The 55,185-nt window shown below is 62.0% G+C and carries 59 protein-coding genes and 2 pseudogenes (2 of these 61 running past the window's edge); 35 read left to right on the forward strand and 26 right to left on the reverse strand.

The features are described from left to right. Positions 1-832, forward strand: partial view of an ADP-glyceromanno-heptose 6-epimerase gene (rfaD, locus tag ACK1VC_RS20140; RefSeq protein WP_060517760.1) — the 3' portion only. Its footprint begins 200 nt before the window's first position; the window shows 832 of its 1,032 coding nt (coding positions 201-1,032); its start codon lies off the left edge, out of view; it ends in the stop codon at positions 830-832. Positions 833-946: 114 nt separating this feature from the next. Here rfaD and ACK1VC_RS20145 read toward each other — a convergent pair whose 3' ends face one another. The 5 genes from ACK1VC_RS20145 to ACK1VC_RS20165 all read right to left on the reverse strand — a co-directional run bounded on the left by ACK1VC_RS20145 (position 947) and on the right by ACK1VC_RS20165 (position 6,453). Next, positions 947-3,337, reverse strand: a complete 2,391-nt coding sequence (locus ACK1VC_RS20145) for a TonB-dependent siderophore receptor (protein WP_191087884.1) — start codon at positions 3,335-3,337, stop codon at positions 947-949. 113 nt (positions 3,338-3,450) lie between these two features. Next, complete coding sequence (locus ACK1VC_RS20150; RefSeq protein WP_096426069.1) at positions 3,451-4,299, reverse strand: FecR family protein; 849 nt, start codon at positions 4,297-4,299, stop codon at positions 3,451-3,453. Further along, entirely contained in the window at positions 4,296-4,817 is a 522-nt protein-coding gene (locus ACK1VC_RS20155) for an RNA polymerase sigma factor (RefSeq protein ID WP_191087885.1), read from the reverse strand. The genes ACK1VC_RS20150 and ACK1VC_RS20155 overlap by 4 nt, the downstream gene beginning before the upstream one ends. Positions 4,818-4,894: 77 nt before the next feature. Beyond that, complete coding sequence (locus ACK1VC_RS20160; RefSeq protein WP_449118026.1) at positions 4,895-6,109, reverse strand: type II toxin-antitoxin system HipA family toxin; 1,215 nt, start codon at positions 6,107-6,109, stop codon at positions 4,895-4,897. Next, positions 6,109-6,453, reverse strand: coding sequence for a helix-turn-helix domain-containing protein (locus ACK1VC_RS20165; RefSeq protein WP_016487142.1), 345 nt, complete (start codon positions 6,451-6,453; stop codon positions 6,109-6,111). The genes ACK1VC_RS20160 and ACK1VC_RS20165 overlap by 1 nt, the downstream gene beginning before the upstream one ends. A 287-nt stretch (positions 6,454-6,740) precedes the next feature. On the opposite strand from ACK1VC_RS20165, the gene ACK1VC_RS20170 reads away from it, so the two are divergent. Next, positions 6,741-8,342 carry a mechanosensitive ion channel family protein gene (locus tag ACK1VC_RS20170; protein WP_016487143.1) on the forward strand — a complete coding sequence of 534 codons (1,602 nt, stop codon included), beginning with the start codon at positions 6,741-6,743 and terminating at the stop codon, positions 8,340-8,342. Positions 8,343-8,360: 18 nt separating this feature from the next. Here the strand turns inward: ACK1VC_RS20170 and paaX are convergent, their stop codons facing one another. Next, complete coding sequence (gene paaX / locus ACK1VC_RS20175; protein ID WP_186506764.1) at positions 8,361-9,284, reverse strand: phenylacetic acid degradation operon negative regulatory protein PaaX; 924 nt, start codon at positions 9,282-9,284, stop codon at positions 8,361-8,363. Between the two features lie 77 nt (positions 9,285-9,361). Further along, positions 9,362-9,961, reverse strand: a complete 600-nt coding sequence (paaY, locus tag ACK1VC_RS20180; RefSeq protein WP_449118027.1) for a phenylacetic acid degradation protein PaaY — start codon at positions 9,959-9,961, stop codon at positions 9,362-9,364. 352 nt (positions 9,962-10,313) lie between these two features. On the opposite strand from paaY, the gene paaF reads away from it, so the two are divergent. The 16 genes and pseudogenes from paaF to ACK1VC_RS20260 all read left to right on the forward strand — a co-directional run bounded on the left by paaF (position 10,314) and on the right by ACK1VC_RS20260 (position 26,141). After that, a complete protein-coding gene (gene paaF / locus ACK1VC_RS20185; protein WP_016487147.1) occupies positions 10,314-11,087 on the forward strand; it encodes a 2,3-dehydroadipyl-CoA hydratase PaaF in 774 nt (257 codons plus the stop codon). Positions 11,088-11,121: 34 nt separating this feature from the next. Continuing rightward, complete coding sequence (paaG, locus tag ACK1VC_RS20190) at positions 11,122-11,913, forward strand: 2-(1,2-epoxy-1,2-dihydrophenyl)acetyl-CoA isomerase PaaG (RefSeq protein WP_016487148.1); 792 nt, start codon at positions 11,122-11,124, stop codon at positions 11,911-11,913. A 2-nt stretch (positions 11,914-11,915) separates the two neighbouring features. Then, complete coding sequence (gene paaH / locus ACK1VC_RS20195) at positions 11,916-13,433, forward strand: 3-hydroxyacyl-CoA dehydrogenase PaaH (protein ID WP_191086577.1); 1,518 nt, start codon at positions 11,916-11,918, stop codon at positions 13,431-13,433. Next, positions 13,426-13,866 carry a hydroxyphenylacetyl-CoA thioesterase PaaI gene (paaI, locus tag ACK1VC_RS20200; protein ID WP_016487150.1) on the forward strand — a complete coding sequence of 147 codons (441 nt, stop codon included), beginning with the start codon at positions 13,426-13,428 and terminating at the stop codon, positions 13,864-13,866. The genes paaH and paaI overlap by 8 nt, the downstream gene beginning before the upstream one ends. Further along, a complete protein-coding gene (pcaF, locus tag ACK1VC_RS20205; protein WP_016487151.1) occupies positions 13,859-15,079 on the forward strand; it encodes a 3-oxoadipyl-CoA thiolase in 1,221 nt (406 codons plus the stop codon). The genes paaI and pcaF overlap by 8 nt, the downstream gene beginning before the upstream one ends. Before the next feature lie 121 nt (positions 15,080-15,200). Further along, the gene (gene paaK / locus ACK1VC_RS20210; RefSeq protein WP_024717491.1) at positions 15,201-16,520 is read left to right on the forward strand and encodes a phenylacetate--CoA ligase PaaK; all 1,320 of its coding nucleotides are present in this window, start codon (positions 15,201-15,203) and stop codon (positions 16,518-16,520) included. Positions 16,521-16,733: 213 nt separating this feature from the next. Next, positions 16,734-17,723 carry a 1,2-phenylacetyl-CoA epoxidase subunit PaaA gene (paaA, locus tag ACK1VC_RS20215; protein ID WP_449118028.1) on the forward strand — a complete coding sequence of 330 codons (990 nt, stop codon included), beginning with the start codon at positions 16,734-16,736 and terminating at the stop codon, positions 17,721-17,723. Between the two features lie 25 nt (positions 17,724-17,748). After that, entirely contained in the window at positions 17,749-18,030 is a 282-nt protein-coding gene (gene paaB, locus ACK1VC_RS20220; protein ID WP_004374528.1) for a 1,2-phenylacetyl-CoA epoxidase subunit PaaB, read from the forward strand. Between the two features lie 8 nt (positions 18,031-18,038). Then, positions 18,039-18,797, forward strand: a complete 759-nt coding sequence (gene paaC, locus ACK1VC_RS20225; protein ID WP_102689398.1) for a 1,2-phenylacetyl-CoA epoxidase subunit PaaC — start codon at positions 18,039-18,041, stop codon at positions 18,795-18,797. Then, positions 18,784-19,317 (forward strand): 1,2-phenylacetyl-CoA epoxidase subunit PaaD, encoded by a 534-nt coding sequence (gene paaD / locus ACK1VC_RS20230; protein WP_016487155.1) that lies wholly within the window; start codon positions 18,784-18,786, stop codon positions 19,315-19,317. Before paaC ends, paaD begins: the two co-directional genes overlap by 14 nt. Positions 19,318-19,332: 15 nt before the next feature. After that, on the forward strand, positions 19,333-20,409 hold the full coding sequence (gene paaE, locus ACK1VC_RS20235; protein ID WP_102689400.1) for a 1,2-phenylacetyl-CoA epoxidase subunit PaaE: 1,077 nt from the start codon (positions 19,333-19,335) through the stop codon (positions 20,407-20,409). Positions 20,410-20,579: 170 nt separating this feature from the next. Then, positions 20,580-20,888, forward strand: a complete 309-nt coding sequence (locus tag ACK1VC_RS20240; protein WP_016487157.1) for a DUF485 domain-containing protein — start codon at positions 20,580-20,582, stop codon at positions 20,886-20,888. Next, positions 20,879-22,447, forward strand: a pseudogene (locus ACK1VC_RS20245) (cation acetate symporter); the annotation flags it as partial. The gene ACK1VC_RS20240 and the pseudogene ACK1VC_RS20245, both read left to right, overlap by 10 nt. Before the next feature lie 39 nt (positions 22,448-22,486). Then, on the forward strand, positions 22,487-23,719 hold the full coding sequence (locus ACK1VC_RS20250; RefSeq protein WP_191087886.1) for an OprD family porin: 1,233 nt from the start codon (positions 22,487-22,489) through the stop codon (positions 23,717-23,719). A 36-nt stretch (positions 23,720-23,755) separates the two neighbouring features. Beyond that, positions 23,756-25,810 (forward strand): phenylacetic acid degradation bifunctional protein PaaZ, encoded by a 2,055-nt coding sequence (gene paaZ, locus ACK1VC_RS20255; RefSeq protein WP_060517778.1) that lies wholly within the window; start codon positions 23,756-23,758, stop codon positions 25,808-25,810. A 160-nt stretch (positions 25,811-25,970) separates the two neighbouring features. Then, a complete protein-coding gene (locus tag ACK1VC_RS20260; RefSeq protein ID WP_016487161.1) occupies positions 25,971-26,141 on the forward strand; it encodes a hypothetical protein in 171 nt (56 codons plus the stop codon). A gap of 76 nt (positions 26,142-26,217) precedes the next feature. Here the strand turns inward: ACK1VC_RS20260 and ACK1VC_RS20265 are convergent, their stop codons facing one another. The 3 genes from ACK1VC_RS20265 to ACK1VC_RS20275 all read right to left on the reverse strand — a co-directional run bounded on the left by ACK1VC_RS20265 (position 26,218) and on the right by ACK1VC_RS20275 (position 28,107). Beyond that, entirely contained in the window at positions 26,218-26,487 is a 270-nt protein-coding gene (locus ACK1VC_RS20265; RefSeq protein ID WP_016487162.1) for a DUF6555 family protein, read from the reverse strand. Between the two features lie 98 nt (positions 26,488-26,585). Next, positions 26,586-27,794, reverse strand: a complete 1,209-nt coding sequence (locus tag ACK1VC_RS20270) for a zinc-dependent alcohol dehydrogenase (RefSeq protein WP_070086399.1) — start codon at positions 27,792-27,794, stop codon at positions 26,586-26,588. 103 nt (positions 27,795-27,897) lie between these two features. Beyond that, positions 27,898-28,107 (reverse strand): con-10 family general stress protein, encoded by a 210-nt coding sequence (locus ACK1VC_RS20275; protein WP_016487164.1) that lies wholly within the window; start codon positions 28,105-28,107, stop codon positions 27,898-27,900. A gap of 262 nt (positions 28,108-28,369) precedes the next feature. Between ACK1VC_RS20275 and ACK1VC_RS20280 the strand changes: the two genes are divergently transcribed. After that, a complete protein-coding gene (locus tag ACK1VC_RS20280) occupies positions 28,370-28,768 on the forward strand; it encodes an NUDIX hydrolase (RefSeq protein ID WP_016487165.1) in 399 nt (132 codons plus the stop codon). A 58-nt stretch (positions 28,769-28,826) separates the two neighbouring features. Here the strand turns inward: ACK1VC_RS20280 and ACK1VC_RS20285 are convergent, their stop codons facing one another. Next, on the reverse strand, positions 28,827-29,390 hold the full coding sequence (locus ACK1VC_RS20285) for an ATP-dependent Clp protease proteolytic subunit (protein ID WP_256219675.1): 564 nt from the start codon (positions 29,388-29,390) through the stop codon (positions 28,827-28,829). Between the two features lie 169 nt (positions 29,391-29,559). Here ACK1VC_RS20285 and ACK1VC_RS20290 point away from each other — a divergent pair, with 169 nt between their 5' ends. Genes ACK1VC_RS20290 through ACK1VC_RS20310 form a run of 5 tightly spaced genes read left to right on the forward strand, consistent with a single transcriptional unit; the run spans position 29,560 to position 33,856 of the window. Further along, positions 29,560-30,477 (forward strand): DUF72 domain-containing protein, encoded by a 918-nt coding sequence (locus ACK1VC_RS20290; RefSeq protein WP_191086581.1) that lies wholly within the window; start codon positions 29,560-29,562, stop codon positions 30,475-30,477. After that, on the forward strand, positions 30,474-31,259 hold the full coding sequence (locus tag ACK1VC_RS20295; RefSeq protein ID WP_016487168.1) for an endonuclease/exonuclease/phosphatase family protein: 786 nt from the start codon (positions 30,474-30,476) through the stop codon (positions 31,257-31,259). The genes ACK1VC_RS20290 and ACK1VC_RS20295 overlap by 4 nt, the downstream gene beginning before the upstream one ends. Continuing rightward, positions 31,256-32,458 (forward strand): cardiolipin synthase ClsB, encoded by a 1,203-nt coding sequence (gene clsB / locus ACK1VC_RS20300; RefSeq protein WP_016487169.1) that lies wholly within the window; start codon positions 31,256-31,258, stop codon positions 32,456-32,458. The genes ACK1VC_RS20295 and clsB overlap by 4 nt, the downstream gene beginning before the upstream one ends. Then, positions 32,458-33,411, forward strand: coding sequence for a lysylphosphatidylglycerol synthase domain-containing protein (locus tag ACK1VC_RS20305; RefSeq protein ID WP_023048028.1), 954 nt, complete (start codon positions 32,458-32,460; stop codon positions 33,409-33,411). The genes clsB and ACK1VC_RS20305 overlap by 1 nt, the downstream gene beginning before the upstream one ends. 28 nt (positions 33,412-33,439) lie before the next feature. Next, positions 33,440-33,856 (forward strand): hypothetical protein, encoded by a 417-nt coding sequence (locus ACK1VC_RS20310; RefSeq protein WP_060517788.1) that lies wholly within the window; start codon positions 33,440-33,442, stop codon positions 33,854-33,856. 225 nt (positions 33,857-34,081) lie between these two features. Here the strand turns inward: ACK1VC_RS20310 and ACK1VC_RS20315 are convergent, their stop codons facing one another. After that, positions 34,082-34,546: a hypothetical protein gene (locus ACK1VC_RS20315; protein ID WP_016487172.1), complete on the reverse strand. Its 465-nt coding sequence runs from the start codon at positions 34,544-34,546 to the stop codon at positions 34,082-34,084. A 127-nt stretch (positions 34,547-34,673) separates the two neighbouring features. Between ACK1VC_RS20315 and ligD the strand changes: the two genes are divergently transcribed. From ligD to ACK1VC_RS20340, 5 genes are read left to right on the forward strand one after another with little or no spacing between them, the layout of a single operon-like run. Beyond that, positions 34,674-37,175, forward strand: coding sequence for a DNA ligase D (gene ligD / locus ACK1VC_RS20320; RefSeq protein WP_197884211.1), 2,502 nt, complete (start codon positions 34,674-34,676; stop codon positions 37,173-37,175). A 40-nt stretch (positions 37,176-37,215) separates the two neighbouring features. Further along, the gene (locus ACK1VC_RS20325) at positions 37,216-38,259 is read left to right on the forward strand and encodes an acyl-CoA dehydrogenase family protein (protein WP_060517792.1); all 1,044 of its coding nucleotides are present in this window, start codon (positions 37,216-37,218) and stop codon (positions 38,257-38,259) included. Then, positions 38,256-39,011: a PIG-L deacetylase family protein gene (locus ACK1VC_RS20330; RefSeq protein WP_016487175.1), complete on the forward strand. Its 756-nt coding sequence runs from the start codon at positions 38,256-38,258 to the stop codon at positions 39,009-39,011. Before ACK1VC_RS20325 ends, ACK1VC_RS20330 begins: the two co-directional genes overlap by 4 nt. An 11-nt stretch (positions 39,012-39,022) precedes the next feature. Next, positions 39,023-39,622, forward strand: coding sequence for a class I SAM-dependent methyltransferase (locus ACK1VC_RS20335; RefSeq protein ID WP_016487176.1), 600 nt, complete (start codon positions 39,023-39,025; stop codon positions 39,620-39,622). Beyond that, positions 39,619-40,278 (forward strand): glycosyltransferase, encoded by a 660-nt coding sequence (locus ACK1VC_RS20340; protein WP_060517794.1) that lies wholly within the window; start codon positions 39,619-39,621, stop codon positions 40,276-40,278. The genes ACK1VC_RS20335 and ACK1VC_RS20340 overlap by 4 nt, the downstream gene beginning before the upstream one ends. 10 nt (positions 40,279-40,288) lie before the next feature. Here the strand turns inward: ACK1VC_RS20340 and ACK1VC_RS20345 are convergent, their stop codons facing one another. The 9 genes from ACK1VC_RS20345 to ACK1VC_RS20385 form a co-directional block, all read right to left on the reverse strand. Next, the gene (locus ACK1VC_RS20345) at positions 40,289-40,876 is read right to left on the reverse strand and encodes a phosphorylase family protein (protein ID WP_016487178.1); all 588 of its coding nucleotides are present in this window, start codon (positions 40,874-40,876) and stop codon (positions 40,289-40,291) included. 56 nt (positions 40,877-40,932) lie between these two features. Continuing rightward, positions 40,933-42,039 carry a carboxylate-amine ligase gene (locus tag ACK1VC_RS20350; protein ID WP_060517796.1) on the reverse strand — a complete coding sequence of 369 codons (1,107 nt, stop codon included), beginning with the start codon at positions 42,037-42,039 and terminating at the stop codon, positions 40,933-40,935. 6 nt (positions 42,040-42,045) lie between these two features. Next, complete coding sequence (locus ACK1VC_RS20355) at positions 42,046-42,999, reverse strand: methyltransferase (RefSeq protein ID WP_191086600.1); 954 nt, start codon at positions 42,997-42,999, stop codon at positions 42,046-42,048. Continuing rightward, a complete protein-coding gene (locus ACK1VC_RS20360) occupies positions 42,999-44,330 on the reverse strand; it encodes an iron-containing redox enzyme family protein (protein WP_060517800.1) in 1,332 nt (443 codons plus the stop codon). The genes ACK1VC_RS20355 and ACK1VC_RS20360 overlap by 1 nt, the downstream gene beginning before the upstream one ends. A 20-nt stretch (positions 44,331-44,350) precedes the next feature. Continuing rightward, positions 44,351-44,548, reverse strand: coding sequence for a hypothetical protein (locus ACK1VC_RS20365; protein ID WP_016487182.1), 198 nt, complete (start codon positions 44,546-44,548; stop codon positions 44,351-44,353). Between the two features lie 60 nt (positions 44,549-44,608). Then, the gene (locus tag ACK1VC_RS20370; protein ID WP_016487183.1) at positions 44,609-44,791 is read right to left on the reverse strand and encodes a con-10 family general stress protein; all 183 of its coding nucleotides are present in this window, start codon (positions 44,789-44,791) and stop codon (positions 44,609-44,611) included. A gap of 147 nt (positions 44,792-44,938) precedes the next feature. Beyond that, positions 44,939-46,222, reverse strand: a complete 1,284-nt coding sequence (locus ACK1VC_RS20375) for an NTP/NDP exchange transporter (RefSeq protein ID WP_016487184.1) — start codon at positions 46,220-46,222, stop codon at positions 44,939-44,941. Between the two features lie 4 nt (positions 46,223-46,226). Beyond that, the gene (locus ACK1VC_RS20380) at positions 46,227-47,138 is read right to left on the reverse strand and encodes an aldo/keto reductase (protein ID WP_191086601.1); all 912 of its coding nucleotides are present in this window, start codon (positions 47,136-47,138) and stop codon (positions 46,227-46,229) included. Between the two features lie 88 nt (positions 47,139-47,226). Then, positions 47,227-48,090 (reverse strand): Dyp-type peroxidase, encoded by an 864-nt coding sequence (locus ACK1VC_RS20385; RefSeq protein WP_016487186.1) that lies wholly within the window; start codon positions 48,088-48,090, stop codon positions 47,227-47,229. 184 nt (positions 48,091-48,274) lie between these two features. Between ACK1VC_RS20385 and ACK1VC_RS20390 the strand changes: the two genes are divergently transcribed. Next, the gene (locus tag ACK1VC_RS20390) at positions 48,275-49,168 is read left to right on the forward strand and encodes a bile acid:sodium symporter family protein (protein WP_016487187.1); all 894 of its coding nucleotides are present in this window, start codon (positions 48,275-48,277) and stop codon (positions 49,166-49,168) included. Positions 49,169-49,285: 117 nt separating this feature from the next. On the opposite strand, the gene ACK1VC_RS20395 is transcribed toward ACK1VC_RS20390, so the two are convergent. Next, positions 49,286-49,753, reverse strand: a complete 468-nt coding sequence (locus ACK1VC_RS20395) for a sterol desaturase family protein (RefSeq protein ID WP_016487188.1) — start codon at positions 49,751-49,753, stop codon at positions 49,286-49,288. Between the two features lie 395 nt (positions 49,754-50,148). On the opposite strand from ACK1VC_RS20395, the gene ACK1VC_RS20400 reads away from it, so the two are divergent. The 4 genes from ACK1VC_RS20400 to ACK1VC_RS20415 all read left to right on the forward strand — a co-directional run bounded on the left by ACK1VC_RS20400 (position 50,149) and on the right by ACK1VC_RS20415 (position 52,313). Then, positions 50,149-50,862, forward strand: coding sequence for an MgtC/SapB family protein (locus ACK1VC_RS20400; RefSeq protein WP_016487189.1), 714 nt, complete (start codon positions 50,149-50,151; stop codon positions 50,860-50,862). A gap of 17 nt (positions 50,863-50,879) precedes the next feature. Beyond that, entirely contained in the window at positions 50,880-51,389 is a 510-nt protein-coding gene (locus tag ACK1VC_RS20405; RefSeq protein WP_060517804.1) for a GNAT family N-acetyltransferase, read from the forward strand. Positions 51,390-51,552: 163 nt separating this feature from the next. After that, a complete protein-coding gene (locus ACK1VC_RS20410) occupies positions 51,553-52,053 on the forward strand; it encodes a DUF4142 domain-containing protein (RefSeq protein WP_023047393.1) in 501 nt (166 codons plus the stop codon). A gap of 8 nt (positions 52,054-52,061) precedes the next feature. After that, positions 52,062-52,313 carry a hypothetical protein gene (locus tag ACK1VC_RS20415; protein WP_023047394.1) on the forward strand — a complete coding sequence of 84 codons (252 nt, stop codon included), beginning with the start codon at positions 52,062-52,064 and terminating at the stop codon, positions 52,311-52,313. A gap of 95 nt (positions 52,314-52,408) precedes the next feature. Here the strand turns inward: ACK1VC_RS20415 and ACK1VC_RS20420 are convergent, their stop codons facing one another. The 3 genes from ACK1VC_RS20420 to ACK1VC_RS20430 all read right to left on the reverse strand — a co-directional run bounded on the left by ACK1VC_RS20420 (position 52,409) and on the right by ACK1VC_RS20430 (position 54,320). Beyond that, positions 52,409-52,573, reverse strand: coding sequence for a DUF6021 family protein (locus ACK1VC_RS20420; protein ID WP_016487193.1), 165 nt, complete (start codon positions 52,571-52,573; stop codon positions 52,409-52,411). A gap of 55 nt (positions 52,574-52,628) precedes the next feature. After that, the gene (locus tag ACK1VC_RS20425; protein WP_060517806.1) at positions 52,629-53,615 is read right to left on the reverse strand and encodes a DNA-binding protein; all 987 of its coding nucleotides are present in this window, start codon (positions 53,613-53,615) and stop codon (positions 52,629-52,631) included. Between the two features lie 387 nt (positions 53,616-54,002). Continuing rightward, positions 54,003-54,320, reverse strand: a complete 318-nt coding sequence (locus ACK1VC_RS20430; RefSeq protein ID WP_151883286.1) for a helix-turn-helix domain-containing protein — start codon at positions 54,318-54,320, stop codon at positions 54,003-54,005. Positions 54,321-54,404: 84 nt separating this feature from the next. Between ACK1VC_RS20430 and ACK1VC_RS20435 the strand changes: the two genes are divergently transcribed. Beyond that, positions 54,405-54,857 (forward strand): hypothetical protein, encoded by a 453-nt coding sequence (locus ACK1VC_RS20435; RefSeq protein WP_151883287.1) that lies wholly within the window; start codon positions 54,405-54,407, stop codon positions 54,855-54,857. 293 nt (positions 54,858-55,150) lie between these two features. Here the strand turns inward: ACK1VC_RS20435 and ACK1VC_RS20440 are convergent. Next, positions 55,151-55,185, reverse strand: a pseudogene (locus tag ACK1VC_RS20440) (IS3 family transposase) (its annotated part continues 514 nt past the right edge of the window); the annotation flags it as partial.

The raw sequence follows: 55,185 nt of genomic DNA on the forward strand, positions 1-55,185 counted from the left end.
CAAGGTGCGTGCTGTGCTGCACCAAGGCGCGTGTTCAAGCACCGTCGAGGCTGATGGTCGTTTCATGATGGACAACAACTACCGGTTCAGCCGTGAGTTGCTGGCGTCTGCTCAGCAGCAACAGGTCCCGCTTTTATATGCATCATCGGCAGCTGTCTATGGCGCCGGGCAGGATTTTCGCGAACAACGTGAGTGTGAGCGCCCGCTAAACGTCTATGGCTATTCCAAGTACCTGTTCGATCAACAGGTACGCCGGCATTTGATGACAGCGCGCAGCCAGGTCGTCGGGTTGCGTTATTTCAACGTGTATGGCCCACATGAACAGCACAAAGGTGCGATGGCGTCAGTCGCCCTGCATTGCTTCAATCAGTATCAGTCCCATGGAAAAGTCAGCCTGTTCGGCAGTTATGGGGACTATCCCAGCGGTGGCCATCTGCGTGATTTCGTTGCGGTGGATGATGTGGTCAAGGTCAACATGTTCTTCCTTGATCACCCACAGTTGAGCGGTATCTTCAATGTCGGTAGCGGGCGCGCCCAGTCGTTTAATGACGTCGCCCTGACGGTGATCAATCGGCTGCGCGGGTACCAGCATCAACCCCCATTGTCCTTGGAGATCGCCTTGCTGGAAGGCATTCTGGAATACGGCGAATTCCCTGAGCATTTGCGTGGCAAGTACCAGTGTTACACCTGTGCCGATCTGGAACGCTTGCGCGCTGCAGGCTACGAGGCGGCGACATTGACCGTCGAACAAGGTGTGGGCCTTTACTGTGACAGGTTGCAAGGCACTCAGGCCCCGGCACTTGACCTAGCCAGGCAGGCGACGGCTGCTTGATGCGCCCTTTTATTCACCTCGCCACCTGCCTCTTTGGTTGCTTCTGAATATAACTACGCTAAATGTTCATTTAGTTTAGTTATATTCAGACCGTGCTGAACATGGCCTGCAAGATCACCATCGGTGGGTATAACTCGCTGTGATTACGGCACCGGGCGCTGGCAAGTGGCTGGTGTTGTTGCTGTTCCGCATCAGCTGGCTATAGAGCGGATAATAGTACCGATTGAACAGGTTCTGTACGCCTACGCTGATCTGATCCCCTTCACTCAGTTGGTACTGGCTGATGACGTCCACCGTGGTGTAACCCTCCACCCTGCGTCTGCCAAAACTCTCTACGCCATTGAGGCGGTAGTCCTCTGCGCCAAAGTAAGTCGCCTGCACGCGGTGGGTCCAGTCTTCGTCAGGTTTGTATTGAAGATAAGCCGTCAGCTTCAGCGGTGGAATACGGTAGCCCGTCATGTCTTGCCAATCGCCTCCGTCCGGTTGCTCGCGCCCTTTCATCCAGGTGAAGCTCCCCCCTGCCCCCCAATGCTCGTGGCGGGTCAGCCAGTCGGCACTGCCCTCAACACCGTAGATCCGTTCCTGGGTGCGCGTGAGGATCAGGCCATTGTTGAAGCTTTGCACATCCCCCAATTTGGAAGTGGTATAGAAAATGGCCAGCGATGCCAGGGTCTGCTCGCCCAGGTCGCCGCGCCAGCCGAGTTCGTAGTTGTTGGTCTTGACCGGTTCCAGATTGGAAGATCCGACCTCGAAGTCCCGCCGCGCATTACGCAATTGCACGCCAATGTCGGGCAGTTGGAAGCCTTGGCTGAAGGCGGCATATATCGCCTGTCCGCTGACCGGCGAGTAAGTCAGGCTGATATTGGAAAGCAGCGCATCGTAATGCACCTTGCCGCCTTCCACCGTGGCTGGGCTCGCTGCAGTCGATTCGGACAGCGGCACGAAGTCCCCGTATTTAGCAGTGGCATATTCATAACGCACGCCGCCCTCCATTGACCACTGCTCGGTGAAGCGGTGCTGCAACTGTGCAAATGCGCCTACGCTGCGGGACGTCAGGTCTGGCATGTACGTCAACTTGCCGATCTTGTTGAACACCGCCCCACCGCTCGCATCGAATTCCTGCGGGTCGAAGATATCGATGGGCATGTCGCTGCGCTCCTGGTTGAAGTCGCCACCCCATAACACCTCGGTATCCGAGCCGCCTAACGGGGTTCGCAGCGTGATGCGGCTACCAAAGACTTCACTGTTTTGCATGACTTGATCGACATTGCGCCCGCGGGTGGCCACGCCTCGCGCATCGAATGGTGTGAAGCGGGTGAAATAGTCGCGATAGTAAAGCTGGGTGTCGAGTGTGCCTCCGAGCACCTCTGTGTGGGCATACTGAAGATTCACTAATGTGTTCTTGATCTGGTTTTGCTCGTCGAGTGACAACCCGGACAACGGTTGCGCAGGGACTGAACCCGGCGGCAACCGGCTGACCGAGGGGTCGGCGGTATAGTCACTGTCCTGCTCGGCGGTGTAGTGGCTAAGCGAAAGCTGAACGCGCTGTTGCTCATCAATGCGCCAGCCGAATTTGCCGCCAATGTTGTAAGTGTTGGAATCAAACAGGTCGCCTTGGCTCGGCTCGGGCGCAATACGATGCCCTTTGGCGTCGTAAGAGGCGCCGATATGGCGTGCACCGAAATCAAGCGCGTAATCCAAGGCCCCTTGTGAGCCGGCAACATGGTGCTGTAACTGCCCTCCCAGGCCATCGCTGTCCATCTGGCTCAAGGGCGACACGCCGGTCAACGTAGTTTCGGCCATTGCTTCACCGCCGGCTGGCCGCGTGGTGATAGAGATGATCCCGCCCGTTGCACCGGCGCCGTAGATAGCACTGCTGCCGCGAATCACCTCGATGCGCTCGATCAATGCCGGGTCGATGTTGGCCAGGTTACGCGAGGAGTCACGGTTGGTGTTCAGGGGCACGCCATCGACCAGGACCAGCATCGTACGTCCACGCAGGGTTTGCCCATAATCGGTGATGGTTCGGCTTGAATCGGCCATCCCCGGGATGCTCTTGGCCAGTAACGTCGCCAAACCATCAGAGCCTTGGCGCAGTTGCTTCAGTTGCTCTCGCTCGATGACATTTACCTGGCGAGCCTGCGCTACCACGTTGCTGGAAAGCCGAGAGGACGTGATCTCCACGTTGGCCAGCTCCACCGTACTGCTGGTTGAAGCCAGCCCCCTGCCCATCATGGCATCGTTTGGCGGCACAACAATGAAGGTACGCTCGTCACGCGCGTTGCCGACCAGCCCGCTGTGCTCAAGCACATGCTCCAGCGCCTGCTCCAGTGTGTAACGCCCTTGCAGCGCCGGCGCCTGCTTCCCCGCAGTCAGTTCACTGGAAAACAGCACCTGGGCGCCCGCCTGGCGAGCCACGGCATTCAATGAGCGCTCCAGTGTTGATGCGGGAACATTGAATTCAACCACCACCAACGCTTGTGCGTGCGACCATTGGCTGGCCATCAGGGTGCTGGTCAAGACCGATACGTGCCAAGGTGCACGCAGGAAGAGCTGACTCACTTTTATTCTCCAAGAGATGGGTACAAAGTGATAGCCGCCTCCCAGCGGTCGCAACCCTACCTCGTTGGCGAATTATTTTTTGCCCCTTTGGGGTGAATGCGCAGGTTTGCGCCTTCCCTGGTGACCTTTACCGGAAGAATTTCAGGCAGCAGCGCCAGCAAGGTTTCGGCTTGGTCGCTGTTGAAAACACCTGAAACCGGCAAGCGCCCTACTTCAGGCCCCACCAGCTCGACCGGCTGGGCGTAGTAACGTTGCAGTGCGGCAACGACCTCAACCAGTGGTGTGCCTTCGAACACCCATCGGCTTTGCTGCCATGCAATCGCGTCTTCGACACTGCTCTTGACCACGTCAGCGGGGATGCCGTTGTGGACGAGCAACTGCTGCCCGGCCAGCAGCTGCGAGGTACGGTCCAAGGCGCGCCCTTTGACTTCCACCTGGCCTTGGGCAACAGTCACCCGGACATCATCCGAGTATCTATTGACGTTGAATCGGGTGCCGACCACACGTATAGCGGCAGTGCCTGCATCGACCAGAAACGGCCGATACAGCATGGGCGAAACGGCGAACAGTGCCTGGCCCCGTACCAACTCAATGTTCCGACTACGCAAATGCCAGCTCACGCGCACCTCGCTGCCACCGTCCAGCTTGATCTGGCTGCCATCGGCCAACTGCACCGACTGGCGTTGCCCCACCTGGGTGACATAGTGCTCGTTGCGGTACGCAGGGTTCTGCCACACAGCACCTGCCACCAGGGCCAACACCAGCAACGAGACTGCCTTGGTGCTTTTGCGAGGCTTTCTGGCAGGTGGCGGGCTGGGTAGAGGGAAACGCAGCTTCAAGTCCTCGCGACACGTGGCCAGCGCATCATCGACTGCGGCATCGTCTTTATCGCGTAGACGGCTCACGGTGCCCCCTCGCTTTGCAGATATTCACGGCAAGCGATCATACCAAGGCGCAAATGCTTTTCTACCGTTTTCAGGGAAATGCCCAGGCGCTCTGCGACCTCGGCCTGCGGTATCTGGTGCAACTTGTGCATGATGAATACTGCCTGGCAGCGAGGAGGCAATCGGGAAATGGCGGCAACCAGCTTGTCCAGTGTCTTCGCGGCATCGACCTCGCGCTCCTGTGGTGCTGCACTGCAGGCTACTTCAGGGAGCTCGGCCAGTGTGATGATCACGTTGCCCCGCCGGCGCTCGCGACGACAATGCGAAACCGCATTGTCATGGGCGATCTTGCGTAACAGCGCCAAGGGCTGCCGCACCCCTTCTCGCTCGTCATCCTCCAGCAACTGCACGCAAAGGTCATGAACGACTTCACGCGCGAAGACCCGTTCACCGAAGCGCCGGCGCACATGGTCGACCAAGTCGTCGTAATGACGGATCAGGGTGGCGAGCAATGATGGCTTTGGAGGATCTGCCTGCACGATAGCGTTGAACAGAGAGGAAATGAGATGCAAGTATAAATGGGAATGCATGTCATTTAAAGGCGAAAGACGCTCGCTCAGCTGAGCATCCGCGCCGCACTCGCCGCCTCACACGCCATGCGCAAATCTTCCCCCGCAAGCAACTGCTGGTAATGCGCCTTCAACGCCTGCTCCCACCCCGCCACTTCTTCCAGTAGCTGCTCGGCCTGCTCCCGCGTCAAGGCAAAGTGAGCGTGGTGACTGAGCAGGTTTGCGCGGCTGATCTGGCGGCCTTCACGGCCAACAGCCATGGCCAAGGTCTGGGCCGGCCCTTCTTCGAGCATCGGCAGTACGTCGTACATCGGTGACAGACGCCACCCGCCGGCCACCCAGATCACCGCATGGTTGCGTGGATGGTCGTCAGAGTTCCCCACCAGGGCGTTGCAGCACATGCGCTTGAACAGCTCCTGCAGATCAGCGTCGGGCACACCCCGCCGGCGCATTTCATCGGCTACTGCGGCGTAGCGCCAATCCCGGTGGTGTGCGCCGTTCCATTCCGAGTCCAGCAGGGTCAATGCGCTGAGCATGGGAATGCGCCGGGCGCCCTGTGCAATCGGCGTGCGGTCGAAGCGCTCGATCAGCAAGGTTGAAGGGTTTTCGGCATGCAACGCGGTTTTTGCGACGTTCAATCCTTGCCCTGCTGCAAAGGTCATGCAGGCATATTCGATCGAGGGCAGGTCGTAGTGATCGAAGCGATCACGGGGCTTGGCCAGAATCAGCATACCGTTGTCCTGCAGCGTACGTTTTGGGCGCGCGCCGCCCAGGGCGGAACGCTGCTGGCGTACGTTGAGGGTTGCCACCGACTCGGCGTCGAGCTGGCCGTCGTACACCGCTTCGCACGCGGCGACGAATTTCGCCAGGCCTTTCAAGGTGGGTACCGCACCATCGCCCAGGCCAGGTGCGGGCGTGGTTGCGCCGCCGGCCATCAGGTTGCCGACGCGGTCGTTGTTCGGTGACTTAAGCAAGAAATCGAGCGTGCCCAGTTCCTGGCCGTACGCCCGATGCAGCAGCCGCTCACCCCAGCCATCAGGCATGGCGTCATTGATGAAGCCGGGTATGCCGCGGTTCTTGGCGATCCCCGTATAGGGCTCGGCACGCAGGGGGTAATTGATCGGGTCGGGTACCCAGCCACCTCGCGCCACATGGTCAGGCGCATAGAGGAACTCACCGACCTTGCCTTTTAGGGTCAGCCGGCCAAGGGTGATGACCTCAGCTGTGTCGGGGTGCTCCATATAGATGTAGGCACGGGACATCAGAATTCCTCAGGCTTGGGTTTTGCCAGCCGCACGCGGCGGGATGCGAGGCGCTGGTGGGCATCGTCGTCATCACTGAAACGGGTGATCTGGGAGGTTTTTTCAATGCCTTCCAGCGAGGCGAAGACCGTGTCGCTGATACCCAGGCGCCATAACACCAGCATGAACGAACGCAGGTCCACGCGCGCGGAGCCGCCTTCGATCTTGCGAAGGTTATGCGCGGAGACGCCGATTGCTACCGTGAGGTCTGTTTGGCGTAAACCGAGCGACAAACGCTTTGCCTTGACCAGAAGCCCTATTTTATTAAGGGTATCGGCGCAGGCGACGGGAAAAAAGTCATCCATAAAGTCAAGCAGCACTAATATTAAGTTGTATAAGGTAAACCATAGCACGCTTTAAAGGTTTTCACGATCAAAATAACACGCACCACCATAAGCCTTAAGTGTCATAAAGATCGTTATGGTTAACCTTATATTTGGATATTTACGGCCTGGTTACCCGTGGACGCGATGCTGGGCAGGCCAGAAACCCGACTATGCTGGAAGCAGCCCAACCTCGGGTCGCAGGGGAGCGAAGCATGAGGATCATGCGTGGATGCAGGCAAGCGTGTTGGCTGGCTCTGGCGCTACAGATGCTGTGCTCAACCCTCCTACATGCAGAGGGCCTGGAGCCTTCAGCGACGCCAGCCGGTGCTGCAACGCCTGAACCTGCAGCGCTGCAAATCATCAACCGCACGGTATTTGTCTTTCGTGCCACCTTGCTGGGTGAAACACCACAGGTTCGAGCCCTTCGGGCCAAGTCGGCCATTGAAGAGGCGTTGCAGGATGAAGATGACCAGGGCATTAGAATCGACTCTATCCTGAACAGTTACCTGGTACTGCTGGGCGATCGCCGCGCGTTCATCGTCACACCGCAGGACGCCGCCGCCAACGATATCACCGCGCGCGAAGCCGCCGAGCTGGCCGCAGAGAACCTGCGCCTGGTGGTCGAGGAAACACGCCAGGCGCGCAGCGTGCGCTTTCTGCTCAATGCTGTCGGCTATTCGGCGGCGGCCACCTTGCTGTTCATGCTTCTGGCCAAGGGCGCGCGAGGTGTGCGGCGCAAGCTTTTGGGGCTGTTGCCCAGGCTGATGGGCAAGCACTCCGAGCGTTTCAGGGTGGGTCAAACACCCCTGTTCGACCTGCAGAACCTCTACTACCTGGCCGATCGTTCGCTGTGGCTGGTGTACTGGCTGGTGCTGCTATTGCTCTGCTACCAATGGCTGGGCTTCGTACTGTCGCAGTTCCCCTATACCCGGGCGTGGGGTGAAAGCCTGAATGTCTACCTGATGGCGCTGCTCGGCTACCTGGTCAGCGGTATCCTTCACGCCATCCCTGGGCTTGCCGTTGCCCTGTCGATTTTCTTCATTGCCCGCGGTATCAGCGCGTTTTCCAAACGGGTGCTGCGGCGCATGGCACGGCCGGGCACGTTGAAGTGGCTTACCGAAGAAACCCTGCAGCCCACCATGCGGCTGACGTCATTGGCGATCTGGCTGTTCGCCCTGGTGATGGCCTACCCGTACCTGCCTGGCTCAGGTACCGATGCGTTCAAGGGCCTGTCGGTACTGCTCGGGCTGATGATCTCGCTCGGGGCCACCAGTGTCGTCGGCCAGGCTGCGGCCGGGCTGATTCTCACCTATACAAGGACGCTGCGCGCCGGTGAGTTCGTGCGCGTGGGCGACTACGAAGGCACGGTGACCGAGGTGGGCATATTCACCACCACCATCCGCACCGGCCTTGGCGAGGTGCTCACGCTGCCCAATTCCATGATCACGGGCACCGTGACGAAAAACTACTCACGCATCGTCGAGGGGCCAGGCTATGTGGTCGATACGGTGGTGACCATCGGCTACGACACGCCGTGGCGGCAGGTCGAAGCCATGTTGCTGGAGGCGGCCCGGCGTACCGATGGCGTACTGGCAAAACCCGAACCCCAGGTGTTCCAGACGGCGCTGTCGGATTTTTATCCGGAGTACCGCCTGGTGGCCCAGGCCATTCCGTCGCTGCCCAGGCCACGCGCCCTCCTCCTCAGCCTGCTGCACGCCAATATCCAGGACGTTTTCAACGAGTACGGCGTGCAGATCATGTCGCCCCACTACCTCGGCGACCCGCTGCAGGCCAAGTGGGTGCCAAGGGAGCAGTGGTACGCCGACCCTGCCAAGCCAGAACATCCGCAACCGCCCAGCAAGCCTTGAAAGGGAATATCGCCGGCTTCAGCCCAAACCACCAAACCGCTTGTAGAAGCTCTCGTTGACATCCGGCAGCGGCCCATCCGCCGTCTCCAGCGCGGTCCCCAGCCACGCTTCGGCCTTGTCCCACACCAGCCGATAGAGGTTACGGCACAACTGGCGAGCAGCCCTGCCTTCCCAGTCCCCAGGCAGCAGCTCATCCGGCAACTGCGGGTCACGCAGCAGCAGCCGGCGGTACTCGTGGATCAACAAGGTCCGTGCCAGGAAGCAGTCCTGGGCATCGAGCTCTTTCTGCTCCTTGAGCGCCTGCCACAGCGGCCGGAACAAGCGGATGAATTCGCTGTAGTGCTCGCCCAGTTCCTGGATCCGCCAGCTCTCCCGCACCTGGGCGCGCATGGCCTTGGAGGCCAGTACTTCCTGGGTGTGGGTTTCGAAGACGATGCTGTCGTCAGTGGCGTCCAGCTCGCGCAAGGTGGTCGCCAGGTCGGCACGATCAGCGCGCGGGCAGCCGAGTACGTTCGGGGCGATGGCGCCGTAGCCTTGCCACTCCAGTTCTTCGCGCACGGCCTTGCGCTTGCTGGCCTCCAGCTGCGACAGCAACACCAGCGTCCAGGCGCCGTCCCAGGCGGGCAGGCTCGCACTGTAAACGCGCTTGAAGGCTTTTTCGAAACGGCGCCGGCCCGTGCCGGTGAGGCTGTAATAGCTGCGCCGGCCGACTTTTTCGGCGGTCAGCCAGCCTTCCTTGGTCAGGCGAAAGATCGACGTGCGGATCAACCGCTCGTTGATACCTATCGGCTCCAGCAGGTTGATCAGGCTACCCAGCCAGACGGTCCCGCCGTGAGGCTCGATGGCATCGCCGTACAGCGTGATGATCAGCGAGCTGGCGCGGATTGGCGTCTGCTCCTGAAAGCGGGTGATCAAATGGTTCAGTGGGGCAAGATTGCTCATGGGCGAACTGTGCGCGGATAAAGCACCGACTATACCTGTGCGGCGGGCCGCCTGGCCAATGCGGGTGGCTGCCAGGCTCATGCGCTTGCCTGGCCTTTGGGCCTGAAGCCGGTGTCTTCCATACCCGGGCGCCCCACTTCTGCCTCGGCCAGCGGCGGGCATTCGACCATGCTGGTCATGCAGCGCTGCGTCAGTTCCTGGTACTGCGCAGTGCCGGCCTGCTTCCAGGTCAGCTCCTGATCGGTCAACGGGCGCTTTACCAGCGCTGGCGAGCCCATCACCAGGCTCTGAGCCGCACATTCGAAGCCGGCCTTGACGAAAGCGGTGGCCGCAACGATGCAGCCTGGCGCTACGTGGGCGCCATCCATGACCACTGCGTTCATGCCGATCAAGGCGTCTTCGCCCACGCGGCATCCGTGCAGCACGGCGCCATGGCCGATGTGCCCGTTGCGCTCTACTACGGTGTCACCACCCGGGAAGCCATGCATCACGCAGGTGTCCTGAAGGTTGGCGCCCTCCTCTAGCACGATGCGGCCGAAGTCGCCCCTGAGCGATGCCAAGGGGCCTATGTAGCAACGAGGGCCGACGATGACATCGCCGATCAGTACTGCACTTGGGTGCACGTAGGCGGTCGGGTGAACCACGGGCGTCAGGCCGTCCAGTCGATAGCAAGGCATGCGAACTCCAGAAATGATTTGAAATGGCACCTGATCTTGTATCACAAGGAAATTTCTCGTCAAACGCCATCGCTGTGTATCACTTTATATCTGCTTGGATCGGCAGGCGAAAACACTCGAAAATCAGTTAAAAATCGACATTATACGGTTTAAAAGTCCTTAATCGTAACGATTGAAATAGTTAAAGATCTCATTGAAGAGATACGACATGGCATTTTTGATGTTGATTCTGTGTATCGCATAATGCATATACTGGGCTCACCTGTTCGTGACCCAGCATCACGACCCTGCAAACAATTCCAAGAAATGCCGGCCCCACGATGTGCCGTGCGTGCAGCCAGAGGACCCCGACATGCCGCGATATCTCAATGTGCAGGCGCCGGAAAACGGCGTTCAGCTCATCACCTTGCAACGGCCAGAGGCTCTCAACGCCCTGTGTACCGAGCTACTGGCAGAGCTGGCCACTGCACTGGATACAGCCGCCCAAGATGATCAGACCGCTGCGGTGGTGGTCACTGGCAACCGCAAGGCATTCGCCGCAGGCGCTGACATCCGCGAAATGGCCGAGCGCGACCTGGTCGGCATCCTCAACGATCCTCGGGTAGCCCACTGGCAGCGCATCGCCGGCTTTGCCAAGCCGCTGATTGCGGCAGTCAATGGCTATGCCTTGGGCGGTGGTTGCGAGCTGGTGATGTGCGCCGACATCGTCATCGCCGGTACCGACGCCCGTTTCGGCCAGCCGGAGATCAACCTCGGCATCATCCCCGGCGCTGGCGGCACCCAGCGCCTGTTGCGCGCCGTTGGCAAGCCATTGGCCATGCAGATGGTGCTGACCGGCGAAGCCATTAGCGCCCGTCACGCCCAGCAGGCAGGCCTGGTCAGTGAAGTGACCCAGCCCGAATTCACCGTAGAACGCGCCCTGCATGTGGCCCGCAGCATCGCCGCCAAGGCGCCGCTGGCCGTGCGCCTGGCAAAAGAGGCGCTGCTGAAGGCCGGCGATACAGACCTGGCCAGTGGCCTGCGCTTCGAACGCCATGCATTCACCCTGCTGGCCGGCACCGCCGACCGCGACGAAGGTATCCGGGCCTTCCAGGAAAAGCGCCAGGCCCGTTTCCAAGGCCGCTGATCACCTTTCCCTCGACTGACGGAGCGAGTCTGTCATGACTTTCCAGCACATCCTGTTTTCCATTGAGGACGGCGTCGCCCTCCTCTCCTTGAACCGCCCCGAGCAGCTGAACAGCTTCAATACCGCCATGCACCTGGAAGTACGCGAAGCACTCAAGCAAGTGCGCCAGAGCAGCGATGCGCGGGTGCTGTTGCTGACGGCTGAAGGCCGCGGTTTCTGCGCAGGCCAGGACCTGTCCGACCGTAACGTTGCTCCAGGCGCTGAAATGCCAGACCTGGGCGCTTCAATCGACACGTACTACAACCCGCTGGTACGCACCCTGCGCGACCTGCCACTGCCGGTAATCTGTGCGGTAAACGGTGTTGCCGCCGGGGCCGGCGCGAATATTCCGCTGGCCTGCGACCTGGTACTGGCCGCCCGCTCGGCAAGCTTCATCCAGGCATTTTGCAAAATTGGCCTGGTGCCAGACTCTGGCGGGACCTGGCTGCTGCCGCGCCTGGTCGGCATGGCACGGGCCAAAGCCTTGGCCATGTTGGGCGAACGCCTTGGCGCCGAACAGGCACAGCAATGGGGGCTGATCCATCGCGTGGTTGACGATGCTGCACTGCGTGACGAAGCCCTCACACTGGCCCGCCAGCTCGCCACCCAGCCTACCTACGGCCTGGCGTTGATCAAGCGCAGCCTCAATGCCAGTTTCGACAACGGCTTCGATGAACAACTGGAGCTTGAGCGCGACCTGCAACGCCTGGCCGGGCGCAGCGAGGACTACCGTGAAGGCGTCAGCGCCTTCATCAACAAGCGTACTCCCGCATTCAAGGGGCGCTGAACATGGGCGCACTCGCAAGCAATGTGCCCGTAGCGGTGATCGGTGCCGGTGCCATGGGGGCCGGCATCGCCCAGGTGGCGGCTCAGGCCGGCCACCCGGTAAAGCTTTACGACAACCGCCGAGGGGCCGCTGCCCAGGCAGTGGCCGGTATTGATCACCAGCTCGCCCGGCTCGTGGAAAAAGGCAAATTGCAGGCTGTCGAGCGTGAAATGATCAGCATCCGCCTGTGCCCGGTCGACACGCTCGACGCGCTGGCCGATGCCGGCTTGGTGATCGAAGCCATCGTCGAGAACCTGCAGGTCAAGCAGGCGCTGTTCAATCAGTTAGAAGCCCTGTGCACAGCAGATTGCATTATTGCCAGCAACACTTCATCGCTGTCCATCACCAGCCTTGCTGCCGGCCTTGAACGCCCGCAGCAGGTGGTGGGGATGCACTTCTTCAACCCCGCACCGCTGATGGCGCTGGTCGAGGTGGTGTCGGGCCTGGCAACTGAGCCGGCCGTGGCCGCGTGCATCTACGACACCGCCCAAGCCTGGGGCAAACAGCCGGTGCACACGCGCTCGACACCGGGCTTTATCGTCAACCGTGTGGCGCGGCCTTTCTATGCCGAAAGCCTGCGCCTGTTACAGGAAGGAGCGGCCGATTGCGCCAGCCTTGATGCGCTGCTGCGTGATGCCGGTGGTTTCCGTATGGGTGCGTTCGAGCTTACCGACCTGATCGGCCACGACGTCAACTACGCCGTGACCTGCTCGGTGTTCGACGCATTTTATGGGGACTTCCGCTTCCAGCCTTCACTGGTGCAAAAAGAGCTGGTGGATGCCGGTCGCCTCGGCCGCAAGACAGGCCAAGGCTTCTATAGCTACGCTGAAGGCGCGCAGCGCCCAGTGCCGGCCGAACTGCACAGCCCCGCCAGTGTTAATGCCTGTGTTGTCGAGGGGCATCTGGGAGTGCTGCAGCCACTGGCTGAACGCCTGCGCGATAACGGCATTGCCATCACCCAGCGTGCTGGCAGCGGCGTGATCCAGGTCGGTGATGCCACCCTGGCACTGTCCGATGGCCGCCTCGCCAGCCAGCGCGCCCGTGAAGATGGCCTGCGCAACCTGGTGCTGCTTGACCTTGCGCTGGACTACAGCACCGCCTCACGTATTGCCATCAGCTGGTCGGCCGATACCACCGCAAGCGCTCGTGACCAGGCTGTGGCCCTGCTGCAGCGGGCCGGCCTCAAGGTTACTGCTGTCGCCGACCTGCCCGGCCTGGTGGTGCTGCGCACAGTGGCAATGCTTGCCAACGAAGCTGCCGATGCCGTGTTACAGGGCGTCGGCAGCGCCGCTGACATCGACCTGGCGATGCGCGCCGGTGTCAATTACCCCTGTGGCCCGCTGGCCTGGGCTGCGCACATCGGCATCGCCCACACCTTGCGCGTGCTCGACAACCTGCAGCGCAGCTACGGCGAGAGCCGCTACCGCCCTTCTCTGCTGTTACGCCGTTGCGAGGCCAAAGGAGGCACCCTGCATGACTGAACTCGAACTGGCACAAGCCTGTGCCGACGCCATGTATGCCCGCGATCTGGCCACCCAGGGCCTGGGCATCAGCCTGCTGGATGCCGGCCCGGGCCGGGCAAGCCTGCGTATGCCGGTACGCGCCGACATGATCCAGGGCCACGGCACCTGCCATGGCGGTTTCCTCTTCGCCCTGGCCGACTCGGCGTTTGCCTTCGCCTGTAACAGCTACGACCAGGCCACCGTGGCCCTGGGTTGCAGCATCGACTACCTGGCACCGGCGCTGCGCGATGACGTGCTCACCGCCGACGCCAGCGAGGTCAGCCGCAAAGGCCGCACAGGCCTGTACGACGTGTGCATCCACAACCAGCGCGGTGAGCTGGTGGCGATGTTCCATGGCAAATCCTACAAAGTGCGCGGCACCGTGCTGGCGCAGGAGACGCAAGATGACTGAACACACCCTCGCCGACGCCCTGATCATCGACGCCGTGCGCACCCCCATAGGGCGCTATGCCGGGGCTTTGAGCGGCGTACGTGCCGATGACCTCGCCGCCATTCCGCTGAAGGCCTTGATCCAGCGCCACCCCGAGCTGGACTGGAAAGCGGTCGACGACGTGATCTTCGGCTGTGCCAACCAGGCCGGCGAAGACAATCGCAACGTGGCCCACATGGCCACCCTGTTGGCCGGGCTGCCCCCCGAAATACCGGGGACCACGATCAACCGCCTGTGCGGCTCCGGCCTGGACGCCATCGGCAATGCTGCCCGCGCCCTGCGTTGCGGCGAAGCCGGGCTGATGCTGGCTGGCGGCGTGGAGTCGATGTCGCGCGCGCCCTTCGTCATGGGCAAGTCGGAGCAGGCCTTCGGCCGCGCAGCCGAGTTGTTCGACACCACCATCGGTTGGCGCTTCGTCAATCCGCTGATGAAGGCTGCCTACGGCACCGATTCGATGCCGGAAACCGCTGAAAACGTCGCTGAACAGTTCGCTATCTCCCGCGCCGACCAAGATGCCTTCGCGCTGCGCAGCCAGCACAAGGCGGCCGCTGCTCAGGCCCGCGGCCGCCTTGCGCAAGAAATCGTGCCGGTCCAGATCCCCCAGCGCAAAGGCCCGCCCAAAGTGGTCGAGCACGATGAGCATCCGCGCGGCGACACCACGCTGGAACAACTCGCCCGTCTCGGCACCCCGTTCCGTGAAGGGGGTAGCGTCACCGCCGGCAATGCCTCCGGTGTCAACGACGGCGCTTGCGCCCTGTTGCTGGCCAGCAGCACCGCTGCCCGCCGCCATGGCCTGAAGCCCCGCGGCCGTATCGTCGGCATGGCCGTGGCCGGGGTTGAGCCACGGCTGATGGGCATCGGCCCGGTGCCGGCAAGCCGAAAGGTACTTGAGCTCACGGGATTGTCACTGGCCGACCTGGACGTCATCGAGCTTAACGAAGCCTTCGCCGCCCAAGGCTTGGCGGTGCTACGCGAGCTAGGCCTGGCCGACGACGACCCCCGGGTCAACCGCAACGGCGGAGCCATTGCGCTGGGCCATCCGCTCGGCATGAGCGGTGCGCGCCTGGTAACCACCGCGCTGCACGAACTGGAGGAAACTGCCGGCCGCTATGCCCTGTGCACCATGTGCATTGGCGTTGGCCAGGGCATCGCCATGGTCATAGAACGCCTCTGAGCGGGTCACGCCTTCAGCCTGTTACCGAACCGAACGCAGCCGTATATGCTGCGCTCATGACACTCACCGCGCGGCCCGTAACCGGCCCCGCACGGCGTACAAGAACAATTCGAGTGAAGCCATGAACATGTACCATGATGCCGACCGTGCCTTGTTGGACCCGATGGAAACCGCCAGCGTCGATGCCCTGCGCCAGCACCAGCTCCAGCGCCTGCGCTGGAGCCTGAAGCACGCCTACGACAATGTACCGTTGTACCGCCAGCGCTTTGCCGAATGCGGCACCCACCCCGATGACCTCAAGTGCCTGGCAGACCTGGCGAAGTTCCCCTTCACCGGCAAGAACGATCTGCGCGACAACTACCCCTACGGCATGTTTGCCGTACCCCAGGAGGAAGTGGTACGCCTGCATGCTTCCAGCGGTACCACAGGCAAGCCTACGGTGGTCGGTTATACGCAGAACGACATTCATACCTGGGCCAATGTGGTCGCCCGCTCGATCCGCGCTGCGGGTGGACGCAAAGGCGACAAGGTGCATGTTTCCTACGGCTACGGCCTGTTCACCGGCGGGCTGGGTGCGCATTACGGCGCCGAGCGCCTGGGCTGTACGGTAATCCCGATGTCGGGTGGTCAGACCGAGAAGCAGGTGCAGCTGATCCGCGACTTCCAGCCCGACATCATCATGGTGACGCCGTCCTATATGCTCAACCTGGCCGACGAGATCGAGCGACAGGGCATCGACCCCCATGACCTCAAGCTGCGCCTGGGTATTTTCGGTGCCGAGCCGTGGACAGACGAGCTGCGCCGTTCGATCGAGCAGCGTTTGGGCATCAATGCCCTCGACATCTATGGCCTGTCGGAAATCATGGGGCCCGGGGTGGCGATGGAATGTATCGAGACCAAAGACGGCCCGACCATCTGGGAAGACCACTTCTATCCCGAGATCATCGACCCGGTCACCGGTGAGGTGTTGCCGGACGGCCAACTGGGCGAACTGGTCTTCACCTCGCTAAGCAAAGAGGCGCTGCCGATGATCCGTTACCGCACCCGCGACCTTACCCGCCTTTTGCCCGGCACAGCCAGGCCCATGCGGCGGATCGGCAAGATCACCGGGCGCAGCGACGACATGCTGATCATTCGCGGCGTCAACGTGTTCCCGACCCAGATCGAAGAACAGGTATTGAAAATAAAACAGCTTTCCGAGCTTTATGAGATTCACCTGTATCGCAATGGCAACCTGGACAGTGTCGAGGTGCATGTTGAATTGCGTGCGGAGTGCCAGCACCTCGATGAAGGCCAGCGCAAGCGGGTGACCGGGGAGTTGAGCAAACAGATCAAGACCTACATCGGCATCAGCACCCAGGTGCACCTGCAGCCTTGCGGCACGCTCAAACGCTCCGAGGGCAAGGCTTGCCACGTGTATGACAAACGGTTGGCCAGCTGAGTCATTCATCTGCCTGTGCAGCCCCGGCACTGTCCGGGGTTTTTTTTGCGTGTTATTCGCGCTCACAGGTACCGCGCGCCCCTGTGGGAGCGGGTTTACCCGCGATGGGACCCCAAAGCGATACACAAATCTTATTTGATACATATAAAACTGTTTGACGTTATGTTTTGTATCGCTTACAAATGACTCATGCCTTAGCAGGAGTCGCCGCACATGTACGCACAGCTAGTGGAAACCGGAGTCAAGCGCGTCAAATCGCTGGAAGAAATGTCCGCCGAGGAACGCAACTTCCAGGAAAAGATCGACGTCGAAATCAAGATCGAAGCCAAGAACTGGATGCCAGAGGCCTACCGCCAGACCCTGATCCGGCAGATCTCCCAGCATGCCCATTCGGAAATCGTCGGCATGTTGCCCGAAGGCAACTGGGTCACCCGCGCGCCTAGCCTCAAGCGCAAGCTGCAACTGATGGCCAAGATCCAGGACGAAGCCGGCCACGGCCTGTACCTGTACAGCGCCATGGAGACCCTGGGCGCCGACCGCGACGAAGAAATCGCCAAGCTGCACAGCGGCAAGGCCAAGTACTCGAGCATCTTCAACTACCCCACCCTCAGCTGGGCCGACATGGGCGCAGTGGGCTGGCTGGTCGATGGCGCTGCAATCGTCAACCAGGTGGTACTGCAGCGCACCTCCTATGGCCCCTACTCCCGCGCGATGATCCGTATCTGCAAGGAAGAGAGCTTCCATCAGCGCCAGGGCTACGAAATGCTCCTGACCATGATGCGTCACGGCACCCAGGCACAGCGCGACATGGTCCAGGACGCAATCAATCGCCTGTGGTGGCCATCGCTGATGATGTTCGGCCCCAGCGACGAACATTCTCCAAACAGCGCTCAGTCCACGGCCTGGAAGATCAAGCGCCAGACCAACGATGAACTGCGCCAGCGTTTCATTGACCAGACCGTGCCGCAGCTCGAACTGCTCGGCTGCACGGCCCCCGACCCTGAACTGAAGTGGAACGCCGAGCGCGGTCACTACGACTTCGGCGAAATTCAGTGGGACGAATTTTACGAAGTGATCAAGGGCAACGGCCCGTGCAACCAGGAACGTGTCGCCACCCGCCGCCAGGCCATCGAGGCCGGCGCCTGGGTCCGCGAGGCCGCCGTGGCCTACGCGCGCAAGCAACAGAACAAGAACGCCGCCTGAGCGGCGATTGATGCGGAGATCGAAAATGTCTGTCTGGACCCTCTACGAAGTGTTCGTGCGCAGCAAGCACGGCCTTAACCACAAGCATGTCGGCAGCGTGCATGCCGCCGACGCCGCCATGGCCATCGAAAATGCCCGCGAGCTGTACACCCGACGCAGCGAGGGCGTCAGCCTGTGGGTGGTGCCTTCGGCGCTGATCACCGCCTCCTCCCCTGACGAGAAAGACCCGCTGTTCGCCCCTTCGGACGACAAGGTCTACCGCCATGCCAGCTTCTACGAGCTGCCCGATGAAGTCGGACACATGTGAGGTTGGCCATGCACAACGAAGCCCTTATCCCCTACCTGCTGCTGCTTGGCGACAGCGCCCTGGTACAAGGCCAGCGCCTCTGTGAATGGTGTGGTCACGCCCCGGCCATCGAAGAAGAACTGGCCCTGATGAACGTTGGCCTGGACCTGGTCGGCCAGGCGCGCAACTGGCTGGAATACGCAGCCGAGCTGCTGGACGACGGCCGCGACGCCGATGCCCTGGCCTTCCGCCGAGACGAGCGGGCCTATCGCAACCTGCTGCTGGTCGAGCAACCCAACGGCGACTTTGCCGTGACCATGACCAAGCAATTCCTCTACGACGCCTGGCACTTTGCCGTGTTACAGGGCCTGGCCGGCTCAAGCGATGAGCGTATCGCCGGTATCGCCGCCAAGGCACTCAAGGAAGTCACCTACCACCTGCGCCGCTCCAGCGAGTGGGTACAGCGCCTGGGTGGCGGCACAGAAGAGAGCCGTCAGCGCATGCTTGCCGCCATTCCTGCACTGTGGCGCTTTACCGTCGAACTGACGGCCGCCAGCGATAACGAGGTGCAGTTGGCCCAGGCAGGTATCGCTGCCGACCCCGACACCGCTGGTGCTGCCTGGCTGAAACAGGTGAGCGAGACCTTCGCGTCGGTCGAGCTGCCGCTGCCCAAGGCTGCCAGTCACTTCTACCTGGACAGCCGCAAAGGCCTGCACACCGAGCACCTGGGCCTGCTACTGGCCGAAATGCAGTTCCTGCCAAGGGCTTACCCCGATGCAACCTGGTGAGCTGATTGCCGGCGACCGTGGCGCGCGGGCGCCACGCGGCGAGGACCTGGCCCGGGCCTGGGAGGTGCTGGGCCAGGTCATGGACCCGGAAGTGCCCGTGGTGAGTGTGGTCGACCTGGGCATCGTTCGCGACCTCGACTGGCGCGCCGGCCATCTGCACCTGGTGGTGACACCGACCTATTCCGGCTGCCCGGCGACCGAGGTGATCGAAGGCGATATCCGCCAGGCGCTGGAGCAGGCGGGTTTCCCCGCGCCGGACCTTGAGCGCCGGCTGACCCCGGCCTGGAGCACCGACTGGATCAGCGAGCTGGGCCGCGAGCGCCTGCGCACCTACGGCATCGCCCCGCCGCAGGGCAGCGCCAGCAAGCGCAGCCTGCTCGGTGAAGCCCCCCAGGTGTGCTGCCCGCAGTGCGGCAGTAACCGCACCGAAATGCTCAGCCAGTTCGGCTCTACCGCTTGCAAGGCGCTGTACCGCTGCCGCGAGTGCCTGGAGCCGTTCGATTACTTCAAATGCATTTGAGCCGTGGAGAACGCCATGAGCCAGTTTCACAGCCTGACCATCAAGCAAGTGCGCAACGAAACCCGTGATGCGGTTTCGATTGCCTTCGACGTGCCCGAGCACCTGCAGGCACAGTTCCGTTTCACCCAGGGCCAGTACCTGGTCATGCGTACTCAACTGGACAACGAAGAGGTCCGCCGCTCTTACTCTATTTGCAGCGCCGTGCAGGACGGCGAGCTGCGCGTGGCTGTCAAGCGCGTGCCAGGTGGGCGTTTCTCGGCGTTTGCCAATGAAGTGCTCAAGGCCGGCCAGCAACTGGACGTGATGCCGCCATCGGGCAGCTTCTTCGTGCCGCTGGACCCTGCCCGTCAGGGCAATTACCTGGCCGTCGCGGCCGGCAGTGGCATTACTCCGATCCTGTCGATCATCGGCACCACCCTCGACAGTGAGCCGCACAGCCGCTTCACCTTGCTGTACGGCAACCGTTCCAGCTCTGGCGCGCTGTTCCGCGACAAGCTCGAAGACCTGAAAAATCGGTACCTCGACCGCCTGAACCTGATTTTTGTGTTCAGCCGCGAGCAACAGGATGTTGACCTGTACAACGGCCGCATTGACGCCGACAAGTGCGGCCAACTGTTCTCCCGCTGGCTGGACGTTCCAGGCCTGGACGCGGCTTTCATCTGCGGGCCTCAGGCAATGACCGAAACCGTACGTGACAGCCTGCAGGCCAATGGCCTGGACAAAGAGCGCATTCATTTCGAGCTGTTCGCCGCCGCCGGTAACGAGACCCGTCGCGAGGCCCGTGAAGCAGCGCGCCAGGTGGATTCGGCGCTCAGCCACATCACCGTGATCAGCGACGGCCGCGCCCTTACCTTCGACTTGCCACGCAACACCCAGAACGTGCTGGACGCCGGCAATGCCATCGGCGCCGAGCTGCCCTTCTCGTGCAAGGCCGGCGTGTGCTCGACCTGCAAATGCCGGGTGGTCGAGGGGGAAGTGGAAATGGACAGCAACCATGCCCTGGAAGACTACGAAGTGGCAGCCGGGTACGTGCTGTCGTGCCAGACCTACCCGGTGAGCGACAAGGTGGTGCTCGACTTCGACCAGCTATAAGACCGCGCCGCCTGCTTCGCGGGCGCGCCCGCTCCCACAAGCACCGCACAAGGGCTGAGGGCAACACCCTCCCTGTGGGAGCGGGCATGCCCGCGAAGAGGCCCTTTTGCAATACCGCAACCCCCGCGTGACCTCAACAAAACAATTACAAAACCAAGAGATCGCTTGCCATGACACCCGAACGCATAGAAAGCATCGCCAACCACCCCGACTTCCAGCACCTGGTGCAGCGCAAACGCCGCCTCAACGGCAGCCTGACCCTGGCCATGCTGGTGATCTACTACGGCTTCGTCCTGCTGGTGGCGTTTTCGCCCAGCACCCTTGGCCAGTCGCTCAGCGGCGGTGTGACCACCGTCGGCATGCTGGTGGGTGTGCTGATGGTGCTGCTGTCCTTTGCCCTGACCGGCATCTATGTGCACCGCGCCAACAATGTGCTCGACCCGCTCAATGAAAAGGTCAAGCAGGAGTGCGCACAATGAACTGGACAGCCATTTCGATGTTCATGGTGTTCGTCTGCTTCACCTTGCTGATCACCCGCTGGGCGGCTTTGCGCACCCGCTCGGCCAGCGACTTCTATACCGCCGGCGGGGGCCTGACCGGCATGCAGAACGGCCTGGCGATCGCAGGCGACATGATCAGCGCCGCCTCCTTCCTGGGCATCTCCGCGATGATGTTCCTGAACGGCTATGACGGCCTGTTGTACGCCCTGGGCGTGCTGGCCGGCTGGCCGATCATTCTGTTCCTGATCGCCGAACGGCTGCGCAACCTGGGCAAGTACACCTTTGCCGACGTGGTCAGCTACCGCCTGGCACAAACCCCGGTACGCCTGACCTCGGCGTTCGGCACCCTGGTCGTGGCACTGATGTACCTGGTGGCACAGATGGTCGGTGCCGGCAAGCTGATCGAGCTGCTGTTCGGCATCAGCTACCTGTATGCGGTGATGCTGGTCGGTGTGCTGATGGTCGCTTATGTAACGTTCGGCGGCATGCTCGCTACCACCTGGGTGCAGATTATCAAGGCAGTGATGCTGCTGTCGGGCACCAGCTTCATGGCGTTCATGGTGCTCAAGCACTTCGGCTTCAGCACCGAAGCCATGTTCGCCAGCGCGGTGGCCGTGCATGCCAAGGGCCAGGCGATCATGGCCCCGGGTGGCCTGCTGTCCAATCCGGTGGATGCCATTTCCCTGGGCTTGGGCATGATGTTCGGCACCGCCGGCCTGCCGCATATCCTGATGCGCTTCTTCACCGTCAGTGATGCCAAGGAAGCACGCAAGAGCGTGTTCTATGCCACCGGTTTCATCGGTTACTTCTACCTGCTGCTGATCGTCATCGGCTTTGGCGCCATCGTCATGGTCGGCACCGAGCCGTCCTACCGCGACGCCACCGGTGCAATCATTGGCGGCGGCAACATGATCGCCGTGCACCTGGCCCAGGCTGTCGGTGGCAATTTGTTCCTTGGCTTCATCTCTGCTGTGGCCTTCGCCACCATCCTTGCCGTGGTCGCCGGCCTTGCGCTGTCCGGCGCATCGGCGGTATCCCACGACCTGTATGCCTGCGTGATCCGCCAAGGCAAGGCCACCGAGCAGGAGGAAATGCGCGTATCGCGTGTCGCCACCCTGCTGATCGGCCTGCTGGCGGTCATGCTCGGCCTGATGTTCGAGTCGCAGAACATCGCCTTCCTCTCCGGCCTGGTGCTGGCGGTGGCTGCCTCCGTCAACTTCCCGGTGCTGCTGCTTTCGATGTTCTGGAAAGGCCTGACCACCCGCGGCGCAGTGTGCGGCAGCATGGCCGGCCTGGCCTCGGCGGTGCTGCTGGTGGTACTGGGCCCGGCAGTGTGGGTCAACGTGCTGCATCACGATAAAGCGCTGTTCCCTTACAGCAACCCGGCCTTGTTCTCCATGAGCCTGGCGTTCCTGAGTGCCTGGGCGTTCTCGGTCACCGACAGCTCCGAACGTGCCAGTGAGGAGCGTGGCCGCTACCTGGCCCAGTTCATCCGCTCCATGACCGGTATCGGCGCCGCTGGCGCCAGCAAGCACTGACTTCAAGGAAGAACCACCATGTCGGGTAAAACAACAACAATGAACCGCACGCACATCATGTCAGCTGCCTGGCTGGCCACGCTCGCCTTGCCATTGCCGGCGCTGGCAGACTTCATCGGCGACAGCCACGCACGCCTGGAGCTGCGCAACCATTACATCAACCGCGACTTCCGCCAAAGCAACGCACCACAGGCCAAGGCAGAAGAATGGGGCCAGGGCTTCACCGCCAAGCTGGAGTCCGGCTTCACCGAGGGCCCGGTCGGCTTTGGCGTTGACGCCATGGGCCAGCTGGGTATCAAGCTCGACTCCAGCCGCGACCGCCGCAATACCGGGCTGCTGCCCTACGGCCCGAACAGCCACGAACCGGTTGATGATTACAGCGAACTGGGCCTGACCGGCAAAATCCGCGTGTCCAAAAGCACCCTGCGCCTGGGCACGCTGCAACCGATCCTGCCGGTGGTGGTATACAACGACACCCGCCTGCTGGCGTCCACCTTCCAGGGCGGCCTGCTGACCAGCCAGGATCTCGATGGCCTTACCGTCAACGCCGGCCGCCTGACCAAGGCCAACCTGCGCGACTCCTCGGGCCGCGACGACATCGGTTATGGCGCTGCCAGCAGTGACCACCTGGACTTTGGCGGTGGCAGCTACGCCATCACCCCGCAAACCAGCGTCAGCTACTACTATGCCAAGCTCGAGGACATCTACCGCCAGCAGTTCGTCGGCCTGATCGACACCCGCCCCTTGAGCGAAGGCGTGAGCCTGCGCAGCGACCTGCGCTACTTCGACAGCCGCAACGACGGCGCCGAACGTGCTGGCAACATCGACAACCGCAACTTCAACGCCATGTTCACCCTCGGCGTGCGGGCGCACAAGTTCACGGCGACCTGGCAACAGATGTCCGGCGACAGTGCCTTCCCGTTCGTCAACGGCGGCGACCCGTTTACCGTCAACCTGGTGACCTACAACACCTTCACCCGCGCCGGGCTGGACTCCTGGCAAGTGCGCTATGACTACGACTTTGTAGCGATGGGCATCCCCGGCCTGAGTTTCATGACGCGCTACACCGACGGCCGCCACGCCGAAACCGCCACTGTCAGCAATGGCCGCGAGCGTGAACGCGACACCGACATCACCTACGTCATCCAGAGCGGCCCATTCAAGGACGTCAGCCTGCGCTGGCGCAACGTCACCTTCCGGTCCGGCAATGGCCTGACCAACGCCGTGGACGAAAACCGCCTGATCATCGGCTACACCCTGGCGCTGTGGTAACAGCGCCCACTACATTCGAACAGTATGGAGAACAGCATGTCTGCCGCCCCTACCCTGCAAAGCTTCATCGCCGGCCGCTGGCTCGGCCAGCACGGCGCGCAAGCCCTGCGCAGCGCCCTTGATGGCCACGTACTTGCCTATAGCCACGAAGAGCGCCCGGACTTCGCCGAAGCCGTGGACTTCGCCCGTGCGCGTGGCCTGGCCAGCCTCATGGCCATGGACTTCCAGCAGCGTGCTGCACGCCTGAAAGCGCTGGCCCTGTACCTGGCCGAGCGCAAGGAACAGCTTTACGCCCTGTCGCACCATAGCGGCGCCACCCGTGCCGACAGCTGGATCGACATCGAAGGCGGCAACGCCACATTGTTCTCCTATGCCGGCATCGGCAGCCGCGAGCTGCCGTCGGGCAACCTGGTGCACGAGGGCCCGGCCATCGCGCTGGGCAAGCAAGGTCATTTCGCCGGCAGCCACATCCTGGTGCCGCGCGCAGGCGTGGCGGTGCACATCAACGCCTTCAACTTCCCTATCTGGGGCATGCTGGAGAAGTTCGCCCCGACGTTCCTGGCGGGCATGCCGTGCATCGTCAAACCGGCGACTTCCACCAGCTACCTGACCGAAGCCGTCGTCCGCCTGATGAACGCCTCCGGCCTGCTGCCGGAGGGCAGCTTGCAACTGGTGATTGGCAGCACCGGCGACCTGCTCGACCGCCTTCAAGGCCAGGACGTGGTGACCTTCACCGGGTCAGCCGATACCGCCGCAAAATTGCGCGTCACGCCGAACCTGGTGCGCAATTCGGTACCGTTCACCGCCGAAGCCGACTCGCTGAACTGCGCCATTCTTGGCCCGGATGTGACCCCGGACAGCGAAGAGTTTGACCTGTACATCAAGGAGGTGGTGCGTGAAATGACCACCAAGGCCGGGCAGAAGTGCACCGCCATCCGCCGCGCCATCGTGCCGGCCAAGCACATTGATGCGGTTGCCACGCGCTTGCGCGAGCGGCTGAGCAAGGTGGTTGTGGGTGACCCGTCGCTGGAGGGCGTACGCATGGGGGCTCTGGCTTCCCACGACCAGCAGCACGACGTGACCGAGCGGGTGCGCAGCCTGCTGCAAAGCTGTGACCAGCTGTTCGGCGCCAGCGACGGCTTCGCCCCGCGTGGCGATGGCGTGGCCGAGGGCGCATTCTTTGCCCCGACCCTGCTACAGGCCCGCGACCCGCACGCCGACGGCGGCGCCCACGATATCGAAGCGTTCGGCCCGGTCAGCACACTGATGGCCTACCACGACCTTGACGAAGCCTTGATACTGGCCGCCCGAGGCAAAGGCAGCCTGGTGGCGACCTTGGTCACCGCCGACCGCAGTATTGCGGCCAAGGCCATACCGGTGGCAGCTGCCTGGCATGGCCGCCTGCTGGTGCTCGACAGCGAGGCCGCCAAGGAATCCACCGGCCACGGCTCGCCGTTGCCACAACTCAAGCACGGCGGGCCGGGCCGGGCCGGCGGCGGTGAAGAACTGGGTGGCTTGCGCGCGGTCAAGCACTACCTGCAACGCGCCGCAGTACAAGGTTCGCCGAGCATGCTCACGGCGGTCACCGGCGAATACGTGCGCGGTGGCGAAGTGATCGAGACCGAAGTGCACCCGTTCCGCCGATACTTCGAGCAGTTGCGCATCGGCGAGTCGTTGCTCACCCACCGCCGCACCGTGACCGAAGCCGACCTGGTCAACTTCGGCTGCCTGTCGGGGGACCATTTCTACATGCACTTCGACGAAATCGCGGCCAAAGAATCGCAGTTCGGTAAACGTATCGCCCACGGCTACTTCGTCCTCTCGGCGGCGGCCGGGCTGTTCGTGTCGCCCGGTGCCGGGCCGGTGTTGGCCAACTATGGCCTGGATACGCTGCGCTTCATCAACCCGGTGGGCATTGGCGATACCATCCAGGCACGGCTGACCTGCAAGCGCAAGATCGACCAGGGCAAAACCAGCCCGCTGGGCCAGCCGCAAGGGGTGGTGGCGTGGGATGTGGAGGTAACCAACCAGCTGGGTGAGCTGGTGGCCAGCTATGACATTCTGACCCTGGTGTTGAAACAGCCGGCGTGATTTGTTCACCTTGCGGGCCCCTTCGCGGGTAAACCTCGAAAGGGCCCGCACAAGTGTCCCAACACGGTGCCACCGTTGGTCAGCGACTGCCGCTATCCAGATGACTTTTAAGACAGGTCTTTCGCTCCTAACCATGAGGATCACAGACGAGGATGGCGCGATGGATTACTTACTGCGGATGGGTGGTGGCAATGTGCAGGATGACTGGCCGGAGCTTGAGCCGGATCGCCGCAACGACCAAGTGGATGACCCGGATGCCGACCCCAATGTGACTGACGACGAGGAAAATCGCCCCGGCGTCCCGGCCAGTGACCCCGAGTCCGGCGCCTGACAAAGGGTTTATCCAGGCACCATGCTGCAGCCGGTGACCCCGTTGCAGCATGGTTATGTGTCAGGCTGAGGTTGTATTACACCATCGCCGCCGGGTCTCCCACCGACTGGCTCGGTTTGCTCCCCGAAATCCGCCAGCTTACGCCGGTAATCCCGTAACGCTCGGCCATCGGCCGGCTGATCTTCTTGATCTTCTCACGCCCGAACTTGGGAATAATGCCGATACCCGCATCGCAACTTGCCCAATGCCAGGCCTCGGCATTGTCCAGGCGTTCCAGGCGAATGATGAAACTGCGCGGTTGGCCATGCAGTTGGTAATCGATGATGTACAGCTGTGGGCTAGGCATCGCAGGGGCCTCCTCTTCTCCATGGATGACACCCTGATTGATCGGGCCATGGCCAGAAGATTCAAAATTTTGTCGAACATTCGGCACAAGCGGCCGTTTCAGCGCACTGCGGCACCCTGACCGCGTGGGTCCGGGGCCGCACCGGGCACCAGAATCACCTTGCGACACTGATCCTGCTGTCCATTGAACAGTTCGTAGGCACGCGGGGCATCTTCCAGCGCCATGCGGTGGGTGACGATGGCCTGCGGGTCCAGCCGGCCTGCTTCGATATGCGCCAGCAACTCAGGCAGGTAGCGCTGCACATGGGTCTGCCCCATGCGAAAGGTCAGGCCCTTGTCGAAGGCGTCGCCAAACAGAAAACCATGGATAAACCCCGCATATACCCCCGGCACACTGACCACCCCACCCCTGCGCACGGCCGCGATACTCTGGCGCAGGGCCTTGCCGCTACTGCCTTCGAGCTTAAGCGCGGTGAGCACCGTTTCCGTCGTGCTGCCCTTGGCTTCGAAACCCACCGCATCGATTACCGCATCCACACCACGCATGCCGGCGGTATGGCGCACGATGCTATCGGCTGGGTCATCATCATAGGCAAAATTGACAGGAATCACTCCGTAGGCCTGATGAGCATAATCCAGCCGGTAGGCACATTCATCGACCATGAAGATCTGCTCCACCCCCAGCATGCGTGCGCAAGCAGCAGACAGCAGCCCGACCGGGCCGGCGCCATAGATTGCCAGTGACGAACCCTGGCCAACTTCGGCATTGAGCACTGCCTGCCAGGCTGTAGGGAGAATGTCCGAGAGAAACAATACCTGATCGTCAGCCAGGTGCCCCGGTACCTTGAACGGCCCTACATTGCCCTTGGGCACCCGCACATAATCGGCCTGCCCGCCAGGTATGCCGCCATACAGGTGGCTGTAGCCGAACAGCGCCGCGCCAGACGGTATGGTCTTCTTGTTCAGCAGTGCGCCTCGCCCCGTGTTGGTCGTTTCGCAGGCGGCAAACAAGTCGTGTTGGCAAAAAAAGCAGTCACCGCAGGCGATGACAAACGGGATCACTACCCGGTCACCCGGGCGCACCGCGGTTACCGCGCTGCCCACCTCTTCTACGATGCCCATGAATTCGTGGCCAAGAATATCGCCTTGCTCGACCATGGGGATCTTGCCCCGGTACAGGTGCAGGTCGGAGCCGCAAATGGCTGTGGCCGTTACCCGCAGCAAGATATCGTCGTCTTCCTGCAGACCGGGCTCTGCAACGGTGTCGACGCGGACATCCCCTGCGCCGTGATAGGTCAATGCGCGCATGCTCGTTTCTCCTGACGAAGTCATGGCGCGATTCCGGATTCGCAAACCCGAAATCGCTGCCGGGCACCACATGTGTTCCTGGGCATTCAGCGAGCGGTTCCCCTCACGGGTTGCGCCCCCCGCCGTGGCTGTTCTGGCCACCCTTGCGGCCAGCTTCCGATGCACGCTGTCGGTCGTTGGCGAAATTGCCGCCAGATGCCTGCCCCCCCTTGTGGCCCGCGCGCGAAGCACGCTCCCGGTCATTGGCGAAATTGCCCGGGTTGGTTTCCTTGGTGCCGCCGCGCTGGCTTGTCCGCTCTTGATCCTGCGCCATGTGGGTTCTCCTTGCGATGGATAGGCTGGTGACACGAATCTGTGCCATGCCTAGTTTCCGAGCCACTGTTGCCCGGCTCTGCTCAATGCTTTTGCTGGCAACTGACCAGCGGCACAAATCTTGCGTCGGCAAAATGTTTGCGTGGCGGGCGAAAGCCCTGGTGGCACGTTACGTGCTTTGACCGTTCGTCGGGTTAAACGCAACGTTTATTGCCGCCAACGGCCATATCTTCATGCAATAAGCGCATCACCAAGGAGCATGAATGAAGCTGAACAAGGATCGCGCCACCATCATCTGCCGGCACGGCAAGCAAACACAAAAATGGTTATGGGTGCGAAAATCCAACGGTGCCTGGACCCTCCCCGGCGGCAAGATCGAGCCTGGCGAGACGCCAGCGCAAGCTGCAGAGCGTGAGTTGCTGGAAGAAACCGGGCTGCAGGCAGCGTCACTGACCTTGCTGATGCGTCACGAGGCCCCCGCGCGTATGCATTACGTGTTCGAAGCAGAGTTTGCCGACGCGCCGCAGCCCAAGGCGCAGCATGAAATTACCGACTGCCGCTTTGCCCATCTGGACCAGGCGCCTGGGCTCAAGGGTGAGATCAAGTTGCTGATCCGCTCGCTGCTGGCCTGTGACAGAGCCACCGCCGCGTCAGTTCGGTAAGCCCGGTTACTCGGTGCGTGCCTTCGCGCAACTGTGAAGAGGCACGCACAGCCACACCCTAGGCATGCACACTCCACTGAACCGACTGCGCCTCGATTGGCATTTCGTCGATGGCATGAATCATCCCGTTATCCAGCGCCTCACGTGGCCCCAGAATCCGCGGATAGGCCATCAGGTACCGCGGCACGTCCAGTACCTCCGTTGCCCCCTGGGTTCGTTCGGCGACAATCTGCGCATACAACTTCAAATCATAATCCAGGCTCATGGCGTACTCAGCCATGCGCGAATGATCCACCGAACCGTGCAAGGTCCAGTGAAACGGGTGGAACAGGAACTTGCTGAAACTGCACGCCGTGCGCCGTTCCCCTGCCAGGAACAGGATATTGCCCATGGACTCCACCGTGCCCAGGTTGTGGGTATGCACCTCGACCGGTAACGCCCGCAGGAAGTTGTACAGGGTGAAGCCATAACTGCACTCGCCGCCCATGGTAGCGATGTTCAGTTGCAGGATACCGGCGCCCTGTTGCAGCGCCCGCGAACAGGTGTTGATCAGGTTGCCACAGGTCGACGAGTTGATCGGCCCGGTGAAATGGATGATATGTCTGGCCATGCTTGCCTCGATTTTATCCTGACACCCTTCCACGAAGCGGGTATCCGGTGGAAACGCCAAGCGCCGCAAAGTTCAACCTGGTATCAGCCTTTCCCGTTGGTCAAACGTGCTGAACCCTGGCCTGTCTTTATCGGTCGCACTTTGGAGCGACCGAAATAGAACCGGCAATGAGGACGGCAGCGTGAGCGATATCCGCATCGGTATCTCCGGGTGGCGCTATGGCCCCTGGCGCAAGGACTTTTACCCCAAGGGGCTGAGGCAGGACGACGAACTGGCCTTCGCTTCGCGGGCGGTGAACAGCATCGAAATCAATGGCTCGTTCTACAGCCTGCAAACGCCTGAACGTTACCAGGGCTGGCGTGACGAGACGCCGGACGACTTCGTGTTTGCGGTGAAGGGGCCGCGGTATATCACGCACGTACGGCGGCTTAGGGACATCGAAGAACCGGTGGCGAACTTTTTCGCCTCAGGCCCACTGTTGCTGGGCAAGAAGCTTGGCCCGATCCTGTGGCAATTTCCACCGAACATGAAGTTCGATGAAGAGCGTTTTGCCCGGTTTCTCGAACTGCTGCCGCGTAACCATAAAGCGGCTCGTGAATGTGCCAAACACTGCGCGGCACGCTTGCAGGGCAACGGCAGCTTGGGCATACACGGCAATGCACGGTTGCGTCATGCCGTGGAGATCCGTAACGAGAGTTTCCTCTGTGAGACCTTCATCAAGCTGTTGCGCAAGCACCGGGTCGCTTTGGTAGTTGCCGACAGCGCCGGCAAATGGCCGTATGTGGAAGACGTTACCGCCGACTTTGTGTACATGCGCCTGCATGGCGATGTCGAGCTCTACAGCAGTGGGTATACGGCCAACGCACTGAGGCGCTGGAAGCAGCGCATCCAGCGCTGGAGCCAGGGTAGCCAGGCTGAGGATGCGCAATTGGTCGTCCAGGGCTCGCCGCCGCGTCGGGCGACCCGCGATGTCTACTGCTATTTCGACAACGACCAGAAGGTTCACGCCCCCTACGATGCGCGACGCCTGCTGCAGAAGCTGTCGCTGGACCATGAGCTCATGACCGAGCCTGGCGTCCTGCGGGAGGTGGCCTTGTGAACAAGACCCTGCCCGCCCCACGCAGCATCATCGACAAGGTCACTGCGGTACGCCGGCTCAATGTGCTGACACTGAACGTGCACAAGGGCTTCACCTTCTTCAATCGGCGCTTCATCCTGCCGGAATTGCGCGAGGCCGTGCGTGCCACGGGCGCCGACCTGGTGTTTCTCCAGGAGGTGCACGGCAGCCATCAGCAGCATGCCCTGCGCCATGCGGCCTGGCCAGAAATGCCGCAGTACGAGTTTCTTGCCGACAGCATGTGGCCGCAGTTCGCCTACGGGCGCAATGCCGTATACCCGCATGGCGATCACGGTAACGCGCTGCTGTCGAAATTCCCCATTACTCACTTCAACAACCTCGATGTGTCAGTACAGGGCAATGAGCAGCGCGGCCTGCTGCACTGCCAGCTGGACGTGCCAGGCCACGACCAGGTGCATGCGGTGTGCGTGCACCTGGGCCTGCGCGAAGCCCACCGGCAGCGCCAGGTGAAGCTGATGCTCGACCTGCTGGCCAGTCTGCCGCCTGAAGCGCCGGTCATTATAGCCGGCGATTTCAACGACTGGCGCCTGAAAGCAGATGCAGTGCTGTGCGAACACCTGATAGAGGCTTTCGGCGAGCACTTCGGCACCCCGGCGCGCAGTTTCCCCGCGCGCCTGCCGTTGTTGCGGCTGGACCGCATCTATTTGCGCAACGCCATGCCCGGCACTGCCCAAGTGCTCTCGACATACCCGTGGTCGCACCTGTCCGACCACGCCCCATTGGCTGCGGAGATCAACCTGTGAATCGACCTTGGGTGGACGGCAACAGCGTGCAGTTGCTGATCAATGGCGAGCAATACTACCCCCGCGTCTTCGAGGCCATGGCCCAGGCGCGGGAAGAAATTCTGCTGGAAACCTTCATCATCTTCGACGACAAGGTCGGCCAGCAGTTACAACAGGTGCTGATCGACGCTGCCCAGCGCGGTGTGCGGGTGGAGGTAGCGGTGGATGGCTACGGCACTGCCGACCTGCCCACCGAATTCATTTCGGCCATGACCGATGCCGGCGTGAGCTTTCACGCTTTCGACCCACAGCCCCGGCTGGTGGGCATGCGCACCAACCTGTTCCGGCGCCTGCACCGCAAGATCGTGGTAGTCGACGGTGAGCGGGCATTTATCGGCGGTATCAACTACAGCGCCGATCATCTTGGCGACTTTGGTGCCATGGCCAAGCAGGATTATGCGGTGGAGGTCACCGGCCCGGTGGTAGCGCAGGTGCATGCTGCCAGCAAGCGCCTGATGTCGCCGGTGCTGCAGCCACCCAGCGCGGTACGCCCGGTAACCGAGCCGGCCGGGGCCAGCAGCGCCGTGCTGGTCGAACGCGACAACGGGCTGCGCAGTACCGATATCGAAACCCACTACCTGCAGGCTTTTCGTGGTGCAAAGCAGCGCATCGTGGTTGCCAACGCGTATTTCTTCCCGGGTTATCGATTGATGCGGGAGCTGCGCAACGCCGCCCGGCGTGGCGTGGATGTGCGCTTGATTCTGCAGGGCCAGCCTGACATGCGCTGGGTCCGTGCACTTTCGAGGCTGCTGTACAACTATCTGCTGCGCGACGGCGTGGCCATCCACGAATACTGCCAGCGGCCTCTGCACGGCAAGGTTGCACTGGTTGACGATGAGTGGTCCACCGTTGGCTCCAGCAACCTTGATCCGTTGAGCCTGTCATTCAACCTGGAGGCCAATCTTTTCATCCGTGATCGAGCCTTCAACCAGCAACTGAACCAGCATCTACAGGCCCTGGCCAGCGAGCAATGCAAGCCGGTCACCCTGGAGCGCATGATTCGCGGTTACTGGTGGCGGGCACCGCTGATCTTCGTGTGCTTCCACGTTATCCGCCATTTTCCGCGCATTGCTGGCTGGTTCCCGGCACACCGCCAGCGTTTGCGCTCGGTGCAGCCGGAAGTCGAGGCTCAGGGTAACCTGCACGAGGGCAATACCTGATGGCGCGCAAAGGCTGGCAAACCTGGGTGAAACGCCTGTTCACGCTGGCGTTCCTCATCCTCATACCTGTTCTGCTGTTTATGCTGGCACGCAATCTGGACTGGAACGAAGTGCGCCAGTCGTTGCTGGCCTACAAGCCCGGCACCCTGGCCATCGGCCTTGCGCTGGCGCTGTGCAGCTACCTGACATTTGCCAGTTACGACCTGCTGGCACGGGCCTACACCGGCCACCAGTTGCCCGCCCGGCAGGTGCTGCCAGTCGCCTTCGTGTGCTACGCCTTCAATCTCAACTTCACTACCTGGGTAGGCGGCGTTGCATTGCGCTACCGGTTATATGGCCGCCTGGGCCTGGATACCCCGACCATTACGCGCATCCTCACCTTGGGCCTGTTGACCAACTGGATGGGCTACATGCTGCTGGCCGGCACCGTATTCGCCCTCGGCTTCGTGGAGCTGCCCAGCAGCTGGGCGGTGGGCGCTACAGGTCTGCGCCTGATCGGCTTGCTGCTGTTGGCGATCGCGGGTGGGTACCTGCTGGCCTGTGGTTTTGCAACCAAGCGCACGTGGTCCTGGCGCAACCACGAAGTGACGCTACCGTCGCTGCGTTTGGCACTGTGCCAGGTTGCGCTGGGTGCCAGCAACTGGGCGCTGATGGCGCTGCTGATCTTCTGGTTGCTGCCGGGCGAGGCTTTTTACCCGTCCATTCTCGGCATCCTGCTGATCAGTTGCGTGGCTGGCGTGGTTGCGCATATCCCTGCGGGGCTGGGCGTACTTGAGGCAGTGTTTCTGGCCTTGCTGCACGGGCAGATGGCCCAAGGCACGCTTGTGGCTGCCTTGCTCGGGTATCGCACACTGTACTACCTGATTCCACTGCTGCTGGCAGTGGTTACCTACCTGGTCCTGGAAAAACGCGCCAAGGCCATGCGCCAAGGCGACAAGCCCGCCCAGACCTGACGAGGGCCGCTGGCCCTGGAGGTGGCAAATGCATGTACGGATCTTGACGCTGATGGTTGTCAGCCTTGTCTGCGGCCAGGCCGTGGCCGAGGGCTGCAACGTACTGACCCGCTCATCCAGCGATGCCGTAACACCCGTGGAGCGGCACACCTGCTACAGCTACAGCAACCTGCCCGCCGAAGCGATCAACTGGTCGTGTAGCAACGAGAGCAAGGACATGCTCAACAGCGAAAAGAGCAAGGTAGCGCGCTGTGCGGATGGCAGCGTGGGCAGCTGCATCGCGCCTTTGACTCAGGAAGCGCTGGCCAACCCCAAATCCGTAGGAGGGGACAAACCAGCGTTGCCCAAAGATGCGCGGGTAATCACCTATTATTACGACACCCCCAGCCTCGGCCAGGCCCGCACGGATTGCGAGCGTAATAACGGCATCTGGCAGACCCACTAACCCGCCACGCCTACCGCCGCTTCCACAGAAAGGGGCTCTGTGGGAGCGGGCTCGTCCCGCGAACACCGGCACAGCCGGTGCCAGGCACCGCATGCCCCCAATTCGCGGGACAAGCCCGCTCCCACAGCCTAAGCCCGAAGGACTGAGCAATCGCCAGTTAGAACAGCTCACATACCGGCGTATCCAAGGCGCAGGAACAGTGCGCGCAGGTACAGCGGGGTTCGTTCATGGCTTGCCCTCCTCGTCTTCGATCACGTCATCAGTCCACGGTTTACCATCCAGCGGCGCTGATCGGGCCAGTTCGGCCTCATCCAGGCCTATGCCACCGCCGATCTCGTCGGCGTCCACGTGCCGCAGGCTCTGGTCTGCCGGGCCGCCACTACCACCCGGTTCGTGCGGGTCACGGGCACCGGTTTCATCCAGCAACGTGTCCGGGCTCAAGTCGTCATAGGTAACATTGTCCTCATGCAAGCTGTCGCTCAGGGCCTCGCCGCCGGTCATGCCGCTTTCGGCCACGCGCCGAGGCGGAAACTCCCGGGCGACTTCATCGGCCGGTCGCTCATCGCCCACACGCCCTTCACGTTCATCAAGGCGGTCATCAAAGTCCAGCTCACGGACGCTGCCCATGCGGTCTTCGGTGTCGTCGATCTCTGGAGGGGTATACGGCTTTGGTTCATCTGTGCGTGCCATGTGCGTTCTCCGTCAGGTGGCTTCATTAAGTCGACTGCGCCTGCGTGTGGAAGATTCAGAGTTTTTTGAACTACCACCCTACGCGGCGCCTCCCACCTTAGAGACTGCGAACTGCCCGGAAACCGCCATGGCCAAGCCCCTGCAGGAATATGCGCGCAAGCGCGACTTCAATGCCACGCCCGAGCCCAGCGGCAAGCGCAGCCGTGGCAAGCGGGTGCAGGCGCTGCAGTTCTGCATCCAGAAACATGACGCCAGCCACCTGCACTACGACTTCCGCCTGGAGCTGGATGGCACCCTGAAAAGCTGGGCGATCCCCAAAGGCCCGTCGCTCGACCCCAAAGTGCGCCGCCTGGCCGTGCACGTCGAGGACCACCCGCTGGATTACGCCGACTTCGAGGGGCATATCCCCGAAGGCCACTATGGTGCAGGTGATGTGATTGTCTGGGATCGCGGTGTATGGGAGCCCGAAGGCGATGCGCATGAAGCCTACGCCAAAGGCAAGCTGCGTTTCCGCCTGCAAGGCGAAAAGCTCAGCGGTGTGTGGAACCTGTTTCGCACCCGCCTGGATGGCAAGAAAGAGCAATGGATGCTGGTGAAATCACACGACGACCAGGCTCGCAGCGAGGCCGACTACAGCGTCGTGCAGGCTCAGCCCGATAGCGTGCTTAGCGACCGCACCCTGGTGCCGCGCAAAGCCGCTGCGAAAAAAGCCGCCGCACCGCGCGTCAGCCGCAAGCGCACCGTCAAAGGCCCGAAGGTGCCCCTGCCTGCACAGCTGAGTCCGCAGTTGGCAACCTTGGTCGACTCGCCCCCCAGCGGGGACTGGCGCTACGAGGTCAAATTCGACGGTTACCGGATTCTGGCCCGTATCGAGGGTGATGACATCCGCCTGTTCACCCGCAACGGCCATGACTGGAGCAGCAAGATGCCCCGCCAGATCGCCGCACTGCGCGAGCTGGGCATCGATGCAGCCTGGCTCGACGGTGAAATGGTGGTGGCTGACGAAAATGGCGCAGCCGATTTCCAGGCGTTGCAGAACGCCTTCGACACCGAGCACGATGAAGCCATTACCTACTACCTGTTCGACCTGCCGTTCCTCGGTGGCCAGGACCTGCGCCAGGTAGCGCTGCAGGGCCGGCGCGACACCTTGCGCCAACTGCTTGAGCGCGATGAATCCGGTGTACTCAAGTTCTCTGCCGACTTCGACGAGCCCGTGCAATCTTTGCTCGACAGCGCCTGCCGGCTTGAGCTGGAGGGTTTGATCGGCAAGCGTGCCGACAGCCCGTACAGCGGCCGTCGCAGCCCGGACTGGGTCAAGCTCAAGTGCAAGCAACGCCAAGAGTTCGTGGTCGTCGGTTATACCGACCCCAAAGGTAGCCGCAGCGGCTTCGGGGCCCTGTTGCTGGCCCTGCATGACGACGACAGCGGTCAGTTGCGCTACGCCGGCAAGGTTGGCACCGGCTTCAGCACGGCGACCCTGGCCAGCATCCATGCTCGGCTCAAACCCCTGCAAATCACCAAGCCAGCGTTGGCCAAGCCGCCTACCGGTGCCGAAGCGCGCGGTGTGCACTGGCTGCAACCGCAATTGTTGGCCGAAGTCGCCTATGCCCAGATGACCCGAGACGGCATCGTGCGCCACTCGGTGTTCCATGGCCTGCGCGATGACAAGGCGGCCACCGCCATCGACCTGGAGCGCGCCATGCCCACCCAGACCGTGCCCAAACGCAACAAGCAGGCGAAGGCGCCTGAAAACCTGGGTGAACTGCGCCTGACCCACCCCGACCGGGTGATCGACGCCACCACCGGCGTGACCAAGCTCGAGGTCGCCGAGTATTACGCCAGCGTCAGCCAGTGGATCCTGCCCCAGCTCAAGCAACGCCCGGTCGCGCTGGTGCGCGCCCCGGACGGCCTGGCCGGGGAGCTGTTCTTCCAGAAAAACGCAGGCCAGCTGCACATACCTAACGTCATCAGCTATGAAAAGGCCGAGGCCGGCCAGGCGGCGATGGTCATCAACCGCCCGGACACCCTACTAGGTGCTGTGCAGATGAACATGCTCGAACTGCACACCTGGAACGCCACGGACAAGGACTTCGACAAACCGGACCGCTTCGTACTTGACCTGGACCCCGACCCCGCGCTGCCCTGGAAGGCCATGCTGGAGGCCACCCAGCTCACCCTCACCCTGCTCGACGAACTGGGCCTGAAGGTGTTCCTGAAAACCAGTGGCGGCAAGGGTATTCACCTGGTCGTGCCCTTGACCCGGCGGTCGGGCTGGGACGAGGTCAAGGACTTTAGCCACGCCATCGTCGATTACCTGGCCAAGCTGTTCCCGGATCGCCTCAGTGCAGTGTCGGGGCCGAAAAACCGCGTGGGGCGGATCTTCATCGACTATCTGCGCAACGGCAAGGGCGCCACCACAGCCTGTGCCTACTCCTTGCGTGCCCGTGAGGGGTTACCTGTGTCGGTACCGATCTGGCGCGAGGAACTGGCGCACATCAAGGCTGCCAACCAATGGAACATTGCCAACCTGCACGAGCGGCTGGCAGAAGTTGATGACCCATGGGCGGAGATGGGCAAGGTACGCCAGTCCATCACCGCACACATGCGCAAGCAACTGGGGCTGAAATGATGGGGCAACGGCGATTGGACATGAACCTGGAGACACAATGATGAGCATCGTTCAGGACTTCAACCTGACCACCCTCGACCGCCTGTTACGTACCTTTGGCGAGCGCCAGCAACCCCTTAACCTCGATACGCAACTGCCGCAGCTGATCCAGGCGCTGCACGCCGACCATCTCGACCTGTTGCCATTGCCGGGCCAAGGCAACACACTGCGCCGCTGGCAGACCCTGGCCCGTGTGGCCGGTTGCGACCTGGCGCTGGCCAAGCTCTATGAAGGCCACACCGATGCCCTGGCCATCCTTGCTGAATGCGGCGCCGCCCACCACGCCGTAGACGGCATCTGGGGCGTGTGGGCCGCTGAGCCGCCCGATGCACGTGCGCAGGTGACGGCGCGCGAAGGTGACCAGGTGCGCCTGCAAGGCCGCAAGGCCTGGTGTTCAGGGGCCTTGCAGATCGACCGGGCGCTGATCACTGCCTGGGATGAGGCGGACCAGCCGCAACTGGTGGCGATCGAGCTTTCACAGCCGAACCAGGGGCTGTGCATCGAACATTGGCAAGCAGTCGGCATGGCCACAACGGCCAGCGTCGAGGTGACATTCAACGACACCCCCGGCACGCTCATCGGCACGCCGGGCCAATACCTGGCACGCCCTGGCTTTTGGCATGGCGGTGCGGGCATCGCTGCCTGCTGGTACGGCGCGGCCGAGGCACTGGCAGACTACCTGCGCGAACATTGCCGCAAGCCCCGCCCCGACCCCCATGCCGATGCGCACCTGGGGGCAGTGGATGCTGCGTTGTACGGTGCCCGCGCGGCGCTGCGCGAATGTGCGGCCTGGATCGACCGGCAACCTGGCGCAGATGCCAGCTTCGAAGTGCGCCGCACGCGTGCCCAGGTGGAACACGCCGTGGAACGCGTGATCAGCCACGTTGGGCGAGCGCTGGGAGCCACGCCATTCTGCCGCAGCAGCCATTTTGCCCGGCTGTGCGCTGACCTACCGGTATTCATGCGCCAGAGCCATGCCGAGCGCGATCTGGCGGTGCTGGGCCATCAGCTCACCCAACTACCGGCCGGGGTGTGGCAGCTATGAGCCAGAACCTTATTCAGTCCGCCAACGGCACGCCTTGGGCAGCCTGGCAGCAAGGTGCGCATCTTGCCCGCGCTACATGGCTCGATCCAATGCAGCTGTGCCCACCTGGGCGCCGGCTGGTGTTGATCGCGCCGCATCCGGATGACGAAATCCTCATGGCAGGTGGTCTGCTGGCGGGTTTCAAGGGACGCGAGGATGAACTGGTGCTGATTTCCGCCACCGACGGTGAAGGCAGCCACCCCGGCTCCAGCCACTGGACCGAGCACCGTTTGCGTCGACAGCGGCCGCAAGAGAGCCGCCAGGCCCTGCTGCAGCTGGACCTGGACCTTACCCATCTGGACTGGCGCAGGCTGCACCTGAAGGACGGCCAGTTACCGCGCGAAGAGGCATTCCTGGTCAGTCACCTCACCCAGTTGCTGCGGCCAGATGACCTGTTGATGGCCACCTGGCGTAATGATGGGCACTGCGATCACGAGGCCGTAGGCCGAGCTGCGGCACACGCGGCGGCCGCCCGCGGGGTGCAATTGGCAGAGGTGCCGGTGTGGGCGTGGCACTGGGCCGAGCCCGATGACCCGCGCCTGCCATGGCCGCGTGCGCACCGCCTGCAGCTCGATGAAAGCCGCCTGGCCCGCAAGCGCAAGGCCTTGGCCGCCCACGTCAGCCAGCTGGAGCCGGACGCCGAGCAGCCGCCGGTGCTGCCACCCCGCTTGATGGAATGTCTGCTGCAACCTTTCGAACTGGTGTTCCTGTGAATGGAGCTGTCATGAGCCTGGATCCGCAATATTTCGCCGAGCTGTACGCCACCAATGAAGACCCTTGGGCTTTTCGCACCCGCTGGTACGAGAAGCGCAAACGCGAGCTGGTAATGGCCAGCCTGCCCCGCCAGTGCTATCAGCGCGTATTCGAGCCAGCTTGTGCCAATGGTGAGCTCAGTGCGTTGCTGGCCGATCGCTGCGCCGACTTGCTGTGCCAGGACCTTGATCCAACGGCCGTAGGCCTGGCCCGCGAACGCCTCGTCGATGTGCCCAACGCCTCGGTGGAAATGGCCCGGCTACCAGCGGACTGGCCGGGCGGGCGCTTCGACCTGATCGTGCTCAGCGAAGTCGGTTACTACCTCGATCCTACAGACTGGCTGCAGGTCATCGAGCAATCGGTGGCCAGCCTGACCTACGACGGCGCCCTGCTCGCCTGTCACTGGAAACACCCCATCGTGGGCTGCCCACAGGATGGACGGGAAGTGCATCGCATGCTGGCCCAGCACCTGCCTCTGCATCACCAGTTCCGGCATGAAGAGGCAGACTTCGTACTGGAATACTGGTCCTGCCAGCCCAGCGTGGTTGACCTGGACGAGACCTGCCCATGATTGCCGTGGTCATTCCGGCGCACAACGAAGCCCGCCGCCTTGGGCGCTGCCTGCGGGCGGTGTTGGTCGCTGCCATGCAAGCGCAACAGGCGGGGCACCGGGTAGACGTGTTAGTGGTGCTGGACCGTTGCAGCGACGGTAGTGCCGCGGTGGCGCGGCGCTTCGGTGTGCGGGTTTTGGAGGTGGATGCCGGTAATGTCGGCATGGCGCGCCGGGTGGGCGCAGCGCACATGGTCGAGCGTGGTGCGCAGTGGCTGGCGTGCACCGATGCCGATAGCCAGGTGCCGTCGCACTGGCTGGTGTCGCAGCTGGCCTGCAGCGCCGAGGTGGTGTGCGGTACCGTGCATGTCGAGTATTGGCAGCCCTGGCAGAAAGCTGCCCTGCGCAAGCTGTACCAGAGCCGCTATGAAGCGCGCGAAGGCCATCGCCATGTGCACGGCGCGAACCTGGGTGTGTGCGCCGCTGCCTATCAACGCGTGGGTGGCTTCCAGCCCCTCGCGGCGCATGAAGATGTGCAGCTGGTCAGCGACCTTCAGGCCAGCGGCGCGCAGATTGTCTGGACCGCCAGGCACAGCGTGGCCACCAGCAGCCGCCTCGACAGCCGCGCCCGGGAAGGGTTTGGTGACTACCTGGCGGGTTTGCAGGCGCAGGTGTGATGAGGCTTGGTCACACCTGACTGAACAGCACCCGCTTGAACGCCTCGGCCGCCAGGTGAACCTGCACCGCCCAATCCCCTGCTGCATCGCTGCCGGCATCATCGGAAATGTATTTCAGGCACACAAACGGAATGCCTTCACCGCGTGCGATCAACGCCAGCACATAGGCTTCCATGTCGACCACGTCATAAGGCGCGTCGCCATGGTTGATCTCGAAACTGTCACCGCTGCCACAGGTTTCCAACGGTAGCCCGGGGATTGCTGCGCCATGCTCCAGGACTACCGGGATATCCGACAAGGGTGTCTCGTATCGGGCAAAGCCCAGCGGTGTGACGTCCATGTCACGTTGTACGAAACGGTTGCAGCACACCACCTGGCCTTTGCCGTGGCGCTGGCTGCCAGCCGATCCAAGGTTGACGACAAGTCTGGGCCTGCGGGTTGCAATCGCCTTGGTCAGTGCAATCGCCGCATTGACTTTGCCAATGCCGGTGAACACGGTGTTCACCTCGGTGAAGACTTCTCCCGCCTCGGCCTCGAGGGCAAAGACGAACAGCGTGTCATCCAGGGAAATGTCAGGGAATTGCTTGATCAGCATCATGGAGCAGGTGTTTCCGCGTGGCTGCAAGGGGCGCGGCCATTGTCGGCCAACGCCGGCTAATTGCAAGTCCCGGCGGCCACCACCGCTTGCAGCGCCTGTGCCTTGCCGACCCCGCTCGCGATAGCCTGTGTCAGGCAGTGCAACTGCTGGTCGGCATGAGTGCCCTCGCGCAGCAGGTGCCGTGCATGCTGGCAAGCACGCTCGGCATCCACGCTGTCGACCGGCACCAGCGCCTGCAACTGACCAAGCCAGCCCTCAGCCGTGACTGGCTGTTGTTCGTGCATACCAATGAACCGTGCATGACGCCCATAGCGCATGGCGCGCCAGTAGTTCTCCTGAGCGATCCAGCGAAGCTCACGGTTGCAGGGCAACAGGTCATGGCGACCGGTAACCTTGTGCTCTACCAAATGGCGAAACAGCGCGGCGATACACAGGGTATCTTCCAGTCGCGGGCAACCATCGCAGATACGCAACTCCACCGTCGGGAAGCGCCGCGAAGGCCGAATGGCCCACCAGAAGTCGCCATCCACAGCCAATGCACCGGTCCGCTGCAACAAGGCGCGGTAGCGTTCATAGGCAGCCCAGTCCGGCAAGGCTTCGGGCAAACCCATGTGCGGCCATTCCCCGCAAATCACTCGGCGATAGCTCATGTAGCCGGTCTGCTGACCCGCCCACATAGGCGATGAGGTGCTCAGCACCAGTAATAACGGCAGCCAGACCAGCAAGCGGTTGATCAGTTGCATGCGGTCACAACCTGGCGGAACGCCAACGTGCACGTGCAGCCCATTGAGCAGGCTTCGCTGGGCTACATGCCGGTAGTCATCGAACAGTTGCTGGTAATGTGCCGGGGCAGCGGCCTTCTGCCGCAGCCAGGCGGTGCTTGGGTGGCTCGCCGCGCCGTACAACCCCATCCCCTCCTCTGCCAGCGCAAGACTCAGCCGCTGCCGCCGCAGTTGGAAGAACTCATGGGCTTCATGAAGGTGGGTGAACACCGGCGAGGCCAACTCAATCTGGCTGCGGAACATTTCCTGCACAAAATATTGGCCCAGCGCTTCGCGGCAACGCCCGATTACCGCAGACGATGGTGCTGCCGGGACCTGTCCCGAGCCCAGCCTTACCAGCAGGTATTCTTCCTCGATGCCGAATGTGCAGGCCCGGGCCATATTGCTTCAGCGATGACGGGTTACGGTGAGCGCCACGGCGGCGATCCGTTCGACTTGCTCATAGCCCGGCTCGGCCAGTTGCTCGCCAAACACGTCAGGGTCGATCTCCCGGTACACCCAGGCCCATTGTGGCCCTGCGAGGCGCAGGCGGATGGCTTCGAGCAACGCATCGCGGCCATCGACAATGGCTACGCCGGTGTAGAGCAGCAAGGTACCGTGGCGGCTCAGGCGTTCGCATCCTTGTTCAACGATGCGCAGCGACAGTTCGGCGCCCAAGGCGCCGCCGCCGTGGCGGTAGGTGCGGGCGCTACGGTCGAGCATGTACGGCGGGTTGGCGACAATCAGGTCGAACGTACCGGTAAGGGCGTCCAGCAGGTCGCTGGCCACTACGGACACATTGGTCACCCCCGCCAGCGCCGCGTTGATCGTAGCGTAGCGCAACGCCAAGGGGTTGATGTCGACGGCGCTGACCTGGGCATGCTGGGCCGCACGCGCGATCAGCAACGCGCCCACCCCGCTGCCACAGCCGATATCGACTGCGTGCTCCACCGGCATGGGGTTATGCTGCAGGTGCTCGTGAATGACCTGGGCAAAACGGTAGCTGTCCGGGCCGAAGAACACCGCATCGCTGCCATCGGTGGGGAACGCCGAATGCACCAGCAGCAGGTCGTCCAGGCTGGACCAGCGCACTGAGCTGCCGAGTAAGTCGCCCTTCGGGACCAGCACCTGGGCGCGTTCGAGCAACAGCAATTCATCCGTTGACAGCAGGCCCGGGGCGAAGGGCCGACTCCAGCCGAACACGTCGCGCAGGTTGCTGGCCTGCCCGGAACCCTCACGGGCGTTGACGCGGGTGTGAGTCGCAGGTGTCACACTGGTAAATCGGTAGCCGTCGGCGCGTAGCCGCTGGCCCAGCTGCAGCAATGCCTGATCGGCTTCGAACTGTCTGGCGGTCAGCCTCATCAGCGGGGTTCCTCCTGAAGCAGCCCGGTGGTGCGAATGTATGCCCGGGTCGCCGCCAGGCCCTCGGGTGTGGCGTGGCGGTTGCCGGCCATGCGCTCGATCAACGTTGCGGGTCGGTCACCCGACATTTCGCTGTGTGCTTCGTCCGGGGATTCGGGCAGGCCCCAGCTACCGGGTGCTACACGGCGGATCGGGGGGCGCCAGGTGTCGGCAATCCAGTCGTGCCACAGTTGTTTCTCATAACTGTTGAATACGCCGAACATTGCCGCTGCAGGCCCTTCGATCAGCTTCCACCAGCGGCTCTGGGCCGGGTCTTGGCCTCGCTGAATCCAGCCTTGGGCCTGTAGCGCGGCAACGAACGCGGGCATGGCGCCAGGGGTGGCCAGCCATTGGTTGACGGTGCGCTGTTCAAGGCGGCAACGGTCGGCATGCATGAATTGGCCATAAACCCGTTTGCGCTCCAAGGCGGCGAACAATTCATCCTGCAGGTCGAACTGGCGGATAAGGTCAGCCGCAGCAGTACCTAGCTCGTTCAGGCGATAACCGTTGCGAACCCTCGCGTAGAACGACTTTTGGTCATGCTGAGGGCAGAGCTGGCGCAGCGCCTGCAGCGATAGTTGAGCGTGGCCACTGGCAGCATTGTCAATCGTCACATGCAACTGGAAGTAGTGGCCGTCGATGCCCAGTTCTGCCAGTTCGCTGGTGGTAATCAGCAAGTGCAGCGGCGGTTGTTCATAGCCGAGGTTGTAACCAATGACCTCAGGCAGGTGGGTGTCGCAACAGTGCCCCAAGGCCAGTTGCAGGCAACCCTGTAAGTAGCGTGCTTCGTCAAGCGGCATTGCCTCGACACACCCGAGGCGGCCCAGCAGGCGCTGATAGATCAACACATGGTTACTACGCGGGTCGCCGTTGCCGAGCTCTTCCAGGTAAGTTCGGATCAACCCGTGAAAACGTGGGTCGCGCCAGTGGCACAGCGTGCCGTGCAGCCACGCACCGTCCACCGCTTTGGTCGGGGCGACCTGCTGCAGAAACCACAGCGCGTGAGCGCGATTGACAAAGAAACGGCGTGGAGCGCCTTGCCGGCGCTGTTCCAGGTAGTCGGCGTAGCCGGCGGCGACATCGGCAGCACACCTGGCGCTCCAGGCAGGCAAATCCGAAGGTGAGTCTGGCAGGTCATCCGGCAAGCGTTCAGCACGTGCAAGTTGCTCGTCGAGCCACAGGGCGCTGGGGTCATCTTCGCCGGCCAGCATTGCCTCATAGCGCTGTTGCAGGCTGGACCGCCCAGCGACCATTGACGAAGCTAAAGCGTTGTCGCGGTTCATCACCCTCATGCCGTGCTCCTTATTGCGCCTTACTGGCTCGGTTTCTGACCAGGCATCGGCTCAGGGTCGGGCGCGGGCTGCGGTGCCGGTTTACTGTCGGGTTGTTGCATCTGCAGCGATGGCTTGCTGAGGTCGCCATCCTTGCCAGGGTGATCGTTGTCGCGGTCGAAACAGCCGCCGAGCATCGTCAGCGAGCCCATCAGGATGATGAGTGGAGTCAGTCGCATGGGGCCTCCCCCTCTGGTTGATTGCAGTGCCGGGCAGTCCCGGCACTGCAAGTCGGTCATTTACGAACGGCCGCCCTTGCGGCCCGACTCGCGATCGCTGGGCGTGTGGCTGCCCGAGGACTGCCCGCCTTTGCGCCCGGCTTCGGACGCTTTTTCGCGGTCGTTGGCGAAGTTGCCTGGGTTTTTGTTACCGCCCTGGCTGCCTGTTTGATTGCCGGTACGGCTGTTGTCTTTAGTGGCCATGGTCTTCAAACCTCGTATGACTTCGAAATGCACGGCAGGCTGCCGTACACAAGTTCGGAGTTCGGCGATATGCGGGGATTCGTTTTATTGCGAAGGGTTCGGACCGGTGGCGTTAAATAAGCGGCAATGCCATATTTGGCGCCCCTGTCAGTCGTGCGGCGGGTTATCCATGCGGGCCTGCTGCCGACCCAGCCAGCCCCCCGTCACGGCCCAGCCCACGGCAATGATTGCGCCGATCAGCATCGCCAGCTGTGGGTGCTCGCCCATCACGTCCAGCGCGCGCTTGAGCCAGCCGCTCAGGGCATCGCCGCCACGGTAGATCACGGTATCGATAAAATTCTTGGCTTTGTACTTGTCCTCGGCGGACAGCACGGTGAACAGCATCTCCCGCCCTGGCCGCACCAACGCGTATTCGCCGGCGCGGCGCACTACCATTACCACCACGAATACCGCGAACACCGGTGCCAGTGCCAGCCACAGGAACCCTGCTGCCATCACCAGCGGTACAGCTACCAGCAACACCCCGACGCCCAAGCGCCGGGCCAGGCGCCCGGTCAGCAATACCTGGGTGAGGATTGCCAGGGCCTGCACCACGGTGTCGATCAGGCCGAATACCTGGGTTTGCCGGGTGCGGTCGGTGAAGGTTTCGCTGACGATGCGCGCCTGCTCGAAGTACAGGAAGGTGCTGACGCTGGCCAGCAACACCACGAACAGAGCAATGCCTAGCAGATAGGGCGAACGCAGCACGGCGGTAGCGCCGGTAAACGGGTTGCCACCCAAGGGGCGCGAGCCCGGGGACTCGGCCTGTTGCGGTAGTGGGTGGCGCACTCGCCAGCGTTGCAGGAACAGGGCCGCACCCATACTGCCTAGCAAAAGCGCTGCCGCCAGTATCAGCAGCCCGCAATGGCCCAACGGTGCGACAAGCAAGGTGCCGAGAATGGGGCCGCTTAGCCCGCCCAAGCTGGCCCCGGCTGCCAGCAGGCCGAACAGCCGCTTGCCTTGTGCGGTGGAAAACAGGTCAGCGAGCACGCTCCAGGCCAGCGAGATGGTCAGCAAATTGAACACCGATAACCAGACGTAAAAGGCTCTGGCTGTCCAAAGATTGTCCGAATTACCGGCAAACAGTGCCGCGAACATCAACAGGTTGCTGGCAAAGAAACCGTAGGTCCAAGGCAGGATATGCCGGCGTTGCACCCTTGATGCCAGCCAGCCGAACAGCGGCAGGCACGCCAAGGTGGCGATGAAGGTGCCGGTGAACAGCCATTGCAGGTTGTCCACGCCGCCCGCAACACCCATGGTTTCGCGCACCGGGCGCAGCATGAAGTAACCGGTGAACAGCAGGTAGAACAGCAGCAAGCCGGCGATTACCGCCGGCCCCTCGCCGGGCTGCATGTTCAGCCCTTGGACAAGGCGCCGCCGCCAGGCTTGCATGATGTCAGGCAAACTGCTGGATCAGCGCCTGTTGCTGCGCCTGGGTGAGCATGGGTTCATGCCCGGCCTTGAGCTGGTCGAGCTGGCGATCAGGCCGGCCGGTGGCGGGGATGACCGTGGTCACTGCCGGGTGGCTGATGGCGAATTTGAGAAACAACTGCGCCCAACTGCCGATGCCCGCTTCGCTGGCCCAGCCCGGCAAGGCCTGGTCCTTGACCTTGGCAAACAGGCGGCCATCGTCGAAGGCACGGTTGATCAGCACCGCAACGCCCCTGTCCTGGCACAGCGGCAGCAGTTCGCGGGCGGCGTCGGGGGCATTGACGGAGTAGTTGATCTGGATGAAGTCCAGCGGCTCGCTGCGCACGATTCGGGCAACGTCGCCCTGGCCACTATTCAGATAATGAGTGATGCCGACATAACGGGTCAGGCCTTGCTGCTTCAGTTCGCGCGCATAGGGCAGTTGGGTCTGCCAGTCACGCAGGTTGTGGATTTGCAGCAGATCGACTTTGTCGGTACGCAGGCTCCTCAGGCTGCCGGCCCATTGCGCTTCGGCGTCGGCCCGGCTGTCGGCGGCGATCTTGGTGGCAATAAAGCACTGCCGGTGCCAGCCGCCCTCTTCCAGCAACTGGCCAAGAATGCTGTCGGCACCGCCATAGTTGGGCGAGGTGTCGATTACCCGGCCGCCCCCTTCGAAAAACGCCTTGAGTACCGCTTTCAATTGCTGATACTGGGCCGAGCCGGTTTCTACTTCGAAACTGCCGGAGGTACCGGCACCAATCACCGGCAACGCTTCACCGGTGGACGGTATTTTGCGCGTCAGCAAGCCCGCCGGGGCGGCGGCGTGCAGCCAGGGGCTGGCGGCGGCCAGCAACCCCAGCGTGGCACCTGCGCGTAGGACGTCACGACGTGCGTACATGGAAAGCTCCCGTCATGAAGCGGAAACTTTCAAGGCTAGCCGCTCCATACCGGGCCGGCAGGTGTTTCTGTATCTGGATGTTAAGTGATCAGGCTCGTAGCAGCTGGCTCAGGTCCACACCCGTCTCGCCCATGGGCGGGCACCAGTAATAGCCGCCCGTCAGTGGCCGGCTGAAGCGGTACAGACCGTCGATGATACCGTCCTCCAGGCCGCTCATGCGCCGCAACTGCACTTCGAACGCATCGAAGCTGTGGCCCAGGGCAACGAAGGCCAAGCCGGCGCCACGCGGGTCAGCCCAGGCTACCGAGCGACGGACCATGAACGCCTCCGGCGCAAAGCTTTCCTGGGCGGTGCGCTTGACGTGTGCGGACTCGGGGGCATCGTCCAGCTCTTCGTTATCGCTCAGCCGGCGGCCCATGATGTTGTCCTGGTCAGCCTGGGGCAGCGACTTGAAGTACTCCAGGTCGTGTTTCCACAGCTGGAACGCGGCAAAGCTGGAACCATCGGCAGCAATGGCCGCCTGTACGGCGTCTTCGTCCACCGGGTTCTCGGTGCCGTCTTCGTAGCCTGTCAGGTCATGGCCGCCGCGGTGCAGGAAGCCATCGACACTGTCGGCCAGGCGCAGGGCCGGGGCCAATAGATGTTCCAGGGCCTGGGCCCGCAGCAGCAGGTCGCCGCGCTCGTTACCACGCAGCCACAGCCACAGGGCATGTTGGGTGCTCGGGTTCTCCACAGCAGCGTCCAGCACCGGAAAAGCACGCAGGCCTGGCACTGCACGGCCCAGGGCCTTGGCCAGCGGGGCGCCGACCCCCAGGATCAGTTGGTCGCCATCGACCTGTTGCAGCAAGGCATCCAGAGCGGCAGGCAACGCCTCGGGCGACTGCAGGGTGAAAAACAGGTGACGGGCATGGGCCGGCACCGGGGTGGCAAGCAGCCCTTTCTGGAACGGCATGACAGGCTAATCCTCGGACAAAAGCGGAATGCTACTGCGCCTGCAGGCCCGCTGCAATGCGGCATGGAGCCTCGCTGATCGCTGCGGTTGGTAACAAACGGTTACCAAGAGCTGGCCCTTTGCAATTAGCTATCAATCAACGCCAGCCTACACTCCTCGAGGCCCTTCGCCCGAGAGACCGCTCATGACCGCCTCGCCCCTGTTAACCGCCTTCCTGCCGCTCGCGTTGGGCATCATCATGCTCGGCCTTGGGCTGTCGCTGACCCTGGCCGATTTCGCGCGCGTGGTGAAATACCCCAAACCGGTGGTGGTAGGCCTGGCCTGCCAGATCTTGCTGTTGCCACTGGTGTGCTTCCTGATCGCCAATGGCTTTGGCCTGGAGTCGGCCCTGGCGGTGGGGCTGATGCTGCTGGCAGCTTCGCCGGGCGGCACCACGGCCAACCTGTTCAGCCACCTGGCCCATGGCGATGTGGCGCTGAACATCACGCTCACGGCGGTGAACTCGCTAATTGCGATTCTGACCATGCCGTTGCTGGTGAACCTGTCGCTGAGCTGGTTCATGGCCTCGGACCAGGCCATTCCACTGCAATTTGCCAAGGTCTTGCAGGTATTTGCCATTGTCCTGTTGCCGGTCGCACTGGGTATGCTGATCCGCCGTTACGCCCCTGGTTTTGCCGCACGCATGCAGAAACCGATGAAACTGGTGGCGGCGCTGTTCCTGGCCTTTACCATTGTCCTGGCGCTGGCCAAGGACTGGCAGACCGTGGTCGAGTACGCGCCGGTGGTGGGCCTGGCTGCCCTGCTGTTCAACCTGCTTAGCCTGGCCGTGGGCTACTGGGTGCCGCGCCTGTTGAATATTCCCAAGCGGCAGGCAATTGCCATTGGCATGGAAATCGGCATTCACAACGGCACGCTGGCGATTGCCTTGGCGCTCAGCCCTTCATTGCTGAACAACGCAACCATGGCGGTGCCCGCGGCGCTGTACAGCCTGATCATGTTCTTCACGGCGGCAGGTTTTGGCTGGTGGGTCAGCCGCGGGCACGTGGCGGCAGCGCCCAAAGGGGAAACAGTGAATTGAAGCAGTGACTGGTATGGGAGCGGGCTTGTCCCGCGAAGCAGGCAACGCGGTGTATGGCACCGGCTTTGCCGGTGTTCGCGGGACACGCCCGCTCCCACAAGAGGCAAAACCAGGTTGTCACTGCTGGCTGCGCTTGCTGCGCAATTGCTGCTTCAACACTTTCAAAGGCGGCGCATAAAAAAAACCGAACGACACACTCCCGGTGCGCCCTTTCACTGCATGGTGCAAACGGTGCGCACGATACAGTCGCTTGAGGTAGCGGTTGACCGGCCGTGGTTTGCGCGGCCAATGCCGGTGAAAGAACCCGTCATGGGCCAGGACATACAACATGCCGTACCCTGCCACGCCGCCGCCAACCCATTGCAAGGGTGCATAACCAGCCTTGCCCAAGGCGACCAACGCCGTGGCGATGAGCCCCAACGCCAGCAGGTACAGGTCGTTGGTCTCGAGCATGCCCAAGTGTGGCTCATGGTGCGAGCGGTGCAGCCACCAGCCCCAGCCATGCATGATGTACTTGTGAGCCAGCGTGCCAACGCCCTCCATGGCCACCAAGGTGCCGAACAATACGGCGAGATTGAACAGCATGAAACAGTCCGGGTGATGGCAACGGGAGGCGCAAGGGTACCGTCAACCCAGGTTTTTTTCCATGCAGGGATGACCGTTGCAAACCATTCACCCATGAAGCCATTGTCATGTTTTCGCCCTTGACCTGCTCTGCCACGCGGCGTATGGTCCGCAGCGCAATTTTGCTTTGCTCAACAGGAGACCTGCCTTGGACAGTAGCCCCAGTCGCTTGCGACAGGCCCACGTGGTGCGCTAGCCCGGCAGTGTCCTGCGCTGTCTGGCCGCCCTGGCAAGACGGTGGTTTCCTTTAACCCCGCTTCTCCTCCTCTCCTCGTGGTCCTGCGCATTTTTCTGGTTTTTCAACCACGCCAACAGATGGCGTTCATGCGGGTGTGTGCCCGCGGAAGAGGTTTGCTATGGATTGGAAAGTATTTTTGCTGCGCGTCAGCATTGCCCTGCTGCTAGGGGCACTGATCGGTGCCGAACGGCAATTGCGTCAACGCCTGACCGGGCTGCGCACCAATGCGCTGGTGAGTACCGGTGCCTGTCTGTTCGTGCTGATGACCCAGGCAGTGCCAGGCATGGCGCCTGCCGATGCCTCGCGCGTTGCCGCCTATGTAGTGTCGGGCATCGGCTTTCTCGGTGGTGGCGTGATCATGCGCGATGGCTTTAACGTGCGCGGCCTGAACACGGCGGCTACCTTGTGGTGCACGGCTGCGGTCGGTGTGCTGTGCAGCCTTGGGCTGCTGCTGGAGGCGGCACTGGGCAGCCTGGTGGTGCTGTGCGCCAATATCCTCTTGCGGGACATCGCCCAGCGCCTGGACCGTCAAGACGTAGTGCCTGCCAGCGAGGTGGAGCAACACTTCGAGGTGCGCATCGTCTGCCGCGCCGAGGACGAAATCCAGGTGCGCAGCCTGATGCTGCATAGCCTGGGCGATCCGCAGCTGCGGTTACAGTCGCTGCAAAGCGCAGACCTGGACAGCCCTGCACGCCTGGAAGTACGCGCCGAGCTGCTGGGTACCGCACAGGCACCGGCTCAACTGGAGCGGCTGGTCAGCCGGGTCAGCCTAGAAAAAGGCGTCAGCTCGGTGCGCTGGCAATTACAGCCGCACGTGTTGGCGGCCGACTAGGACGACAGGAGTGCTTCATGCTTATCCGCCCTACCCTTGAGCACGATATTCAATACCTGCCGGACGTGGAGCGTTCGGCAGCCCAGGCTTTTGCTGGCTGGCCAGCGCTGGCCTGGCTGGCCCAAGCTGATGTGATGGATTGCGCCGCGCACAGGGCTTTCGCCGCGGGCGGTGGTAGCTGGGTTGCTGAAAACCCGATCGGGCAGATTGTAGGGTTTGCGTGCGTGCGGCGTGCGGGCCAGGCATTGCACCTTCATGAGATATCGGTGCGTCAGGATGCCCAAGGGCAAGGCGTCGGTAGCCGATTGCTGCAGCAGATCATCGATGTAGCGCGTTGCGCAGATGTCCGCGAGCTGACGTTGACCACCTTTGTCGATGTGCCCTGGAATGCGCCGTTTTATGCACGGTTCGGGTTTGAGCTGATCGATGAGGAGCGGCTGGGCGAACGACTCCTGCGTATGCTGGCCAGTGAGCACGCTCAGGGCCTGAAGGGGCGCTGTGCCATGCGTCTTTGCATGGCGCATTGACCGTTGGGGTGCAGAGCGCACGGCCATACCGTGTTCGCCGGTTTTCACTGCGTTGGCGCGTGGTGCGGTCGAAACCGGTGGCGAAAAAAATTAAACCTTTGCCTCACTCTCACCCTCAACCGTACGCGACACTGAGGTCGCCCCACGGTTTAAGGAGTGAAGCATGAGCAATCTCTTCATCAAGCGCGTTGGTTTCTCCATGGTGTTGGGCCTGGCATCGGCGCACGCACTGGCGGCGAGCTCCGATGACTTCGTCGATGCGGCCACCGAGGCCGGCATCGCCGAAGTGGTCACCGGCAACCTGGCTAAGGAAAAAAGCCAGAATGACGAGATAAAGACATTCGCCCAGCAAATGGTCACTGACCACACCCAGGCGAACCAGAAGCTCGGCGACATCGCCCGCAAGCTGGATATTTCCGTTCCGGATGACGCGGCCATGACCGACAAGGTCAAGAAGATGATCCTGGAATGGCGTGATGAATCATTCGACAAGTCGTACATCAACAACCAGGTTGATGCTCACGAAAAAGCGGTCGAACTGTTCAAGAAAGAGGCTGCATCGTCCGACAAGGCCGAGCTGAAGGCCTTCGCCAGCGAAACCCTGCCAAAACTCGAACAGCACCTGGAGCATGCCAAGGCGCTTCAGGCCAAGCACGCCAAGTGAGGCCCTCCATGAGCAACGATGCACTGAAAACAGAAGTCCTTACCCGCCTGCTGCATTCGCATCCGCAAGGGCTGGGCAAGGAAGTGCTGGACAACTACCGCGGTGAGAAGGCGGTGGCTGACGTACTGAAGACGCTGCAGGAGGCCGGCTTGATTCACGACGGCAGCGTGGTAGTGGGCAGTGACCAGCAGGTCAGCGTGCACTACCCGATCAAGCTGTCGGCAGCGGGTGTCGAAGCCGCGCGACAAGCCGAATCCTGAATACCCGCCCGTCGGCCCAAAAGGCCGCTCTCATGGAGCCCCTGCTAGCTCATTGAGCTAGCAGGGGCTCTGTTTGAGTGGGCGGGCCAACACCCTCACGTGTTCTTTTCGATGTCTCCAGGCGCCTTGGCCGGCCCTTGCGGATCCACCTGCGGGTCGTCAAGATCCGGGGAATCAGGGTCGAAACCAAGATCGTCCGGTTTGTCGGCCTGCTCCGTCGAGTGAGGCCCTTCTTTGCGTTCTGGCTCAGATGGCTGCATGGCGTTTTCTCCCGTGAGTGTCAAAGGAAGAACGCGCCAGCCACAGAAAGTTTGATTAATCTGCAGCGGGAGCCAGTTGCGCGCGACATTGCGCCAGCGCCTGATCACGCTCCTTCAACTGCTCCTCATACCGCTGTAACTGCCGCGCCTGTTCAGCGCACACATCGCGCCTGTGCTCCAGGCTCTGCGCTTGCACATCCAGCTGCCGGCGCATTTCCTCACTGGCGCCCTGGGCCTGGGCCAGAATCGTGCGCAAGCCCTGAATCTGCGCATCGCGTTGTTCCAGCAACTCTTCCTGCGCCCGGCACTCACTGGCAGCCTGGCGGTGCTCACCCAGCAACCGCTCGTTGTCCCGGTGCAGGCGGGTGAGTTCGTCCTGTTTGACGATCATGCCCTGTTGCAGCTGCCGCACTTCCACCTGCATCTGCTGCAACTGCGCTTCATGGCGGCGCTGTTCCTGCTCGCGCTGTTCACGGCTGGCATTGCGATAGTGTTCCAGCGCATCACGGGCATGGCGGTGCTTGTCTTCCAGCGACTTGACCTGTTCGTCCTTGTCAGCCAGGCGCACCTGCAATTCACCCAGCGACTGGTTGAGGCTGGCACTGCGTAGCTGTTCGGCCTGCAGCGTGCTTTGTGTGGACAGCAGTTTTTCTGTCTCGGCGGCCAAGGCCGCTGCATCGATCTTGTGTTGCTGATGCGCTGCAGCCAGGGCTTGCTGGGCAATTTCAAGCTGCGCCTCAAGTTTTTCCCGCTGTTGCGTGAACGTGCTCTCGGCCTGCTCGATCTTCAGGTCGGCCTCGTCCTGTAACTGCGTTGCCAATTGCCCGACCAGGCGGCTCAACACATCACTGAGCGCCACACCACCTTCAGAAGCCACCGGCTGCTGGCCGTTCAACTCCTTCAGGTAACGGTGAATCGTGGTTTTGGAGCCGGTATTGCCCAGCTCGATACGTATGGCATCGATGCTGGGGTTCTCCCCCCGGGCAATCAGCGCCTGACGCGCCTGCTGCACTACCACCTTGTTGATACCGCCCCGGGCCATGCTTGCTCCTACGATTTTGTACTGTGTTATGTAACATGTAATTACGCCCGCATGGAGGTGATTCTTGGAGAATCCGGCGGGTTTTGGAGGGGATTTTAACCAGGCAGGAGGTAAATCGTGGAGTTTAAGTCGTGGAAGATGGTAATTCTTGGAGAAAAGGTCGTCCAGTGTGCTAACTCTTGGAGAAAAAATCGTCAGCGATTGATGAGTTCACGAAACGAAACTTCAAAACCCTACTCGATCGATATTCTCTGAGATCGCTGGTAGCGGTCCTGGCCAGCCCCGTGCTGGGACCAGCCTAGGTGAAGATAAGCTTGGATAGAACTCACGACTCGAATCGCTGGGTGCCATTTCGCTTGCTCCGGACGGATCAGGCTTGCGAAAAAGCTACACCCCTCCCTGTTTTCTCTTGGATGCTGAATCAGCAGAGCTTACTTCAATGAGCTCGTTTCTGATTTTCTGGAAGAGACGATCAACGTCCTGATGCTCGTCCCTGCCAACGTAGGCGGCCACAAGGATGGTGAGGGGGTGCACGCCCAACGCTCCCGCGATCTGATCGATTTTCTCCAGAGTTGGGCTTTTCAGGCCCCGCTCCAGAGAGCTGAGGTACGTGCGGCTGCTTACTGTAGAGAAATCTTCTTGCGTGAGATTTCTGCTGCTTCGGACCTTTTTGAGCGCCTGGCCGAACGCGATGCTGAGTTCCAATTTGCCGTTCCCACAAAAGGAACGATGAAGCGCTATCGAATCCTATAGGGCTACAATCTATAGTGTTCATTTTTGGGGGCTGCTATGTTCACAACCTACCCGCGTGCCGAAATAGCCTTTGATCTTCCCGATGAGTCAGCGTCTCCCGGAGGGCAGCGACTCTGGAGCTATGTTGAGCAGGAGCTGTTGATGCCTTGGTTTTATATGCAGGTCGTGCACAGGTCTGGACGTGAGAATTTTGCCAGCATGTTCATGATGTACCACGCACACGAGCTCAAGCAGTTCATCGATGCGCAGTCCGACCGAGTGTGGCTAGAGCAGGTCCAGTTGGTCACACCACCTCATGTCAATGGGCAACCCGTCTGGCTTATGGAACCGCTTGTGAAGGTGGTAATCGTCGCAGATCCGATGGACGGATCGCATTGCCTCGTCTACCAAGTGGCAAATGGAGCCACCTATTCATTGAGAGACGATCTTGATAAAAATTTGGCTCCAATCTGCACCTTGTTTTCGGAAGCACGCGACCTTCGGCGATAGGTAGCTCATCGGTATGAGAAATGCGAAGGCCAACGAGCAGAGAACCCCACGATTCGTTTGTGGGCCTGATCTGAGGCATCCATAGCGGAGGAGCCATGAAGGGACGACGCAAAGCGAAGACCGAGAAATGGAAGGCTATAGAGCAGTTGATTCAAGAGGCCAGGTCTACTTTAGAATCCAGTCCTCGTGCTCAATTCCAGGGAAGGTTTCTTGCCAAAGCCGAAGCTGCTGGTCGTTTTTACGAGCCAGAGGGCATTCTCGCAGGGCGCGCTGAATGTAATGTGATGTAGTGGTCAACTAATCCCGGACACCGGATTAAGTTTTTCCT

The sequence above is a fragment of the Pseudomonas sp. XP2 genome (assembly GCF_053557975.1).

Coding starts and splice junctions, on each gene's coding strand:
- ACK1VC_RS20260 (WP_016487161.1), top strand. CDS start 25,971: ATGGATTACTTACTGCGGATGGGTGGTGGCAATGTGCAGGATGACTGG.
- paaA (WP_449118028.1), top strand. CDS start 16,734: ATGTACGCACAGCTAGTGGAAACCGGAGTCAAGCGCGTCAAATCGCTG.
- ACK1VC_RS20365 (WP_016487182.1), bottom strand. CDS start 44,548: ATGCGACTGACTCCACTCATCATCCTGATGGGCTCGCTGACGATGCTC.
- ACK1VC_RS20240 (WP_016487157.1), top strand. CDS start 20,580: ATGACACCCGAACGCATAGAAAGCATCGCCAACCACCCCGACTTCCAG.
- ACK1VC_RS20275 (WP_016487164.1), bottom strand. CDS start 28,107: ATGGCGCAGGATCAAGAGCGGACAAGCCAGCGCGGCGGCACCAAGGAA.
- pcaF (WP_016487151.1), top strand. CDS start 13,859: ATGACTGAACACACCCTCGCCGACGCCCTGATCATCGACGCCGTGCGC.
- ACK1VC_RS20370 (WP_016487183.1), bottom strand. CDS start 44,791: ATGGCCACTAAAGACAACAGCCGTACCGGCAATCAAACAGGCAGCCAG.
- paaI (WP_016487150.1), top strand. CDS start 13,426: ATGACTGAACTCGAACTGGCACAAGCCTGTGCCGACGCCATGTATGCC.
- paaZ (WP_060517778.1), top strand. CDS start 23,756: ATGTCTGCCGCCCCTACCCTGCAAAGCTTCATCGCCGGCCGCTGGCTC.
- paaD (WP_016487155.1), top strand. CDS start 18,784: ATGCAACCTGGTGAGCTGATTGCCGGCGACCGTGGCGCGCGGGCGCCA.
- ACK1VC_RS20270 (WP_070086399.1), bottom strand. CDS start 27,794: ATGCGCGCATTGACCTATCACGGCGCAGGGGATGTCCGCGTCGACACC.
- ACK1VC_RS20315 (WP_016487172.1), bottom strand. CDS start 34,546: ATGGCACGCACAGATGAACCAAAGCCGTATACCCCTCCAGAGATCGAC.
- ACK1VC_RS20310 (WP_060517788.1), top strand. CDS start 33,440: ATGCATGTACGGATCTTGACGCTGATGGTTGTCAGCCTTGTCTGCGGC.
- ACK1VC_RS20435 (WP_151883287.1), top strand. CDS start 54,405: ATGTTCACAACCTACCCGCGTGCCGAAATAGCCTTTGATCTTCCCGAT.
- ACK1VC_RS20380 (WP_191086601.1), bottom strand. CDS start 47,138: ATGTACGCACGTCGTGACGTCCTACGCGCAGGTGCCACGCTGGGGTTG.
- ACK1VC_RS20350 (WP_060517796.1), bottom strand. CDS start 42,039: ATGGCCCGGGCCTGCACATTCGGCATCGAGGAAGAATACCTGCTGGTA.
- ACK1VC_RS20280 (WP_016487165.1), top strand. CDS start 28,370: ATGAAGCTGAACAAGGATCGCGCCACCATCATCTGCCGGCACGGCAAG.
- ACK1VC_RS20345 (WP_016487178.1), bottom strand. CDS start 40,876: ATGATGCTGATCAAGCAATTCCCTGACATTTCCCTGGATGACACGCTG.
- paaX (WP_186506764.1), bottom strand. CDS start 9,284: ATGAGCAATCTTGCCCCACTGAACCATTTGATCACCCGCTTTCAGGAG.
- paaC (WP_102689398.1), top strand. CDS start 18,039: ATGCACAACGAAGCCCTTATCCCCTACCTGCTGCTGCTTGGCGACAGC.
- ACK1VC_RS20145 (WP_191087884.1), bottom strand. CDS start 3,337: ATGGCCAGCCAATGGTCGCACGCACAAGCGTTGGTGGTGGTTGAATTC.
- paaE (WP_102689400.1), top strand. CDS start 19,333: ATGAGCCAGTTTCACAGCCTGACCATCAAGCAAGTGCGCAACGAAACC.
- paaH (WP_191086577.1), top strand. CDS start 11,916: ATGGGCGCACTCGCAAGCAATGTGCCCGTAGCGGTGATCGGTGCCGGT.
- ACK1VC_RS20340 (WP_060517794.1), top strand. CDS start 39,619: ATGATTGCCGTGGTCATTCCGGCGCACAACGAAGCCCGCCGCCTTGGG.
- paaK (WP_024717491.1), top strand. CDS start 15,201: ATGAACATGTACCATGATGCCGACCGTGCCTTGTTGGACCCGATGGAA.
- ACK1VC_RS20330 (WP_016487175.1), top strand. CDS start 38,256: ATGAGCCAGAACCTTATTCAGTCCGCCAACGGCACGCCTTGGGCAGCC.
- ACK1VC_RS20390 (WP_016487187.1), top strand. CDS start 48,275: ATGACCGCCTCGCCCCTGTTAACCGCCTTCCTGCCGCTCGCGTTGGGC.
- paaY (WP_449118027.1), bottom strand. CDS start 9,961: ATGCCTTGCTATCGACTGGACGGCCTGACGCCCGTGGTTCACCCGACC.
- ACK1VC_RS20405 (WP_060517804.1), top strand. CDS start 50,880: ATGCTTATCCGCCCTACCCTTGAGCACGATATTCAATACCTGCCGGAC.
- ACK1VC_RS20335 (WP_016487176.1), top strand. CDS start 39,023: ATGAGCCTGGATCCGCAATATTTCGCCGAGCTGTACGCCACCAATGAA.
- ACK1VC_RS20355 (WP_191086600.1), bottom strand. CDS start 42,999: ATGAGGCTGACCGCCAGACAGTTCGAAGCCGATCAGGCATTGCTGCAG.
- ACK1VC_RS20250 (WP_191087886.1), top strand. CDS start 22,487: ATGAACCGCACGCACATCATGTCAGCTGCCTGGCTGGCCACGCTCGCC.
- ACK1VC_RS20385 (WP_016487186.1), bottom strand. CDS start 48,090: ATGCCGTTCCAGAAAGGGCTGCTTGCCACCCCGGTGCCGGCCCATGCC.
- paaF (WP_016487147.1), top strand. CDS start 10,314: ATGCCGCGATATCTCAATGTGCAGGCGCCGGAAAACGGCGTTCAGCTC.
- paaG (WP_016487148.1), top strand. CDS start 11,122: ATGACTTTCCAGCACATCCTGTTTTCCATTGAGGACGGCGTCGCCCTC.
- ligD (WP_197884211.1), top strand. CDS start 34,674: ATGGCCAAGCCCCTGCAGGAATATGCGCGCAAGCGCGACTTCAATGCC.
- ACK1VC_RS20395 (WP_016487188.1), bottom strand. CDS start 49,753: ATGCTGTTCAATCTCGCCGTATTGTTCGGCACCTTGGTGGCCATGGAG.
- paaB (WP_004374528.1), top strand. CDS start 17,749: ATGTCTGTCTGGACCCTCTACGAAGTGTTCGTGCGCAGCAAGCACGGC.
- ACK1VC_RS20410 (WP_023047393.1), top strand. CDS start 51,553: ATGAGCAATCTCTTCATCAAGCGCGTTGGTTTCTCCATGGTGTTGGGC.
- ACK1VC_RS20305 (WP_023048028.1), top strand. CDS start 32,458: ATGGCGCGCAAAGGCTGGCAAACCTGGGTGAAACGCCTGTTCACGCTG.
- ACK1VC_RS20360 (WP_060517800.1), bottom strand. CDS start 44,330: ATGAGGGTGATGAACCGCGACAACGCTTTAGCTTCGTCAATGGTCGCT.
- ACK1VC_RS20375 (WP_016487184.1), bottom strand. CDS start 46,222: ATGCAAGCCTGGCGGCGGCGCCTTGTCCAAGGGCTGAACATGCAGCCC.
- ACK1VC_RS20400 (WP_016487189.1), top strand. CDS start 50,149: ATGGATTGGAAAGTATTTTTGCTGCGCGTCAGCATTGCCCTGCTGCTA.
- ACK1VC_RS20165 (WP_016487142.1), bottom strand. CDS start 6,453: ATGGATGACTTTTTTCCCGTCGCCTGCGCCGATACCCTTAATAAAATA.
- ACK1VC_RS20170 (WP_016487143.1), top strand. CDS start 6,741: ATGCTGTGCTCAACCCTCCTACATGCAGAGGGCCTGGAGCCTTCAGCG.
- ACK1VC_RS20265 (WP_016487162.1), bottom strand. CDS start 26,487: ATGCCTAGCCCACAGCTGTACATCATCGATTACCAACTGCATGGCCAA.
- ACK1VC_RS20415 (WP_023047394.1), top strand. CDS start 52,062: ATGAGCAACGATGCACTGAAAACAGAAGTCCTTACCCGCCTGCTGCAT.
- ACK1VC_RS20160 (WP_449118026.1), bottom strand. CDS start 6,109: ATGTCCCGTGCCTACATCTATATGGAGCACCCCGACACAGCTGAGGTC.
- ACK1VC_RS20420 (WP_016487193.1), bottom strand. CDS start 52,573: ATGCAGCCATCTGAGCCAGAACGCAAAGAAGGGCCTCACTCGACGGAG.
- ACK1VC_RS20325 (WP_060517792.1), top strand. CDS start 37,216: ATGAGCATCGTTCAGGACTTCAACCTGACCACCCTCGACCGCCTGTTA.
- ACK1VC_RS20425 (WP_060517806.1), bottom strand. CDS start 53,615: ATGGCCCGGGGCGGTATCAACAAGGTGGTAGTGCAGCAGGCGCGTCAG.